The organism is Patescibacteria group bacterium (assembly GCA_018900835.1).
Taxonomy (GTDB): Bacteria; Patescibacteriota; Minisyncoccia; order Minisyncoccales; family PEYH01; genus PEYH01.
In genome coordinates this window covers 1-57671 of record JAHIFQ010000014.1, presented here as the reverse complement: position 1 = coordinate 57671, position 57671 = coordinate 1, and the positions used below count along the sequence as shown (strand labels likewise).

General features: G+C 37.8%; 48 protein-coding genes and 1 tRNA gene (1 of these 49 running past the window's edge). 6 read left to right on the top strand and 43 right to left on the bottom strand.

From position 1 onward, the window contains the following. The 30 genes from KJ562_02595 to KJ562_02450 form a co-directional block, all read right to left on the bottom strand. Positions 1–3190, bottom strand: the 5' portion of a protein-coding gene (locus tag KJ562_02595; GenBank protein ID MBU3964583.1) for a peptidoglycan-binding protein. Its footprint begins 1091 nt before the window's first position; the window shows 3190 of its 4281 coding nt (coding positions 1–3190); it begins with the start codon at positions 3188–3190; its stop codon lies off the left edge, out of view. Between the two features lie 204 nt (positions 3191–3394). Further along, the gene (locus tag KJ562_02590) at positions 3395–4120 is read right to left on the bottom strand and encodes a hypothetical protein (protein ID MBU3964582.1); all 726 of its coding nucleotides are present in this window, start codon (positions 4118–4120) and stop codon (positions 3395–3397) included. Positions 4121–4716: 596 nt separating this feature from the next. Then, on the bottom strand, positions 4717–5214 hold the full coding sequence (locus KJ562_02585; GenBank protein ID MBU3964581.1) for a sigma-70 family RNA polymerase sigma factor: 498 nt from the start codon (positions 5212–5214) through the stop codon (positions 4717–4719). A gap of 107 nt (positions 5215–5321) precedes the next feature. Further along, the gene (locus KJ562_02580; protein MBU3964580.1) at positions 5322–5948 is read right to left on the bottom strand and encodes a DeoR family transcriptional regulator; all 627 of its coding nucleotides are present in this window, start codon (positions 5946–5948) and stop codon (positions 5322–5324) included. 29 nt (positions 5949–5977) lie between these two features. After that, positions 5978–6559 (bottom strand): hypothetical protein, encoded by a 582-nt coding sequence (locus tag KJ562_02575; protein MBU3964579.1) that lies wholly within the window; start codon positions 6557–6559, stop codon positions 5978–5980. A 183-nt stretch (positions 6560–6742) separates the two neighbouring features. Continuing rightward, complete coding sequence (locus KJ562_02570; GenBank protein ID MBU3964578.1) at positions 6743–7048, bottom strand: hypothetical protein; 306 nt, start codon at positions 7046–7048, stop codon at positions 6743–6745. A 424-nt stretch (positions 7049–7472) separates the two neighbouring features. Then, positions 7473–8582, bottom strand: coding sequence for a Glu/Leu/Phe/Val dehydrogenase (locus KJ562_02565; GenBank protein ID MBU3964577.1), 1110 nt, complete (start codon positions 8580–8582; stop codon positions 7473–7475). 282 nt (positions 8583–8864) lie between these two features. Further along, complete coding sequence (locus KJ562_02560; GenBank protein MBU3964576.1) at positions 8865–13586, bottom strand: lamin tail domain-containing protein; 4722 nt, start codon at positions 13584–13586, stop codon at positions 8865–8867. An 18-nt stretch (positions 13587–13604) separates the two neighbouring features. Next, entirely contained in the window at positions 13605–14213 is a 609-nt protein-coding gene (locus KJ562_02555) for a hypothetical protein (protein ID MBU3964575.1), read from the bottom strand. A 317-nt stretch (positions 14214–14530) separates the two neighbouring features. After that, positions 14531–15241 (bottom strand): transposase, encoded by a 711-nt coding sequence (locus KJ562_02550; protein MBU3964574.1) that lies wholly within the window; start codon positions 15239–15241, stop codon positions 14531–14533. Positions 15242–15809: 568 nt separating this feature from the next. Further along, a complete protein-coding gene (locus tag KJ562_02545; GenBank protein ID MBU3964573.1) occupies positions 15810–18497 on the bottom strand; it encodes an AAA family ATPase in 2688 nt (895 codons plus the stop codon). Positions 18498–18601: 104 nt separating this feature from the next. Further along, positions 18602–19978, bottom strand: coding sequence for a trypsin-like peptidase domain-containing protein (locus KJ562_02540; protein MBU3964572.1), 1377 nt, complete (start codon positions 19976–19978; stop codon positions 18602–18604). Positions 19979–20030: 52 nt separating this feature from the next. Continuing rightward, complete coding sequence (locus tag KJ562_02535) at positions 20031–20417, bottom strand: diacylglycerol kinase (protein ID MBU3964571.1); 387 nt, start codon at positions 20415–20417, stop codon at positions 20031–20033. Positions 20418–20818: 401 nt separating this feature from the next. Further along, a complete protein-coding gene (locus tag KJ562_02530) occupies positions 20819–21820 on the bottom strand; it encodes a hypothetical protein (GenBank protein MBU3964570.1) in 1002 nt (333 codons plus the stop codon). A 2-nt stretch (positions 21821–21822) separates the two neighbouring features. Continuing rightward, on the bottom strand, positions 21823–22755 hold the full coding sequence (locus KJ562_02525; protein MBU3964569.1) for a hypothetical protein: 933 nt from the start codon (positions 22753–22755) through the stop codon (positions 21823–21825). A 39-nt stretch (positions 22756–22794) separates the two neighbouring features. Continuing rightward, positions 22795–23970, bottom strand: a complete 1176-nt coding sequence (locus tag KJ562_02520; GenBank protein ID MBU3964568.1) for a glycoside hydrolase family 1 protein — start codon at positions 23968–23970, stop codon at positions 22795–22797. After that, entirely contained in the window at positions 23970–25040 is a 1071-nt protein-coding gene (locus KJ562_02515; protein MBU3964567.1) for a hypothetical protein, read from the bottom strand. Before KJ562_02515 ends, KJ562_02520 begins: the two co-directional genes overlap by 1 nt. Positions 25041–25069: 29 nt before the next feature. Continuing rightward, positions 25070–26575 (bottom strand): ComEC family competence protein, encoded by a 1506-nt coding sequence (locus KJ562_02510; protein MBU3964566.1) that lies wholly within the window; start codon positions 26573–26575, stop codon positions 25070–25072. After that, on the bottom strand, positions 26556–27254 hold the full coding sequence (locus tag KJ562_02505) for an anaerobic ribonucleoside-triphosphate reductase activating protein (protein ID MBU3964565.1): 699 nt from the start codon (positions 27252–27254) through the stop codon (positions 26556–26558). The genes KJ562_02510 and KJ562_02505 overlap by 20 nt, the downstream gene beginning before the upstream one ends. Next, entirely contained in the window at positions 27251–29353 is a 2103-nt protein-coding gene (locus KJ562_02500; protein ID MBU3964564.1) for a ribonucleoside triphosphate reductase, read from the bottom strand. The genes KJ562_02505 and KJ562_02500 overlap by 4 nt, the downstream gene beginning before the upstream one ends. Before the next feature lie 108 nt (positions 29354–29461). Then, positions 29462–29926 carry a transcription elongation factor GreA gene (greA, locus tag KJ562_02495; protein MBU3964563.1) on the bottom strand — a complete coding sequence of 155 codons (465 nt, stop codon included), beginning with the start codon at positions 29924–29926 and terminating at the stop codon, positions 29462–29464. Between the two features lie 365 nt (positions 29927–30291). Continuing rightward, on the bottom strand, positions 30292–31296 hold the full coding sequence (gene rlmN / locus KJ562_02490) for a 23S rRNA (adenine(2503)-C(2))-methyltransferase RlmN (protein MBU3964562.1): 1005 nt from the start codon (positions 31294–31296) through the stop codon (positions 30292–30294). Between the two features lie 31 nt (positions 31297–31327). Next, entirely contained in the window at positions 31328–32257 is a 930-nt protein-coding gene (gene ftsZ / locus KJ562_02485) for a cell division protein FtsZ (protein ID MBU3964561.1), read from the bottom strand. Positions 32258–32267: 10 nt separating this feature from the next. After that, complete coding sequence (gene ftsA / locus KJ562_02480) at positions 32268–33482, bottom strand: cell division protein FtsA (protein ID MBU3964560.1); 1215 nt, start codon at positions 33480–33482, stop codon at positions 32268–32270. A gap of 4 nt (positions 33483–33486) precedes the next feature. Next, positions 33487–33900 (bottom strand): rRNA maturation RNase YbeY, encoded by a 414-nt coding sequence (ybeY, locus tag KJ562_02475; protein ID MBU3964559.1) that lies wholly within the window; start codon positions 33898–33900, stop codon positions 33487–33489. Positions 33901–33909: 9 nt separating this feature from the next. After that, a complete protein-coding gene (locus KJ562_02470) occupies positions 33910–34401 on the bottom strand; it encodes a GatB/YqeY domain-containing protein (GenBank protein MBU3964558.1) in 492 nt (163 codons plus the stop codon). A 5-nt stretch (positions 34402–34406) separates the two neighbouring features. Continuing rightward, entirely contained in the window at positions 34407–34625 is a 219-nt protein-coding gene (locus KJ562_02465) for a hypothetical protein (protein ID MBU3964557.1), read from the bottom strand. A 12-nt stretch (positions 34626–34637) separates the two neighbouring features. Beyond that, a complete protein-coding gene (gene hisS, locus KJ562_02460) occupies positions 34638–35930 on the bottom strand; it encodes a histidine--tRNA ligase (GenBank protein ID MBU3964556.1) in 1293 nt (430 codons plus the stop codon). Positions 35931–35934: 4 nt separating this feature from the next. Further along, on the bottom strand, positions 35935–36468 hold the full coding sequence (gene lepB / locus KJ562_02455) for a signal peptidase I (protein MBU3964555.1): 534 nt from the start codon (positions 36466–36468) through the stop codon (positions 35935–35937). A 125-nt stretch (positions 36469–36593) separates the two neighbouring features. Next, positions 36594–36809, bottom strand: coding sequence for a hypothetical protein (locus KJ562_02450; protein ID MBU3964554.1), 216 nt, complete (start codon positions 36807–36809; stop codon positions 36594–36596). A gap of 189 nt (positions 36810–36998) precedes the next feature. On the opposite strand from KJ562_02450, the gene pth reads away from it, so the two are divergent. The 4 genes from pth to KJ562_02430 all read left to right on the top strand — a co-directional run bounded on the left by pth (position 36999) and on the right by KJ562_02430 (position 40632). After that, positions 36999–37529 carry an aminoacyl-tRNA hydrolase gene (pth, locus tag KJ562_02445; GenBank protein MBU3964553.1) on the top strand — a complete coding sequence of 177 codons (531 nt, stop codon included), beginning with the start codon at positions 36999–37001 and terminating at the stop codon, positions 37527–37529. A 17-nt stretch (positions 37530–37546) separates the two neighbouring features. Then, a complete protein-coding gene (gene dprA / locus KJ562_02440) occupies positions 37547–38425 on the top strand; it encodes a DNA-processing protein DprA (GenBank protein MBU3964552.1) in 879 nt (292 codons plus the stop codon). Continuing rightward, positions 38413–40518: a type I DNA topoisomerase gene (gene topA, locus KJ562_02435; protein ID MBU3964551.1), complete on the top strand. Its 2106-nt coding sequence runs from the start codon at positions 38413–38415 to the stop codon at positions 40516–40518. The genes dprA and topA overlap by 13 nt, the downstream gene beginning before the upstream one ends. A 30-nt stretch (positions 40519–40548) precedes the next feature. Next, positions 40549–40632: transfer RNA gene (locus tag KJ562_02430), tRNA-Leu, on the top strand. A gap of 43 nt (positions 40633–40675) precedes the next feature. Here KJ562_02430 and KJ562_02425 read toward each other — a convergent pair. The 3 genes from KJ562_02425 to KJ562_02415 form a co-directional block, all read right to left on the bottom strand. Then, positions 40676–40933 (bottom strand): hypothetical protein, encoded by a 258-nt coding sequence (locus KJ562_02425; protein MBU3964550.1) that lies wholly within the window; start codon positions 40931–40933, stop codon positions 40676–40678. A gap of 2 nt (positions 40934–40935) precedes the next feature. Further along, positions 40936–41283: a hypothetical protein gene (locus KJ562_02420; protein MBU3964549.1), complete on the bottom strand. Its 348-nt coding sequence runs from the start codon at positions 41281–41283 to the stop codon at positions 40936–40938. Positions 41284–41395: 112 nt separating this feature from the next. Then, the gene (locus tag KJ562_02415) at positions 41396–42145 is read right to left on the bottom strand and encodes a ParA family protein (protein MBU3964548.1); all 750 of its coding nucleotides are present in this window, start codon (positions 42143–42145) and stop codon (positions 41396–41398) included. A 93-nt stretch (positions 42146–42238) separates the two neighbouring features. On the opposite strand from KJ562_02415, the gene KJ562_02410 reads away from it, so the two are divergent. Continuing rightward, positions 42239–42628: a hypothetical protein gene (locus tag KJ562_02410; GenBank protein MBU3964547.1), complete on the top strand. Its 390-nt coding sequence runs from the start codon at positions 42239–42241 to the stop codon at positions 42626–42628. Positions 42629–42684: 56 nt separating this feature from the next. Here the strand turns inward: KJ562_02410 and KJ562_02405 are convergent, their stop codons facing one another. From KJ562_02405 to leuS, 8 genes are all read right to left on the bottom strand, one after another. Further along, on the bottom strand, positions 42685–43785 hold the full coding sequence (locus KJ562_02405; GenBank protein ID MBU3964546.1) for a mechanosensitive ion channel family protein: 1101 nt from the start codon (positions 43783–43785) through the stop codon (positions 42685–42687). A gap of 56 nt (positions 43786–43841) precedes the next feature. Further along, on the bottom strand, positions 43842–44774 hold the full coding sequence (locus tag KJ562_02400; protein ID MBU3964545.1) for a tRNA 4-thiouridine(8) synthase ThiI: 933 nt from the start codon (positions 44772–44774) through the stop codon (positions 43842–43844). An 8-nt stretch (positions 44775–44782) separates the two neighbouring features. After that, entirely contained in the window at positions 44783–45967 is a 1185-nt protein-coding gene (locus tag KJ562_02395) for an NDP-sugar synthase (GenBank protein ID MBU3964544.1), read from the bottom strand. A 7-nt stretch (positions 45968–45974) separates the two neighbouring features. Then, positions 45975–46577, bottom strand: a complete 603-nt coding sequence (locus KJ562_02390; protein ID MBU3964543.1) for an indolepyruvate oxidoreductase subunit beta — start codon at positions 46575–46577, stop codon at positions 45975–45977. Continuing rightward, complete coding sequence (locus KJ562_02385) at positions 46574–48247, bottom strand: indolepyruvate ferredoxin oxidoreductase subunit alpha (GenBank protein MBU3964542.1); 1674 nt, start codon at positions 48245–48247, stop codon at positions 46574–46576. Before KJ562_02385 ends, KJ562_02390 begins: the two co-directional genes overlap by 4 nt. Before the next feature lie 46 nt (positions 48248–48293). Beyond that, a complete protein-coding gene (locus KJ562_02380; protein MBU3964541.1) occupies positions 48294–49766 on the bottom strand; it encodes a hypothetical protein in 1473 nt (490 codons plus the stop codon). Between the two features lie 14 nt (positions 49767–49780). Continuing rightward, positions 49781–53131: a glutamine--fructose-6-phosphate transaminase (isomerizing) gene (gene glmS, locus KJ562_02375; GenBank protein ID MBU3964540.1), complete on the bottom strand. Its 3351-nt coding sequence runs from the start codon at positions 53129–53131 to the stop codon at positions 49781–49783. 72 nt (positions 53132–53203) lie between these two features. After that, on the bottom strand, positions 53204–55606 hold the full coding sequence (gene leuS, locus KJ562_02370) for a leucine--tRNA ligase (protein MBU3964539.1): 2403 nt from the start codon (positions 55604–55606) through the stop codon (positions 53204–53206). A gap of 56 nt (positions 55607–55662) precedes the next feature. Between leuS and KJ562_02365 the strand changes: the two genes are divergently transcribed. Continuing rightward, positions 55663–55989: a hypothetical protein gene (locus KJ562_02365; protein MBU3964538.1), complete on the top strand. Its 327-nt coding sequence runs from the start codon at positions 55663–55665 to the stop codon at positions 55987–55989. A 13-nt stretch (positions 55990–56002) separates the two neighbouring features. Here the strand turns inward: KJ562_02365 and KJ562_02360 are convergent, their stop codons facing one another. Both KJ562_02360 and KJ562_02355 read right to left on the bottom strand, forming a co-directional pair. Further along, a complete protein-coding gene (locus tag KJ562_02360) occupies positions 56003–57001 on the bottom strand; it encodes a calcium/sodium antiporter (protein ID MBU3964537.1) in 999 nt (332 codons plus the stop codon). Between the two features lie 33 nt (positions 57002–57034). Then, the coding region (locus tag KJ562_02355) for a TatD family hydrolase (protein MBU3964536.1) at positions 57035–57671 on the bottom strand (637 nt) is incomplete at its 5' end.

The window sequence follows — 57671 nt, the reverse complement described above, 5'->3', positions numbered from 1 at the left end:
CAACTAAATCACCAATCGCTAAATTGGATAAATCGGTTCCATCAGTGGTAGCTGCTTGGGAGAAGCTGCCGAATTTGCTTACTTCGCCAGTAGCGAAGGCAGCAACTGCGCCGTCCAAAGTCAAACCAGTGGTAAGAACCGTTCCCTCATTAGCTGCGGTGGTTACCATCTTCAAAGCTCCGCCATGAACAACCAGGTCGCCCACTGCGTAGTGGCCAACGCTGGAAGCAGATGTCGGCTCGGTGGTAATCGCTCCGCAATAACCTGTATCGTGACTTGCCATAATGGCAGAATTCGACCAAGCGCCCAATGCTTCAACAGAAGCGAATTTGGCTCTTGTCTTATCACCTGAACCCATTGTAAGGGCATCAGAAGTATCAATCCATAAACTGTAGCTTTCTGAACCATAATAAGGAATGGTTTCAGATAACCCAGAGAATGTGATTACTCCTGAAACAGCTGATTTTCCAGAACCAATAGTAGCGCTTCCGTGCTTTAAGGTGTAATTGGAGAAGTTTCTGTCTTGGGTAGCTCCATTCTCAACAGTGAATCTGAAGGTATCAATGGTAATCGGTTCATATAATGTGCCGAATGTCATATCTAATACCTTTACTCCTGTTTCGCTGGCGTGTAAAACAGCAGCATTTGGATTTGAGCCGTTCTTAGCGGTCAAAATTCCAGCTGTTTGAACAGTCATTGTCTGTCCAGTAGAATCTGCTGCGTTTGTCACTGCTTCCCCAGATACTGCGCCTGTGCCTGAAATGTCAGAAGCGTCAAAATCGGCAATATATGTGCCGGTCGCTGTACTCTGGTCAAAATTAGCGCAGACAATAACTACTTGGGAGTCAGAAGCAGGGATAGTAAAGACCCCGCCTGTTGAGAAACTGTCATTGGCGCCTGCAACTGAAGAATCAACTGAACCGATTAAGGTTGAGCTGGTTTCACTGCAGGTTCCGGCTCCTTTTTGCATCCAGAGTTCGTTAACACCAGTTGTGCTTGAAAGGTCAATATTAAAGGTGGAAATATACACACCTTCGCTTGACCCGGTTTGAAGAACAAATTGTCCAACCTGCTTTGCAGCACCGGCAATTATGCTCTTATTACCCCAGCTGGCATCCTTAACAACTGTTAAGCTTCCTGCCGCGCCTGTCAAAGTGTTGGCATTCAATGCTGTCGCTTGATAGGTCTGGAAATCTCCAGTAGTCAATCGTTTTACATAAACATTCTTAATAGCAAATCTGAAGGAATCAGCGCTTGAAAGGTCGCTCCTCAAATTACCGACAATGCTGATTGTCTCTGTTGTTCCAGAAGGAATGGTGAAATAGCTGGACAGAGTATAAGCAGTAGCAGTGGTAGAAGGAGCATCATTGGCAACAGTCAAAGCATAATGGCTGGCGCCGTCAGAGGTCTTTAAATTAACAGTTCCTGTAAAGATATCATCTGACTCATTGGCAGTTGTAAGGCTGTCTCCATTATCAGGAGCGGTTCTGGCCACTAAATAGAATTCAAGCCGCCTCACTTCAATGTTCTCGCCTTTTGCCTTAAGGTCAAACTTAGCAAATACAACTTCATTTCCACCTGCTGGCACTGTTCCGGTTGGAGAAGTGTTTGACAGGACTACTGTCAAAGAGCCGGCGGTAGCGGTTATATGGTTATAACCACCGCTGCCAGAGGCAATATCTCCAATTGGGAAGGCAGTATCAACAGTGTTCCCTGTTGCAGTTGCCAAAATTCTTGTTCCAGTGTCCTTGCCAAGAACAACTACATCATAGTCGTTCAAAATAACGGCTTGGGTGGTTCTGGATGCTCCGTCAACAAGGTCAACATATAATGAGAGCGTCTTAGAAGAGCCATTAGGAATCAAATATCCCGGACTGCTGGTTAAATCAAAGATGACATATTTGTCATTGCTTTGCGCAACAGTTGCCAAGGTATTGCCACTGGCATCTTTTAATATCCAATTGGCAATGTCCCCATCAGCTGCGCTGCCGTTATTATAAACGGACAACTCTTCAAGATAAGCGTCCTCATTAGATGTGGTCTCTGTGAACTTGAACCTAGTCAGAAGTTGGTCCTTGTTGCCAATATCAACTGAAGCGGTAGTTGTTCTCAAACTTACCACATCAACATCAATAGCGCCCAATACGCTCGCTCCGGTAGCTAAGGAGAAAGTATTGCCAACTAATGACAACCCGCTCGGGTCGCCAGAAATAGCAGTAACCTTTGCTCCGAATGTTCCGGAAGTGGCGGTTGAACCAAGATGGGTCAAAATAGAAATCTTCTGCGTGGTTCCTTTAGTAATAGTAATCGGCTTGCTGGTAAATGAAATAGCAGCCTTCTTACTGGAGAAGGTATAGACATTTCCATGTCTTAAACCATCCTTATCCTGAACCAAGACACCGCTTACCATACTGTCTATAGAAATACCAAATCTTTCAACAGTGATAGAAGTGATATTCCAATCAGTGCTACCTGCTGTCGCGTTAAACACCAACATAGTGTTGTATGCTGAACTTGACATTAAGGTGCTTGCAGCAGGATTGGTGCTTGCTAAAGCAACTGAATGGTCTCCAGCTACTACTGGAGGAGTTACGCCCTCGGCCAAAGTGTTGCAAACATCACTATACCAGAAAAATCCGGCTGCAACGCAGTCAGCTTCAATGGTATAATCGCTGGCAACTGGGACAACTGGAGGAGGGGTCACACTTGTAGATAACAAACTGTTCAGTTTCGCTCTGGTTGTCTCGCCAACATAACCAGTTCCTTTTGTTAATCCCCAAGAAGAAAGAATTGCAGAAGTATATTTCTCTTGGAAAGCAATAACAGAGGCCTTGGTGATTGAGCCGAAATAACCAGTGGCTCCAACAGTTGTTGGATAGGTCGGCGCTCCAATCTCTTCTTTCAATATAATCTGTAAGTACTTTACATCATTGCTCGTCATGCCATATTTTAAGGCATTCTGGAATGTAAAGCCATCGGGAATTCCTGTGTAAGCTGCAGGGGTTGTAGTGGTTGTGCCATCAATGGTAGCCAACTGCGCCTGGTATTGTAAAAGCTGTGCTTGTAAAGCCGCAATTTGGGCTTCAAGCTCGGCCATTGTCAAACCATAAACTGGCGCGATTGAACCGCCAAGCATCATAACAGCGCAAGTCACTGTAGATACTCCTGCAACGATTCTTTTAATACTCATTTTAAATTTTCTTTCCTTTTATTTCTCGCAATAGCCATTTTAGGTTATCAACGATTGTAAAAGGATTCATTTTTAGATTTAATTTTTTTGATTCGACCTTTGCCCTTACGCCCTATCGAGCGTCAGGGGATTACTTACTCCCTCAGACCAGCTTAGAATACAAATGCCGCTGGTGGCCCAAACAACGGCTTCTCGGATGTTAATTTATTTATTATTCGTAAGCATTAAAATCTTTTCCAATGCTGCGCTGAAATTTTCATTATTATAATCGGTTTTCGCTTGGCTGAACAGTTCTGCCTGCTTGTCGGTAAGTGTCAAATCCTCTGTCTTGTCTATAAGATTCTTCACAAGCTCTTTGGTGGTGTTCTGGATATTCTCTTCAAGCGCTTCTGCTGTTTTGCTGGAAAGAACACTTGCCTTGTCTTTTAATTCAGCAATTTCCTCGGCATTTTCTTCGTTCACGCCCAATGCCTCTACCTTCTTATTAATATCTGCGATTGATTTTACAATTTTATCTGTTTCTATAGGGTCTTTTGACGCTGACTGTATCCCGCTCACTGCCTTGTCCAACATATCTGCCACTTCTTTTATGTCCCCTGGCTTTGCCAAGCTATCAAGCTTTGTCTGTGCCAAGACCAAATAAGTGGCTGTGGTATTTTCTGTTGGAATAACTGTTATGTTGTTTCCATTTAATGTCTGCAGATAAAAATGCGCGGTTATGCCTGCTGCCACTATCATTACTATAAATGCAGGAATTGCGAGCGGGATAAGTCGGGCTGGCTGGAAAAAAAACAAAAAGCCACGGCTATGCGCGGTTTCTTCTGAATGAAAGCTGTTTAAAACAAAGGACTTGGTATTCTCAACCCATTCCTTCTCTGGGCTAACTGCTCTTAATGCCTTTAATTGTGCGATAATCTGTTTGTTTTCCATACTTTTCTATTTGTTTTCTATTTTCTTATCAAAGTATAATGATTATCTTTTTCGCTTTTCTTGTTTTGTGTTTTAGCTTTTAGCTTTTGGCTTTTGTGTTTTAGCTTTTGTGTTTTGGCTTTTGTGTTTTGTGTTTTGGATTTCTGAACGATATATATCGGATATCGTTTTTTCAGTATCGGTCTGCAATTTCAGATTTTGACTCTCTATTATAGAGTAGACGAACAAACACCCCAATTGTTACAGTAAAATTAATTAAAATTGTCTTTTCTTTCACATTTTTCGCTTTTCGCTTTACGCTTTACGCTTTCTCCCTTATATTTTTGTTTTTTCTTTTACATTTTTCGCTTTACATTTTACGCTTTTACCCTGTGGATAACTTTCCCCTAAAAATTACCCGCCCAGGGCGGGTTGTGAGAATCCTCAATGCTAGCGTGGCTTCCGGGGTTTTACGAAAATTACGAGGCCCGGCCTCGTAATTTTCTAAAACACTAAACAAACGGTTTGAAAACTTCAAAATTGGAGCTTTGTTGTAAATTGTAAATTGAAAACTTGAAACTTGGAAATTGAAACTTGGAAATTGGAAATTGAAAATTTTACTGAACTCTTTCTTTTAGCTGTTCCATTGCCCTATGAATCAATACTCTTGTCGCTCCATTGGATTTTCCAAGTATTTTAGCGATTTCATTAATAGACAATCCATCCACATACCGCCAAATAACGACATTTTGATAATCCTCTTTAAGCGCGTTGAGCCCTTGTTTTACGATTTCCATGGTAGCATCATGGCTTTCCTGCGCTTCTATTGGAATGGCTATATCCTCTATCTCTCTAACATCTTCAATTGATATTGTCCTATCTTCTTTATTGGTCCTGTAAAAATCAATGACTATATGCCGGGCAGTGGTATAAAGATATGCCCTTGGATTTTTGATTTTATTTTGCTGTTGAAAACTCTTCCATGTTTTTAAAAACACTTCAGAAGTCAAATCCTCGGCAATTTCCTGAGAATTGACTTTAATAGAAATGAAACGATAGATGCTCCCTACATAGCTATCGTATATCTTGCTAAATTTTTTCTGCTTTTTATCCATTATCATTTAAACAATAATGCCCGGATAATTTTCTGGACATGTGGATAACTTGTGGACACATTGTGGACAACTATATTTTATGTCCGACATCTGTCCGCAATCCAATTTCATTTTAAAACATATAAAACATCATCTCTGCCCTCCCTGATTCTGTCTATTGCCCCCTTATCAACCAATGAACTCAAGTCCCGACGCAATGTTCTGGAACTTAAGGAAGAAAACATACTCTTGATTTCTGACAAAGAAAGCTGATTCTTAGTTTTAATCAATTCTAAAACCTGTTTTTGCCTTACAGAAGGATTAGACGAAGCCCTGCTAACATTTCTGTTTTCCTGTTTCTTATCCACCTGTTTATCCACTCTCTTATCCACAGTTACCTGTGGATAACTCGTTTTCTCAATTATTTTTACTTCTTTTCTTGCTATTTTCACAGGATTTTCAGGCAAACTCCTTATAAAATCCAATATTTTGCTATATTCTCGCCTTAAAACCAAAAAATTCTTGCTATCAATCCAGTTCTGCTTTTCAGCTATGGAAAAATAGGCAAAAAGCACCTCAATTCCTTTGCTGATATTTTTTTTGTTGCCCGGATTCATCCGCAGACAGATAAAATCAGCTAAAACATTATTAGCTTTTTGCCTGATTTGAGCTATTAAGGGCTCATTTTCAGGAAAAATCCCAGTCACCTGATACACAGCAACTGTTAATCTTATAGTGTCCTCCTTGTAGAACATAGTTAAAAAATAAAAGGTATTCAATAAGTTCAGAAATCAGCGTCCCAAACCAATTCTGTAAAATTCTTCAGGTTTTCAAGCTCACTTGCGCTCAATCCCAATGATTTATTCACTGCCTCTGCTATTAAATCCTCTGAAATTGCAATACTTTCCCCTATTTTAATCTCTTTCTCGCCAATGCGATTCTGAATATAGTCCTCGCAAAATATCTTTTGCTCTGCGTTAAGATTGACCGAACTTCCATCCAAATATTCTCTTAAAGCCCTTCGTGCAAGATGTGTAATCCCATCTCCGCTTTTGGCAACCTCTTCATATTTCTTTCCTGCGGAAATAATAAGAGGGATATCGTTGCCACTATCTATATTACTGATTTCTTCCGCGCCATTATCAATGATGCCTATGGAAAACGCATCCTCTTTCTCATCTGCTTGCTCGCTCTCATTAAAGACAAGATTATCTGTGCCTATGCTGGAAAACATATTTATCTTATATTCTGCGAGCTTTCCCGAGAATCTAAGAAAAACAAAAGTAGAAGCCACTGCCAACACAAACACTACTACTAAGACCATTGTAAAAACTCCTCTCCTTTGTTGAAACATAGCAAGCTCCATATTTTTATGTTAAATTATCTTTCTTTACTTTACTCAATTTTAAGTTTTTGTAAAGACCTTTTGGATTTTGAGGCAATGGACAATGCGGACAGAGAAATTTTTTAACTAAAAGAAAACGCCTTCCGAGGTCCGAGGACCACAGAAGGCGTTGGCATCAAGATGCCAAGACAGATTTGTAATAGGTCACAATCCGTCAAGATATTCAACGCAGACTCCTTCTTTCTCCGCTTCTCTTGTCAGCGTCTCGTCCAGCTTTCCGTTTTGAGTGCTGACTACTAATGGCTTTCCTTCTTTAGTCACCACTACAGATTTTGTAACGAGCTGTTTAGGGCGCTCGACCCCATCGAGCCAGGAAATAGTTGGGTATGGTTGCCAGACATTATCGCCAACTCTTACCTCGATCGACTTGAGTACTCTCAATTCCTTGGGGCGATGGTAAACCTGTGCAGGATATACGCAATCGCAAGCAAGATCAATAGTATCCTTCATATCGAACCGAAGAGAAACTCTCTCGCTTGGCCTACCCCTCATAGTATCATTCGCTAAAAAAACTCTCTTTCCTAACATCTTTCCTCCTTTTGGTACAATGAAATTTTTGAAAATCTTATTGTAATTGTCATATTACTCACATATCATCCAAAGTCAACAATTTTATAAAAACAATCTTGCCGAGAAATGATCTCGGCAGAACTGGAGCAAATTTTATCTTAATTAAAACGATCGAAAGAATTACGAAAAAATTAGAAAGAATTACGAAAAAATGACGAAAAAATGGCTGTGGATAACTTTTCCCCAAAAATTACCCGCCCAGGGCGGGTTGTGAGAATCCTCAATACTGGTATGGCTTCCGCCATTTCACGAAAATTACGAGGCCCGGCCTCGTTACAGATAAAAATTACCCGCCCCGGGCGGGTTACAGTTCTTTATTACATTGCTTCAATCTTTCTTGCGCAATACTTAAGGCAACTTTTCGAGGATTATGTTTATATTTTAAACAACTTTCACATACGCTTTGAGTAATATTAGTTATCTTTTCTCTTACAGATTCAAACATTTCTTCTATGCTATGGCCAGCATGTTCTGAATAAGAGGAAATAACTCCTCCTGCATTAGCAACAAAATCTGGAACCACCAATATTCCTCTTTGTCCTAACTCTTCTTCTATTTCTTCAGTCATAGGAATATTAGCCCCTTCTATTATCATTTTAGTTCTTATATCATCCTTATTTCCTTTATGAATCACATCTGTCACTGATGCTGGGATCATAATGTCTACTGGAATTTTCCAAAATTTCTCATGCGATAATCTTTCTGCTTTTCCAGCATAATCAATCAGTCCTTGTTTTTTATCTATAATTTCATTTATTAGATTATGCTCAAAACCATCTTGTGAATAAAGCACAGTATCTTTGTCTGCTATGGCTATAATCTTGGCTCCCATTTCTGTCAAAAACTTATATACAAAAGTACCAACATTTCCAAAACCATGGATAGAAACAGTAGCTCCTTTAATATCAATACCCAAGATGCTTGCCGCAACCTTAGTTGCTTGAGCTACGCCAAAGCCAGTACTTCCAACTTCGTGAGGAATGCCGCAACCTACACCCTCGCAACAAGTGATTGGCTTACCAGTTGCTGACTTAAATATTCCAGTGGCTTCAATAAACCATTTCATTTCCTTTTCTCCAGTATTCACATCTGGTCCTGCAATATATAGATTCGGAATAAACATTTTAATCTTTTTCGCAAAACTCTCTATAAATTGTTTTTTTAATTCATCAGGACCGCCATTCCATTTGATACCAGCTTTTGCGCCGCCAAAAGGTATTCCAGCTAAAGCATTTTTCCAAGTCATTACTCTGGCCAATCTAGCAACCTCCTCTAATGTAACTTCTGGCGTCATCCTTATTCCACCCTTCCCAGGTCCTAATAAAGTATTATCAATAACTAAATAACCCTCCATCCCGATATTGGAATCTGTAACTGTGATGACATATTCTGGTTTAAGATTATCTGTATTCATAGTAAATATTATTCTAACAAAGATAATATAAAAAAGCGAATATTGTATGAGGCAAAGATGCTGACCCAAAAAATTACAATGTCAAAAATTCCAAAATTAAAAATTACAAGTCCAAAAATTTTAAAACTCGCCATCTACCCCTGTGGATAACTTTCCCCCAAAAATTACCCGCCCAGGGCGGGTTGTGAGAATCCTCAATACTGGTATGGCTTCCGCCATTTCACGAAAATTACGAGGCCCGGCCTCGTAATTTGTTTTTAGTCGATTGTTTAATTTGGTCGTTTAATTCGGTTCAAAATCGCCAGAACCCAAAAATACTGTTCCATCCTCTCCGTCGTAATACGCATTTGTTGAATTCTTTCCTCCAAGCGCCTCAATAATTCCAGTAAAACCACCTATATTTCCATAAATCGCAATTCTTCCTCCTCCGCCTCCACCACCGATTGAAGACGCTGACCCTCCATTCGCAGACACAGTACCCACACCATTAACAACGCTGGCAGAAAGATAAATAGTTCCTCCGCTTCCAGCTCCGCTCGCTGGATAGCTCGTAATATGCGGAAGACCATTATTACCGTTAGATGAAATCGCACCGTCAATAACAATTTCGCCTACGCTAATTATAATAATTTTCCCGCCGCCACTCTCTCCTTTTCTAACTTCGTTTCCATTTCCTCCGCCCGAACCAAAATCATCTGGCATTTCCTCAATCCCATATGGTTGTCCAAATCCGGATGATTCATAATTTCTGCCTCCCAATCCACCATAACTCCCACCATAAGCATTAATCCCAGCTCCAGGGCCTTCTTCAAAAACATAACCAAGGCCTGTGGATAAAATCGCAGAACCGCTATCTATTGTCAAAGAGTTGGTTTGAACAAAAACATTTGCCAAGATTTCACTCTCTACTAATGTGATTTCATTACCTTCAATAGTCACGATTTTTTGGTTTTCGCCAATAAGTTGAGATTGATTTAAATTAAACGCATTACTAATATTTATTGTTGCATTATCTATTGCTATTAAAACAGCGCTGTTTTGAACATCAAAATTCGCGCAACTCAACTGGTCAGGCAGATAAAAATTTGCGCCTCCACTAACAATTATATCGCCAAAAACATAACTATCATTACTCAAAGCTGTCACTCCCTCTCGTGCATTATTATCAATAACCAAATTTCCTATTTCTCCCTGACTCATAAAAACAGTTCCCGGACCTCCATTAAGAATATTATTAGCATCCTCTCCGCCGAATGCTTGAATATTCCCAGCAAAATTATTCGTATCATAATAGACCGCAATTCTTCCGCCTCCGCCAGCCCCGGAGCTACGCGAAGACCCGCCGCCATTTACCCTAACAATGCCTGTCCCTGATAAGACGCTTGTTGTTATATAAACAGAACCGCCACTTCCAGCGCCAGTGGAAGCATAACTTGTAACATGAGGGAGTCCGTCCTCTCCATTGGCCGAGATAAAACCATTATTCAACAACTCTCCTTGAACATCTAAAACAATAGCTCCTCCGCCTGCTCCTCCTGGCCGATACGGACTTAAGCGCGGAACTTCAGGATTGCCTAAAGCCCCAGACCCTGGTTCAATAGGAAATTCTAAATCTCCATAAATAAATAGTTTCGGATCACCTTCATTCCTTCCTCCAACTCCTCCATGGCTTGCTCCTGTCTGGCTTGCGATACTTACTCCAGGTCCTTGGTCTGAAGCATAGCCATTATTGTCGGCAAAAATGCCAGCGTCTTCATTAATATTAATATTGTCTGCTGTTATCTTAACTCCCTTAAACCCTTCCAATAAAATATCTGAACCAGCGAACAAGCCGAATCCTTGAATAATAACCAAGTCCTTGAATATATACTCTCCTGCAGGAAGAATTATATCACTTGAAATTTCTGTCACAGGGTCATACTCATCTATTATGCCATCGTTATCTAAATCAGAATAAGCAGATTGGTTCTGCTGTTTAGGAGTAGATTCCTGTTCTTCAAAATCATTATAATTATCATCAGTATCTATATATCGTAAATAACCATTTTCGTCTGGAGATAATTTCCGCGCCAAACTTTTATCGCTTGAGCTCGTTGCTGCCTGTGTTTCAAAAACAAGCGGTTCGCCCCAGCCAACAGCGTCAATTTTGCAATCTATTGCCATTTGAGTAGTGGTTGCCTGACTTGGGTCGCAAGAGAATAAAGCAACAGCGCCATTGTCGCTACTTAAATTGGTTTGATTCGGCTTCCAATCCGATTCTTCTTCTAAATAATCGCCCAATCCTATTAGAAAATATTCTTTTGCGCCAATCACAGGTGTGCTTGTCGGAAACTCTTTGTTTAAAAATGGATTATTCCAATCGCGGCCAGCGGAAAAATAACTGAAATAAAACCCAACAAGAGAAATCTCTTGCTCAAGCGGATTATAGATCTCAATAAATTCTTCAATACCAGCAGCTCTAACTTCAGAAATAACCAATCCTATAGCGGAAACTGAATCATCACCGCTTCCATCATCTTCATCATCTTCATCATCTCCATCGTCCTCTTCATCTTCATCATCTCCATCATCTCCATCGTCCTCTTCATCTTCATTATTTTCACCTTGGTTGTTAATAATAATTTCGCTATTTTCCGCCCTCGGCGTTCCCATAATCCCGTCGCTTCCTTGTCCGCTATAATCATGCCACAACAGGTCATCTCCTCTTTCCATTGTCTGTTTTGTGTCGTTATCTCCAGCAGACCAATCCGGGCTTGCCATTACCTCGTCAATTAAATCGCAATTACTGTTAAATAGACGCAAACTCTCGTTGCTATTAGCTAAAGCGCCAGTATAAATGACATCAGCGCTTACGCTCGGCACAACTTCATCGTCGCTTCGCTCCAAAAGATAAAATCCGTGGGCAGGGATGGCGTGATTCGCGCTGAATGTAATACGGATGTTCTCTGCTTTATCCAAAAGTTGCCAATTTTCTAAATTTATTGCAGAATCGGAAATATTTTTCAACTCAATCCATTCATTAATGTATCCTGCCTCACTTCCCATCCACGCAATCTCGTTAATGATAATCGGGGAATTGGCAGGGCTATCCAATCTATCCTGTGAACAAATAGGCCTATTAGAGCTGCCTCCGCCAGAAATATTCTGCTGTTGGTCAGAGTTTTCGGACTGACCATCCTCTTCTTCGCCATCACCATCGCCATCATCGCCATTGCCATTGCCACCTTGTCCTTGAATGGTGTAAATAAATTCCTCTCCCAAAGAATTGGCTGGTGAAGGCGATTCATTGAGCGAAAAATCTGCAGAATTATTATTAGTGTCAATGTAGTTAGAACGCTCTAAGCTATTATTGGTCTCAAGTCCTTTTTGTAATATTTTCCCCCGCTTTTCTACAGCGGACTGTGGCGGTGATTTTTCTGGACTTCCCCAGCTTACTTTATCCAAAATATTCCCCTCTTTGTCTGAAAGAATAATTCCACTCACACTCGTCAATTGACTACTGAACACTGCATCTCCCTGAATTTTCTCATTATTAATTATCAATTCCCCGCCTATCAGGAGAAAATATCCTTTTGCCGGAATAATATTCTTGGTCCAGGTAATCTTTTTCTTTGTCACATTGTCGCTTGAACTTACTAATTGAAGTTGAAAACTATCATCGCTTATATCAATTGGCGTATTATTCGGGTTATAAATTTCAATAAATTCGTTTTGAGAATTGTTGATGCCAGCGCAAACCTCATTTATCAAAATATTTTGTTTGGTTTGCTGGTTTTGCGCGGGATTAAGCTCTGTCGTGTCCGAAGATGTTCCCACTCCGGCCTGTAAAAGATTAATTTTCTCTCCCATTGCAGCCAATTGCGCTTGTAAAGATTCAATTTTTTCCAAAAGCGCTAATAAATCATCCTCTGTCATTGTGTCTTGAACCTGATTTTCTAAAGCATCAAGCTGAGCTTGCCCAAGAAGAGACCTGAAAGCGCGAAATTGTTCCAGTATATTGGCAATAAATTTACCTAATGCGCTGTCCGCGGACAAATCTATTGTCCCATCTTGATTCTTTTCTATATCAGGAACTCCTGTCAACGAAGCCCCAGAGAAAAGGTCGCCTATTCTTCCAAAAAATTCTTTGATTTGGTCTCCGAGCTTTTCAAAAAATCCTTTTTCGCGAAAATCAAAATACGGAACAGTGCGAGGAAACTCAAGTTCAATTTCGGGCTGATATTTCCAAGAATAATTATGAGTAATTTCGCTTTGCCAGTATCCAACGCGCGCTCTCTCCATTTCTCCGCGTATTGTTAAAATAAAAGGGGCAATTTTCTTGCCCTGCGCATATTCATTAGTATAATTCCAAGCGGTTCCCCATCCACCAGCAAAAGATCCAAAAGAGCCAGGCGCACTCATTTGTTCAGAAGAAAAAATCTTTATCACCATTTCCCCAGTATCATCGGTTTCTGGAGAATACAGAATAATATATTGAAATTGATGTTTTTCTTTTTTGTTTTGAAAATTATCATAGGAAAAATCCAGATTTCCTGTTGCTATTTTGATTTCTTTTTCTTTAAGCCATTGGCTCAAATAATTTACTGATTCTTTAATTGTTAGTTTCTCTAATTCGCTGATTAAATCACTAATACTAATATTTTTCGTCAAAAACATTTGCCCGATTTTAAACCCTAATTTTACAATTTCTATTCCAACATCCCTTGGTCCCTCAATTAATAAATAATCCCTCATGTGCCCCCTGACCGCTTGTCTTATAATAAGACTTATGGCCTCTTTCTCTGGTATCGCAACGCGGACAATAGAGTCCATCCATTCTTCAGTAAAGACCTGCGGCAAGGTATTCAATATGTCTCTTCTGTCTGTGTCGCTTAATTTAATATATGAATCTAATTCCTCTTGCGTCAATTCTTTATTATCAATCGCAAATATAGATAATGGTCTAAATAAAAAACTTCCTAATAATAAAATTAAAAAAATTAATGAGAAATATATTTTTTTCATATCCTCCCTCAAAATTTATCAAATAATTGAGATTTCTGCCAAAAATTCATCAATCAAGCTAGAACATCTCTGTCCTTCACTCGGAAGAAACAAGGTATCAAATGAAAATATCTTGTCCTGAAAAGGCAATTGAATCATGACTGCCATTCCCCATTCTGGACGGTCCAATGTTCTTTTAAGTGCTTGGTGTCCATCTATATTAATAACCTCATAATTGCCTGATATCTCTTTAGAGTACCTATCTGGATCGTTGATTCTATCAACAACGCTCCGAAATGTTGCTTCATGATATTCTATTAAGGCACTAATCCCACAACCACCCGTCAAAAGCCCGGACTCACTCACTGTTGCGTCTGGACTAGTAAAATTCACTATCCACTCATCCGACCCTATTTCTTTTTTCTCAACATTCCATCCTTCTGGCGCTTTGAAAGTTATTCCAGCATGTTTGTTTTCCACAATCTTGCCATCTGGCCCGTCTTTTATAACATAATATTTCGGCGCTTCAAATTTAACTCCTGGCGTCACCCTATTTTTGTCCTCACTCAAGCCCCAATACAATAAAACGCCAATTATGGCTAAAGTAAAAATCCCCAAAACAATAAAAAGATAAAATTTCTTTTTCATAATTTTAATTAAAATAAGGATATTAAAGAAGGATATTAAAAAAAGATATTAAAGAAGGATATTAAAGAAGGATATTAAAAAATTGTAAAGCATTTTATGGATTAAACCAAATAAAAACATCAAAACATCTGTGGATAACTTTCCCCCAAAAATTACCCGCCCAGGGCGGGTTGTGAGAATCCTCAATACTGGCGTGACTTCCGCCATTTCACGAAAATTACGAGGCCCGGCCTCGTAATCGTAAAAATTGAATAAATTTTGAGCCAAAATTACTCTAAAAAATATTAAAAATGAATTATTCTGAAAAATGAAATAAATTATTCTAAGAAATCTACTTTGTCCATTCCTCTGGAAAAAACACTTGATTTAGATGATATCCAAGAATTTATTTCCTTCTGAATATTTTGTTCTCCATCAAACAATTTCAAGAAAAAATCTTTTTTAACTAAAGATGAAAAATTATTTTTTCCCAAATAATCCCAGTAGCTTGACCAGCGATAATCTTTTTCTAAAAAATCTGTGGCCTGTTTAGAATCTACAACTTTCCAAGATTTCCATTCTGGTTCCACCATCTCAACCGGATTCGTTTTTATATAAACAAAATTATTTCTTAATTGCACTTCTGTCTGAATAAGCTTAGCCCTGAATCTTCCCTCAAAAAGAGATCCTGTTCTTTTGTGTTTTTTATTAAAATAATACGCATAACCGCCGAGTTTTCTTGTGTAATTTGTTATGCCATTTTCCGTCAACTGGCGGACAAGGATATGAAAATGATTATCCATGAGAGCAAACGCATGAATTTCGACTAATGGATTTTTGGGTTTATAGTCCATTTTTAACAATTCTTTCTGTTTTTTCCAAAAAGCGCGAGATTGCCAAGGCGATGGCGCTGTGTCGTTAAAAACCAATAAACTATTAACAAAACGAAGGCGATCTTCATTATCTAAAAAAATTTTGCGCCTATCATTTCCTCGCTCTATAATATGGTAAAATTCACCATTAATTAATTCGGTTTTTCTTCTCGGCATACATATATAATACCCTATAATAGAGTATTTTTAATAATTAATACCCTGTGGATAACTTTCCCCCAAAAATTACCCGCCCTGGGCGGGTTGTGAGAATCCTCAATACTGGTATGGCTTCCGCCATTTCACGAAAATTACGAGGCCCGGCCTCGTAATTACTCTTTTAAGTTTTGCCGAGAAACGATCTCGGCAGATTTTATATTAAAAAAAGAAAATAGAGGCAGGGGTCTGCCTCTTGGCGGGTTTCTCGGAGATGACTCTACAAGATAGTTCTCGGAGATATGCATATGAGAAAGCGATGAGGTTGTCAAAGAACGATTGAGTTTTCCTTTCGGGGCGCCGTAGGCGCCCCGATAATGGTCGAGTAGAAGATTCTCGTAACACCGAGTCCTGCTATGTAAATCCTGAAACCGAGACAATCATTGTGCATCACCTCTTGTCTATGCTCTCTACCTCTATCAACTCCTCTTCGAAGTCAATCACCTCCCATACAGAGATTCCATCACTCAAGATTCTTGAGTTCAGGCCAAAAAATCCGAGTCCTTCAGATTCTCAAACCTAAACTCAATTATTTTATTCTAACTCCTTCTCTTTTCTTTGACAATGGTCTTAAAGAATTAAAAATGATTTTCCCTGCTTTTGCGGTCAAATTAACTGTCTCCCCTTGTTTTGTTTCCCCAATCACAATTTTCAAGGAAAGCGGGTCAAGAATAAATTTCTGGATTACCCTTTTTAATGGCCGGGCTCCCAAATTCATATCAAATCCCTTTTCCGCCAATAATTCTTTTACTTCCTTGTCTGCTCTCAATTTTATCCCTTTTCTCTCAAGCCGTTTTGAAACCTTGGCAAGCTCAAGCACAACAATTTCCTGAATCTGACTTTTACTAAGATAATTAAAGATAATCGTCTCATCAACCCTGTTCAAAAACTCTGGCCTGAAACTTTCTTTCAATGCCTCATTAACCCTGTCCTTCAAGGTTTGATATTCTTCCTTATCATCATTTATAAAGCCCATTGTGCCCATTTTGGCAATATATTCCGAACCAAGATTAGAAGTCATAATAATAATAGTATTTTTGAACGAGACAGGTCTGCCTTTTGCGTCAGTGAGCCGTCCGTCCTCTAAAATTTGAAGCAAAATATTAAAAACCTCTGGATGAGCTTTTTCTATTTCATCCAAAAGTAAAACACTATAAGGCCTTCTCCTTATTTTCTCTGTGAGCTGTCCAGCTTCTTCATATCCGACATAGCCCGGAGGCGAACCAATCATCTTAGATATGCTGTGGCGTTCCATATATTCTGACATATCCAAACGAATCAAGGCGTTCTCGTCATTAAATAAAAACTCTGCTAATGCCTTGGCTGTCTCGGTTTTTCCGACGCCAGTGGGACCTAAAAATATGAACGAACCAAGTGGCCTATTCTCTTCTGCAATCCCTGCCCGACTGCGCCTAATGGCATTAGAAATAGCTTCTATCGCCTGTTCTTGACCTATTACCCTGCGAGAAATAGAACCTTCCATTCTTACCAACTTTTTAGCCTCTTCTTCTAATAAATTGGTAGCTGGAATCCCTGTCCAACGCGAAACCACTCGGGCAATATCTTCTTCCCCGACATCTTCTTTTAAAACCTGATTCTTTTTTCTAAAATTTGTAAGCTCCTGTTCTTTTTTCTGAATCTCTTTTAGAACATTCGGTATCAATCCGTATTTAATACGCGCTACTTTTTCCAAATCCCCTTCGCGCTCCGCCACCTCGGCCTCAAAATCCAATCTTTCATTATCTGTTTTTAAAACTTTCAAAACCTGAATTAAGTCCTTCTCTATTTTCCATTTCATCTCCAGGGCTTTCTCTTTTTCTTTCAAGTCAGCCAATGCCCGGAGGCAAACAGACAATCTCCTTTTTGAAGCAGAATCCTGCTCATTTTTTAATGCCTCTTTTTCAATGGTCAACCGTTGCATTTCTTTCTTCACTTCCTCCACTTCTGCTGGCTCTGATTCCATTTCCAAGCGCAACCCAGAGGCGGCTTCGTCCATTAAATCCACTGCTTTATCAGGCAAAAATCTATCTGCAATATATCTGGCAGAAAGTTCGGCAGCAGCAATCAACGCAGAATCCCTTATTTTCACGCCGTGATAAAGCTCGTATTTCTTCTTAATGCCTCTTAAGATCGCAATTGTATCTTCTATGCTCGGCTCAACAACAAATACAGGCATAAATCTTCTTTCAAGAGCTGGGTCTCTTTCAATGTATTTCTGATACTCTTTCAAAGTGGTTGCCCCGACTGCTCTCAATTGCCCGCGGCTAAGCGCTGGTTTCAATAAATTAGAAGCGTCAATCGCACCCTCTGCCGCTCCTGCTCCCATAACAGTATGAAGCTCGTCTATAAAAAGAAAATACCGGTCTTTGGCGCGTTCAATTTCCCTTAAAAGCGCTTTCATTCTTTGTTCAAACTCTCCGCGAAATTTTGTTCCTGCAATCAAAAGGCCTAAATCAAGGGCAATAATCTCTTTATTCTTCAAACTCTCCGGAGCATCCCCTTTTATAATCCTTTGCGCCAAGCCCTCAACAATAGCTGTTTTGCCAACGCCTGCCTCGCCTATTAAAACCGGATTATTTTTTGTCCGCCTGGAAAGAATTTGAATTACCCTTTTAATTTCATTCTCTCTGCCAATCACCGGGTCAAGCTTTCCTTCTTCAGCCAATTTAGTGAGATTTTTACAATATTTTTCAATCACTTGATATTTTGACTCTGGGTCTGGGTCAGTGATATTCTCCCCGCCCCTTATCTCTGATAAAAGTTTCAAAATAGCATTATAATCAAGGCCTACTGAACCATAAAAAGACAAGATATTTTTTGCTTCGGAAACAACTTCGAGCAAAGCAAGGAAAAGATGCTCCACTGAAATAAATTGGTCTTTCATCCTGATTGATTCTTTTCTCGCCCTATCAAGAACTGCTGCCAAGTCCTGGGTTAAATAAAACTGGAGTCCCATTGGCTGGTCTTCAAAATCGTCAAGATTTGGCAGATTCTTTCTTAATTTAATCGCCTTAAGTATTTTATTCTTTAAATCAGGAACAGCAATCTTTAGCTTACGCAAAATAGTAAACACTATCGTGTCTTCTTGGCTAACCAAAGAATACAAAAGATGCAGCGCGTCAATCTGCTGCTGATTTTCTTTTCGAGCTAATGACTGTGCCATCAAAATGGCTTGTTGAGCTCTTTGTGTAAAATCTCCACCAGGATTTGCAAACATAAGTTAAAATAATTAATTTAAATTCCTGTTCATTCTCTTAATTTAAGCTCAAAAAACACCAAAAGTCAACCTTAAAAAGGCCAATTATCAGAAATTTTTTGTTTTTACTCCTTTCTTTCGCCAAGTATAACTGTAAGAGTTATGTCCTCTTTGTCTCTCAAGATTTTGAGATTTACAGAATCATTCGGGTTATAATCCAAGATAATCTTTGCCAATGGATTCTCTGAAGTAATTTTAACGCCATTGAATTCCAAAATAATATCGTTTTTCTTAATCCCTAATTTGGCAGCCGGACTGCCGGAAACAACAGCTATTTCTGTGTCTTTACCTAAAGAATCCTTGCCAATCCATGCCCCGTAATCAACAGATAAATTATTTGCCTCGCTGATTTCTTTGGTAATTATAGTGTAAGAGATGCCCAGCCATGGATAAACAATTGTCCCTGTTTTTTTGACTTGGTCAATATCTCTCTTTGCCATATTGATAGGTAAACTAAAACCAATATTCTCTCCACTGGAAGAACGGGCAACATTAATTCCAATTACCTCGCCAGCAAGATTCAAAAGCGGACCGCCGGAATTTCCCGGATTAATTGCAGCGTCTGTTTGGATAATACCTTCCAAATTTTCGCTAAAACCTTGTCCGCCAGTAGCTGTGATGTTTCTGCCTAATCCAGAAACAACTCCAACAGAGACAGTGTTTTGGAATTCTCCTAAAGCATATCCAATTGCTATTACTGTTTGCCCTATTTGTAAACTGGAAGAGTCGCCTAATTTCACAGTAGGAAATGTTTTTCTCTCTGCTTCAGGAGTATCTGATTGGTCAACTTTAAGCACTGCCAAATCATAGAACGGGTCTTTTGCTAAAATTTTAGCAGGATATTTTGAACCATCATTGAAAAAAACTGTGTATTCCGCATCCTCTTCAAGAGTAACATGTTTATTTGTTAGAATTGTGCCGTCTGAAGAAATAATAAATCCAGTGCCACCGCCAACCTGTTGTTTCTCTGTACCGTTTTCGCGATATTGTGGAACAAGAAAATCAGCGCCAAACGGCCAGTTTAATCCGCCAAAAGGGTCAATATAGTATTTTTCAAGAATCGGGACATCTTTGCTGATAACAATACTCACAACTGCTGGAGAATAATCCTTGACTGCTTTTATAATCTTCTGCTCCTGGGTTGTCTGGGGGATATAGTTATTTTGAATTGTCGCGCCTTTACTGATAATAGGAATACCTTGCTGTTCAAAAATATCAATAACCTGATTCTGCCAATAATAATTAGTAAAAACAGCGCCTGCGCCACCAGCGACAATGGCCACAAGAATTATCAAGACAGCCAAAAATCCCGGCGTGGCTTTTATTTTGCCTTTATTTTTTGCAATTCCTTTAAGTTTGCCCAAATTTATTTTTGGAAAACTAAAATTATCTTTTACAGGATTTTTGCTTTTCCAGAAATTATTATTTTCATTTTCCTCCATTTTATTGACCAGCCATTTCAGTTTTTTTTATTGCTTTCAACGGCTGATTTAATTAATGGTTAAATAAAGATGATATTGCTCTGACAATATATGGCAGAAAAATATATGCTCCCACTGTACCAGCGCCAATGATGGCCATTAATACTGCGCCAGCTGCCAGGTCTTTGATTTTCCTGATTTCGTCATTATGATTTTTATCTATCAAATTAGTTACTCTTTCTACTTGAGTATTCATTAACTCAATACTCAGGACCAAGAAAACGCACAAAGTTATTATCGCTCTTTCCTGCAAAGCAAGCGGGAAATAGAGCATAAAAAAGACCACTATTAGTGCAATGATTACTCCGATTCTCACAGTATTCTCCTCTTTAATCCCTATGCGAAGACCGATAAAAGCAACTCGGAAGCTTTTCAATAATTTTTTAGGATTGATTATCATAATTTTTTGGGTATATATTATTTTGATACTTTCTAAAATCGTTGTCAAATAAATCATGGCGGTTTAATAGCTTCTCGATGCCAAAAAGAAGGATTCGACAACGCCCTAAAATGAATTTTATAAAACCCTAAAAAAGCTTTTCAGGGCTGTGGATAACTCTCCCCCAAAAATTACCCGCCCCGGGCGGGTTGTGAGATTCCTCAATACTGGTATGGGTTCCGGCGTTTTACGAAAATTACGAGGCCCGGCCTCGTAATTTCCTGAAATGCTTAATTTTATTAAAAAATCGCGTTATAAAACGCTATGAAATTTTATTAAATAATTGAGATGGAGAAAAAAGACACTAAAAGTTTTATTAAGAAAACGAGATGGAAAACGCTATGAAATCTTGCTTGGAAACATTACTGCAATAACAAATTTTTTATTTCATCCCAGATTTCGGGCTGGTTTTGTTTTTCTTTCATCCAATACCACCACTCTGACCCCCAAAAATAGAAAGTATCTGTTCCAGTATTTTTGGCAAATTGGATTATTCCTTTCAATTTCTGAAAATTTACGGATTTTTCCTGTTCTTCTAAGGGAGAATCGTATAACAAGGTCGGGCCCCACGGCTCTGCCTGAAGCTCAACGCAAATAACTTTTTTATCAAAAAACTTATCTATCAACCAAGATTTTCTATTATAAAAAATAGCTGGAAACGGCGGTCTAAAATAAATTTTGAAACCGCTTGCCCATACAACTCTGTAAAGGGTATGCCCAACAATATCGCCGTGCCTTGCGGCCTTGAACCAAAAAGGGAATTCCCCGCTCTCGCTAATTACTATGGGCCTTTTGTTATAATCAAGCGCCCTAACAAGCCCGACTTCCTTGTCTAAAAATTCTTCTGTTATTAATGGACAATTCTCGCCAAATGGGAAAAAGGGCTCATTTTCAACTTGCCACATTTTAATTGCAGGATAATCTCTGTACTTTAAAATTAACTGCTCCAAATACAATAAAATGCTTTCTTCTAATTCTTCTTCTCCCATGCTCTTGGCCCAATCTGGAATATGGCATTCAGGCCATCTTGGAACTTTTTTGCCAATGACCAAAAGGACTTCTGCGCCCCCTTTCTCTGCCTCCTCAATCTGCCAATCCAAATCAGTAAAATCAAAAACTCCAGGCTCTTTTTCTATTAAATCCCAGTAAGCGATTAATTTTAGGTCTTTAATCTGTAAATCGTCTAAAATCGCAAGATAGTTGGCTTTCCAGTCCAGTCCAAGAAGCTCGGCGTGTTTTTGGGAGAACACAACTCCCCAAGTAATGTTCTCGGCCGGAGTGGCTTTACCCACAAACAAAAACACGAATATGCCGACTATGAGAGTCAAAAAAATAAAAAATATAATTTTAAATACTTTAGGCATTTTTAAATGGTCAATAATATTAATCCTGCGACTATTAGCAAGATAGCGAAGATTTTTTTGATAATAATTTCTTTAGAAACCTTATCAGCCAAAAATTTCGGAAATTTATAGGATAGAATAATAGTAAAAATCAAAAGAAACACATATCTCGTTCCTTCCATTGCGTTGATAAACGCAAGATAGGAAATTGGAGCAATGAAAATCGCAAGATTCTGTAAAACTCCGGCGCCAGCGCCGATAATTTGGTTGGAGATAAACAAGAAAGCGATTTTAGGTTTCTTCAGAAAAGACGATAATTTTGATTTCTTTTTCTTGAAAATCTCCCCTCTTACTTCTTTGGAAAATAAAAACAAAAGAGCGATTAAAAGCCCACCAACTTTTATCCAAATTAAGCTGGAAATAAATGGCTGAGAAATATAAACCAATTTTGCAGTTGAAAAACTCAAAGCAAATAAAAAGGCGGTCAAACAAGACAAGGCAATGCTCTGTTTGGTAACTTTTTTCTTCTTTTCTATTCCTATGAATATGCTTCCCAAGACCAACATAGCAAATGCCAAAATTTTTACTGTGCCAATAGGAACTAATGGTTCATTCGCTTGCCAAGAGAAAAAATAACTTATGCCAAGGGTAAAAATCGGCAGAATTCCGCCGATTGCTGGAATCACTCTTGATGCCTCAAACAATCGAAGCGATTCAAATAATCCCAAAAGCGCAAAAAACCAAAGAGCCCCTGAAAGCAAGGCAATCAATAATGTTAATGAATCAGGAATTGTAAAACCGAATGGAGCCAAAATAAAAACAAGAATACCAAACACGCTTACGAAAAAAGCGTAAAGCTTTGGCTTGGCAAGAGGACCAGTCAATAAAAAGTCATCAATAACTGCTGTTATTGCCAAGAGAAAATAAGCGATGATTGCAAAAATTATCCAAAGCATATTTTATCTGTTGGTTCAAATGAAATATCCGAGCTGTTACTAACCTTCTATAAGTAATTGATTATTTTTACAGATTTCAGAATAAAAATGTGCACTCAAGCGGGGTTTTCTCTCAAGGGTTTTATAATCAATTTCAATCAATCCGAATCTTGGTTCAAAACCATCAGCCCATTCAAAATTGTCCATTAATGACCAATAAAAATATCCTTTAACATCAATTCCTTCTTGTATTGCTCTGTGGATATTTTTAAAGACCTCTCTTATATACCACTCTCTGTTTTTATCTTCTGAATCAGCCAATCCGTTTTCCGTGATATAAACTGGCTTATTATATTTTTTCAAGTCCTTTAACAGATAATAAATTCCTTCTGGATATAATTCCCAACCCATATCAGATGTCTTTTTGTTTTCATTCTTTATTTTAAAAGGAAACCGGATTTTAAAATGCATATAAAAATTCAAGCCAATAAAATCCGTATCATTTTTTATCTTATTCAAAAAATATCTATTTTGCCACCAATTAAGAAGCCCTACGACAAATCTATCCAATAAATTTTTATATGGCTCAAGATAACTGTTATTTTTAACTATGCCTACTGAAATCCCTTCTCTGCCAAATGCTTTTAATAATTTATAAACACTTTTATGGGCCTTGATTAAATTATTGACCACGCGAACATATAAAAATATATTCCTTTTTTGGGGTGGCCATAATTTTTGAAAATAACCTAGGCCGGAAAACACCATCGGCTCATTAATGGTTGCCCAAAAATTAACCAAGTCCTTGTATTCTCCGAACATTTTCGCAGAATATCTCGTAAAATATTCTATTGATTTTTTATTAGCAAAACCGTTGATTTCTGCCAACCATTGTGGAAGGGTAAAGTGATGCAAAGTCACCATTGTTTTAATCCCCCTCTGCTTCAGAGCCAATAATACCTTTCTGTAATGTTCAATTTCGGCTTTATCAAACTCACCTTGCCTTGGCTCTATCCTTGCCCATTCAATTGAAAAACGATGGACATTTTGGTTCAATTTTTTCAATAAATCAAAATCTTGCTCAAAACGGTTGTAGTGGTCGCAAGCAATTCCAGCAGGTCCATGCCCTGGTTTAGGCGGATTTATCTCCCAATCAGAAAACTTATTCCCGCCCTCAACCTGATAAGCAGAAGTAGCGCTTCCCCATAAAAAATTATCTGGAAATTTCAGAACCATTAAATCCCTAATTTTAACTTAATAATTTTTGACGCTGATTGATTTATCCTTTCTTCGCTTATTCTACCATTTTCAACTGCCTTGATAAGCGCTTCTATTCCATCACTTGCTGGCAAACGCCAACCCGAGAAAATCAGAATATCAACACCTGCTTCTACTGGCAAAGAAACAATATCTTCTAATTCATATTTATTCAATAAAGAATTTTGGTCCAAATCATCAGAAATTATTAAAATTTCATTTCCTAGTTCTGATTTCAAAAAATCTATTCCTTTTTTGGAAAACGAAAAAGGCATATATTCATCTATGCTTTTATAAACAACATTAGCAGTCATCACCATTTCTGGCTTGGCAGACATTGCCTCTTTGAATAATCCTGTGTCAGGAACTTCTTCTTTGACTGCCAATTTTTCCTCTGGATTAAAATCAATATTTCCATAACCAGGAAAATGTTTGATTGCTGTAAAAATTTCAGTGTTTTTCTGACCTAAAATCAAGTTCTTTACTAAATCACCGACATCCTGCTGGCTTTCTTTGAACGAACGGCCATAAATAAAATCGCCTTGCTTTGTCTGGTCCAAAAGAGGCGCAAGATTAAGAGAAATACCGGACGCCCGCAATTCCTGTGCCCTGCTAAAGCCAATTTTAAAAGCATTTTCCGGATTCTCAATCGCGCTTTGGCTGGTCTGTTCCTGAATAAAATCAATCCTATTGATTTCACCCCCTTCTTGGTCAACAGCTATGAATAATGGTATGCCAGTATCTTGCAGAGCTATCTGTTGAAGCCCATCCACTAATTTCAATAACTGTAGCCTGTCTTCTATGTTCCAGCCAAGAAGCAAGATTCCTCCGGGGTGAAGTTCCCTTATCATCAACTTTATATCTTGAGTAAGCTCTTTCCCTTCAAAACCAATGATAAAAAGCTGACCAACTTTCTGTTTTAAGCTTAAATTGGTCAATAAAAAATCCTTTGATAATTTTGTGATATCCTCTGACTGGCTGTAAAGATTAACCAAAAATATAGCCATCACCAGAACTGCTATTAGAATAATAACTGAAGCAAGTTTCATTCTTTCATTATCTCATTTTTTCCAACTTTCTAAAACCCTGCGATTTGGAATCTGTGGTCTTTTTTCCAGCGGATAACTAAATAGCTCAAAAATAGATAATAAAAGATAATCCAGGTCCAGGAGATTTTCAGATTGATTGACGAAAAAGACAGGGAAGCGAAAAAATTAGAAACAATCTGGAGATAGGAAAGAATAATGTGGCAAGGGAAAACAAAAATCAAGGCAAAAATTCCTGCAAAAAGTCCGCAAAGCGCGGAAAGAAAACCAAAAACCAAAATAAAGGGCAAAAGCGGGAGAATTAAAACATTGGTTATCGGCGCCACTAATGAAATGTATCCGAAATTAGAGATTAAAATGGGCAGAGTAAAAATCTGGGCAGCCAAACTCATTGCCAGAACATTTCTTAATTCCAAAACATTTGGAATCCTCCTGAGCCATCGAGAAAATACTGGAAATAAATAATTTATTCCCATCACAGCTAAAAAAGAAAGCTGAAATCCAATGTCTTTTAAAAGAAACGGGTTAAAAGCAAGCATCACTGCTCCGCCAAACATAATCGCTCTTGCAGAATCATTTTGCCTTCCGAGAATTTGTCCCAATAAATACAAAAACCCCATAATTCCAGCTCTGATGGTTGAGGCCTGAAAACCAGTGAGGATTATGAATAAAAGAATTAGAATAACAGTGACTGCAAACGCTTGTTTTCTCCACAATCCGACTGCTAAAAGAGCTGACATTAATATATTGGTCAATATCATCACATGCATCCCAGAAATTGCAGTAAGATGGCGAATTCCCGCCTTATTTAGTGTTTCCTCTAACTCTGGACTTAAGCGCGATTTATCCCCTAATATGATTGCTCCTAATAACAAGCTCTTGTCTGCGGAAAAATTCCTATAAATACTTTGCCTTAGATTGTTCTTCGCTGTTAAAATTGTTTTAAAAAATTTCTGAAAAATAGAAAGCTGGTTTTCATTTTCAACGACTTTGACTTCCGGCGAAAAGCTAACAGCAAAAATTCTTTGCCGAGATAAATATTCTTTATAATCAAATTCCTCAAAATCTGGTGGCTCTTCGATTTTTCCTAAAATTTCAACGCGCTGGCCATATTCGTATTGAGGATAAAATGGAACAAAAGCCAAAATCCTCTCTTTAACTTCAATTTTTTCGTTGTTTATTTCTTCCAATTTTACAACTATTTTTTGGCTTGTCTGGCTTATATCCGGTTCTTTAATAATGGTCCCGAGTATTTCTTTTTCCGCGCCAAAAAATTTTTCAACTTGTTTCTCAAAATCATTCTTCTGAAAATATTCTATCCTGACAAAACCAATAAAAAGAAAAATTAAAGAAATAATAAAAACCCATTTCGATTTCTTGACAAAGAAAAGAGAAATCAAAGATAAGAAAAGAAAAACGCCTCCAACAAGCCAGAAAGCGTTCTGTAAAACAAGTCCAATTAAAATTCCGATTATAAAAAAAACACAGGAGCAAAAAATGATTTTAGAAACAAATGCATTACCTGATTTGGCAGACATCAAAATGAGGCGTTATTTCTTCCTTCAATTTTTCCAAATATCCGTCCTGAAATGGCCTAACCTTGGAAAGCTTGGAATCTATAATCTTGCCTTGCGACTGAAAATTTTGCAAAAAATATTTTGGCGCAGGAGAAATCCATTTTACTATTTCCAAGACATCTTTTCTCTCCACCAAACCAGGGACAAGAGTAGTCCTGAACTCAAAATCAATCACTCCTTTTTTTAATAATTTTATGCTTTTTTCTATCTGCCCAACATCAATATCCGCGCCAACTACTGCCTTATATCTCTTTTTTGGCGCCTTAACATCCATTGCCACATAATCGAGCAAATTCAATTCAATCATTTGTTGCAATATTTCCGGCCGACTCCCGTTGGTATCCAGTTTTATCAAAAAACCCATGTCCTGAATTTTTTCTATAAAATCCGGGAGGTCATCATAAATAGTCGGCTCGCCTCCGCAAATCACCACTCCGTCCAAAAATCCCTTTCTTTCTTCAAGAAATTCCCAAATCTTTTCTTCGGAAATACACTGATGTTTTTTAATCTCTTCTACTAAAACCAATTCTGGGTTATGGCAAAATCCACACTTAAAATTACAACCGCTGACAAATATGGTAGCGGAAACCTTTCCAGGATAATCAATAAGCGTGGATTTTTGAATGCCGCCTATCTTCATATTTTGAGATTAAATGCTTTCCTATCTTTAAACTCCTGTCTTTTCCCTACATTGAACTGATTTACTGGGCGGAGATATCCAACAACTCTTGAATAAACTTCGCACGACTGTTCTACAATGCACTTTGGACATTTGAAATGTTCGCCAGCTATATATCCGTGAACTGGACAGATGGAAAAAGTTGGCGTCAATGTAATGTACGGAAGCTTAAATTTAGTAAAAACATTTTTTACTAATGACTTAACCGCTTCAGCGCCTGATAATCGTTCTCCGGCAAAAATATGTAAAACCGTGCCTCCAGTGTATCTGCATTGTAATTCATCTTGGAGTTTTAACGCCTCAAAAACATCATCAGTATAATTAACGGGCAATTGGCTGGAGTTGGTATAATATGGGACTTCTGTAGTGCCAGCAGTAATGATATCCGCATATTTTTCTTTGTCTTTTTGCGCCAAGCGATATGCAGTGCTTTCAGCTGGCGTTGCTTCCAAATTATACATATGCTCTGTTTCTTTCTGATATTGCAAAAGTCGTTCCCTCATAAAATCCATTATCTCTAAACCAAATTTTCTTCCGTTGCCAGAAGCGATATCTTCTCCCAAAAAATTGACGAGCGCCTCATTCATCCCGATTAATCCTATGGTAGAAAAATGATTGGCATAGTACGCGCCCCTGGCTTGCTTAACCCCGTTTAAATAGTATTTTGAGTAGGGATAAAGCCCCTTTTCAATATAGTTTTCTATTGTTTTTCTTTTGATTTCTAAACTTTCTTTAGCTAAATCCATTGACTTGCCAAGCTGTTCAAAAAAATCTTTTTTTGTTTTGGAAAGATAGCCAATTTTCGGAAGATTAATAGTGACTACTCCAATGCTTCCAGTGAGCGCCCCTGCGCCAAACAATCCTCCGCCACCACGGTTGTGAAGCTCTTTCATATCCAGCCGAAGGCGACAGCACATTGATTTGACATCCTCTGGGCTCATATCAGAGTTTATATAATTTGCGAAATAATTGATTCCGTATTTTGCCGAGGCCTCAAATATTGAATCAAAGGTCGGGTCATCCCATGGAAAGTCCTTGGTTATATTTATTGTCGGGATTGGAAAATGAAAAGGCCGACCATATCTGTCTCCTTCAAGCATAGTCTCGTATAGCGCCTTATCAAAAATTCTCATCTCTTCCTCAAATTCGCCGTATGTTTCCTTTTGCGGTTTCCCTCCCCAAATCACAGGTTGCTTTGCAAACACTGAAGATGGTTTCAAATCCAATGTTATATTTGAAAAAGGGTTTTGGAACCCCACTCTCGTAGGCACAGCCATATTGAACAAAAATTCTTGCAACGCCTGCTTTACCTGCTCATAATTTAAATTGTCATAACGGATAAATGGCGCCAAAAGCGTGTCAAAATTCGAAAACGCCACCGCTCCTGCTATCTCTCCCTGGACTGTATATAGAAAATTTACCACCTGTCCTAAAACAGCTCGGAAATGCTTGGGTGGTTTTGATTCCACCTTGCCCTGCGCTCCGCCGAATCCACGCAGTAAAAAATCATACAAATCCCATCCCGCGCAATAAAGTCCCAGAGTGTCTAAATTATGGATATGAAAATCATTATTCTCAACCGCTTGCCTAATTTCCTTTGGATAAATTTTATTCAGCCAATATTTTTTAACAATATATGAAACGCCATAATGATTAAGGCCCTGCAAAGAAAAAGTCATATTGGCATTTTCTTTAACCTCCCAATCAAGGCGCTCGAGATATTGGTCAACCCTGTCAACCGCTTCTTCGCTCGTAGCAACAGCCTCTCTTGTTATCCTTCTTTGTTCTCGGTAAAGAATATATGCCCTTGCTGTTTCAGTAAGATTCTCGGCAATCAAAACCTCTTCCACTATGTCCTGAATCTGCTCAACACTTGGAATTTCGGCTTCTTTAAAGCGTCTATCCAAAATATCCGCTACTTTTTTGGAAAGTTTTTTAGATAAAACGCCATCTGCCTGCCCAGTTGCAGTAATGGCTTTATAAATGGCCTTTGCTATTTTTTCTTTCTCAAAATCAACAATTGACCCGTCTCGTTTTTTAACTTTTGTGATTTTTGCCATTAACTTGATAGGACAAACTTGCCCCTTGATAGAGCAAGCATTATATTTAATGTCTTTATCTTACCTTAACTCCTAATTTTGGTCAAAAAGCGATTGGTTGTGGAAAAGTCAATTAACTTTTACAATTTCATACCTAATTTTGCCTTCGAAATTTTTTAAAATTACTTCATCGCCTTTTGTCTTTCCCAATAAAATTTCTCCAAGAGGTGATTTATAGGAAATTTTTCCACTTAAAATATCTGATTCATCTGGTCCAACAACTTGAAACTTCTCCTTGCCATTTTTTGATTTAAGCCAAACCATTGAACCAATCTGAACTTCTCCTTTTGGAGCATATTCTTTGTCACACAGTTCCGCTGTAGCGACAACTTGCTTCAATTCTGAAATCCTACACTCTAAAAACCCTTGAGCGTCCTTTGCCTCGTGGTAAGCGGCATTTTCCTTGAGGTCGCCAAATGAAATAGCGTGCTTCAATGTTTTGGCAAGCTCTTTTCTTTTAGTGTTTTCAAGATAATCTAATTCTTTTTTTAATTTTTCCAAACCCTCTTGTGTCAAATATCTTGGCATAGGCATTATAAATATTCTGTTGTTTTATTTTAGCAAAAAATCACTTGTAAAGCGATTTTTGTTGGCTCGTTTTTAGCAAAAAACCGCTAACAAAGCGATTATAGTATTACAAAAATTACCCGCCCCGGGCGGGTTGGGAGAATCCTCAATACTGGCGTGGGTTCCGGCGTTTTACGAAGTTTACAAGACCAAGTCTCGTAATCTTACGATTTTCGTTAACGCACTATTTCTTTTTTGGTTTTCTTGGCATTATGCCTCTTTTCTTCAATTTTCTCCCAAGCCGTTTTTGATTTGCCCATCCAATTCCCATTTTTTATTTTATTTTATTTTTATTACTCTATGACCTTTGTTTAATTCTATCAAAAAAACACTTATTTTAATAGTGCGCGCCCCATTAATTGGCCGCACGCGCCCTTTATATCTTGCCCGAACTTAAATCGTTGAATAACATTGATGCCACTTTCTCTTAAAATCTTTTTGAATTTATTAATTTTTTCCTTTGAAGACGGCTTGTATTTATCGGTTTGATTATAGGAAATCAAATTGACCATATAAAGGGGCTTGTCCAATAATGCGACTAATTCGTGAGCATTTTTCTCCGAATCTGTGACATTATCTATCATTAAATATTCAAACATAACCTTACGGTTGGTTTTTTTTATATAATAATCAACTGCTGATAAAATCTCCTTAATTTGATATTTTTTATTAATCGGCATTAATTTCGTCCTCAAATCATCGTTCGTGGCGTGCAATGAAATCGCTAAATTAATCTGAAGGCCTTCTTCTGAAAATTTTTTAATCTGTTCAGGCAGTCCAACAGTAGAAACGGAAATTTTTCTCGCAGCCACACCAAACCCATGCTTCTCGTTTATTATTCTTATCGCAGCCATCACTTCATCATAGTTTAAAAACGGTTCTCCCATACCCATAAAAACAATGTTGGTTACTTTTTCGTTTTGCGATTGTAAATAACGATTCCAAAACAAAACCTGCTCTATAATTTCAGAAGCGGTCAAATTCCTAGTAAAGCCACGCTGACCTGTTGCGCAGAATACACAACCCAAAGGACATCCGACTTGCGAGGAAACACATACTGTTTTTCTGCCATCCTCATGTCTTATTAAAACTGTTTCAATTATCTCTTTATCTATTAAGACAATGAGCGCCTTGCTGGTACATTTGTCCTTACTATGATAAATTTTGCCGATAATTTCTAATGGACATAATCGTTTTAATTTTTCGCGCAAAATCGATGGGATAACGGTTGCTTGGTCCCAATTCTCAATTAAATTAGAAAATATCGCCTTTTTTGTCTGTTTAAGGCGATATTCTGGTTCATTTTTTAATATTTCTTCCAATACATTCAAATCCATAGGGCTGTAAATAAAATTTTGATATCAATCACTATCCAATTCCTGCTGCTATCAAAGTGATTTTAACTTCATTGGGTTTGAGTTTCCTATCTTCTATCGCCCCAAAAATAACACGAGTGGCAGAAGAATTCTTGGTTATAATCTTGGCTGCCTGTTGAACCTCTGCCAAAGACAAATTCTTTCCACCAGTAATATTGAACAAAACCCGGTTCGCGCCTTGAATACCGAAGTCCAAAAAAGAAGAATGAATCGCCATCTCGGCTGCCTTCACAATCTTATCATCTCCCTCTCCTGTTCCTACACCAAAAAGGGCATTGCCCGAATTACTCATTACTGCTTTAACGTCCGCAAAATCAACATTAATAATTCCTGGCCTGACTATGAGGTCAGATATGCCCTGCACTGCCTGTCTCAAAACCTCGTCGCAAATCCAGAAAGCTGAAAGAAATGTGGTTTTCTCGTCTATCCGGGCGAGGAGCTTATCATTGGGGATAACAAAAAGAGTATCCACCATATTCTTTATTTTTCTCTGTCCAATTTTAGCAATTGTCCTCCTCTGTGCTCCTTCAAAAGAAAATGGCAATGTAATTGCCCCGATTGTAAGAGCTCCTGTTTTTTGAGCAATTTCAGCTACTATCGGAGCTGCTCCTGTTCCAGTGCCACCACCCATACCGCAGACAATAAAAATAATATCGCCTCCTTCCAGCGCTGTCTCTATTATTTGCCGACTTTCCTCGGCTGCCTCTTTGCCTATCCTTGGATTCATGCCAGCCCCAAGTCCTCGGGTCAAATTTTTTCCTATTTGAATCTTTTTATGCGCATTTGTTTTCTTAATATCCTGCGCATCACAATTAAGTGCGATTAGTTCTACGCCCTGAACTTTACATTTTGCCATCCTGGAAATGGCATTACATCCAGAGCCGCCTACTCCCACTACTTTTATTCTTGCTCCTGTTTTCATTGTTCGAAAATTAAGGAATAAAAATCTTAAAAAACTTTTTAGCTTTAAATAATAATTCGTTAGGTGTGCGCCCGCCCTCTTCTTTTAACCCATTCAGTACCAACCCGCATAAAACGCTATAACCCAAATCGTCCTCCAATCCAAGAAAATTCTTGATAGCGCCTTTTCGGATAGGCAATTTTAATTCGCCTTTTACGAAATTAATTATTCCGGGCAACTTAGAACCACCCCCAGCCAAAATCACACCAGCTGGGAGCGCTTCTTGTTTTCCTATCTTCTTCAACTCCTTATCTACCAAATTAAAAATTTCTGTTAATCTGGCCCGGCCTGCCTTAACCATTTTCTTGGTATCAAAAACAAAATCCTCATCTTTATTTATACTAATTTTTTCCTTTTTCGTCTTATTCTGGAAAATATATGACCCAAATTTACTTTTAATCTCTTCTGCGATATTAATGTCTGCCTGTAAGGCAATAGCTATATCTCTTGTGATGTGAGCAGACCCAACTGGCAAAATGGCTAAATGAATCAAGTTTCTATCCTCAAAAACCGCAATTCCGGTTGTTTCAGCTCCGATGTCTACAAGCACTGCTCCCAATTCTTTTTGCTGGGGAGTCAAAAGCGCCTTGGCAGATGCCAAAGGAGATGGGATGACTTCAGCTATTTTCTCAACTCCTGCTGCCATTACTGTTTCAACAACCTTATTTAAGTAAGGAGAAAATGCGCAAATTGCTAAAGCATTTACCTCTAGCTTTATTCCTTTCATGCCGACAACATCTTCAGACCCGACCTCGCTGTCAACGATGAATTCCTTGGGGAAGATGTCCAAAATTTCCTGATTAGAGGTGAGCCGAGAAAGAATATCTGTTTTTGCTTCTTCTTTCACCCTATCTACATCATCCGGAGAAACCCTTTGGTCTGCTCTGGAAATCGCCACTGCGCCGTGCCCTTGTTCGGATATAATATGGGCACCTCCGATATTAATAAAAACCTCCCTTATGCGATGGGGACTAATCTCGTTATTGAGTTTTGTTAAAACATGATTGATTTTATCAGAGACAACATCCGCGTCTATTACCACCCCTCTCTTCATTCCATCAGACAGCACGCTCGCAACCGAAAGAACTGCAATATCTTCTCCATCTCTTTTTCTCTGGGCAACCATTCCTTTTACATACCCAGAACCTATATCAAGTGCGCTTACTATATTGTGGGTCCGAGCCATATTTCTATTTCTTAAAAAAGTTTAAATATTCTTGCTCTTTGGCCTGCATCTTTTTTGCCTCTTTTAGATTCTCGTGGTGATTACCCAAAAGATGCAAAAGACCATGAATAAAAATATGCGATAAAGCATCTTTTTTATCAAAATCAATTTCCGACGGACAAATCATTATTTCTCCCAAGCCCTTTGGCAAACCAGCCAACTCCTCTGAATAGCCATCGCTCGCAAAAGACAATACATCAGTGGGCTCATTTTTGCCTCGATAAATGAAGTTCAATTCTGTAATTTTTGCCTTATTTGCGAAAACCACGGACAGATCCAATTCTTCGCCTGGTCTCTCTGTTTTTAAAATCTTTTCTCCTATTTCCATTAATAACCTTTTGTTTATGGAAAATTTGGTAAGGTTATTGATTTCAATCATATAATAGGACTATTTAGCCAATAACTCTTTTACAATTGCGCTCACAATTCCCCCGTCTGCCTTGCCTTGAATTTTTAGCATCAAAATGCTCATTATTTTGCCCATATCCTTTATTGACTCTGCTTTAGTTTCTTTTATCGCTTCTTCTACCAATTTTCTAATTTCCTCTTCTGGCATCTGCTCTGGCAAATATTGATTCAAGATTTCTATCTCTTCTTTTTCTTTATCAGCCAAATCTTGTCTCTTGCCTGTTTCAAATTGCCCTACTGCTTCTTTGGATTTTTTAATAAAAAAGGAAATTATCTGAAGAATCTCTTGGTCTGTGAGCCGACTTTTTTCAATGATTTCTGCTTCGTCCTTGGCATCTTTTATTATTACCCTTTTTTCTTTCTCTTTTTTGATTATACCATCTAAAAGAAGGCGTAAAACAGAAAGCTTTCTCTCTTGATTGTTCTTGAGAGATTCCTGTAGGTCTTTTTGAACTTTTTCTCTTAAATCCATAAAATTTAAAGCTTGCCCATTTTTTCCATTTTTTGGTATCGCTCTTTTGTCGCTATTTTCCTTAGAGCAACCTTTTTCTTCAGCCCTTGGCTCATTGGGCGGATGATGTATCTAGATGCTTTCGCCCTATAAACCAAACCGCTCCTGCGGAGACCCCTTATAAACCGACTCACCAATTGCCGGCTGTTTTCTCTTTCTTCTTTTTCAACAAAAAGCCCTGACATATAATTAATTTATTACTGTTTTAATTTTTTCTTCAATTCCCCGACGACCTTATCTATTTTAACCGATGTCTGTCTGCCATCAGCCATATCCCTAATGATAATCATATCTCTGCTCGCTTCTTCTTCGCCGATAATCAAAGAATATAATGCTTTTGATTTATCAGCGCCCCTAAGCTGGGCAGACAAAGATTCTCTGTCAAATAACTCTGCTACTGATATGCCTGCTTTCCGAAGGTCCTCCATAAGTTTCAACGACCTAATTTTGGCAATATCTCCAAGCTGGGCTAAAAATACTTGCGGTCCCGGAATTTCAGCTGGACCTAAATTACGCTCCTTCATTATAGTAATAATCCTCTCAACCCCAGCAGCAGCTCCGCAAGCAGGAATATTTTTTCTTGAAAAAAGCTTGACAAGATTATCGTATCTGCCACCGCCGACTAAACTTCCAAGTTGTCTGCCAAGTTCATCCTCCGCGATAATTTCAAACACGGTTCTCGTGTAATAATCCAATCCCCTCACTAAACAAGGGTTTAAGCTGTATGGCAAACCCAACTCATCTAAAAATTCCAAAACCTTTTTGAAATGATTATGGCATTCTTTACAAAGATGGTCAATAATTTGAGGAGCGCCGAGAACTATATGTTTACACCTTTCCTGTTTGCAATCCATTATCCTTAAAGGGTTCATCTTGAGCCGCCTTTTGCAATCTGCGCATAAAGAATGTTCGTTTTTCTTTAAATATCTTACTAAAAGTTTCTTGTATTCGCCTATACATTCCTTGTCTCCAATGCTGTTCAGCTCAATAATTAATTTTTTAATCCCAAGGGCTTGAAGGATGTTATAAAAGACATAGATAATCTCCACATCCATTATCGGGCGTTTGGAACCGAAGGCCTCTATGTTGAATTGGTGAAACTGGCGATACCTGCCTGCTTGCGGTTTTTCGTGTCTAAAGACCGGACCAAAAGAAAACATTTTGACTGGCTGTGGCAAGCTTATCATCCCATGTTCAACATATGCTCTTGCCATAGATGGAGTAAACTCTGGCCTTAGAGTTAAAGAATCTCCGCCCTTGGTCTTGAGCGAATACATCTGTTTCTCCACTATTTCTGTGGCTTCTCCTGTCCCTCTTTCAAACAGCTCGGTTGATTCTAAAATCGGTGGAGTAATTTCTTTAAACCCATAAAATGAAGAAATTTTTTCTCCAACTCCGTAGACCTTCTTGTAAAACGGCTGATTCTCTGGGGTGATATCAAACATCCCTTGAGGCGCCTGAATTTTATTACTCACTTGTTTGCCTGTCATGTTATTATTTGTCCATAAAAACACTTAATGGCCATAACCGAAAAGCGCTTCTTCCGATAATTAAGTCCCTGTTAACTGGACCAAATGACCTTGAGTCCAAAGAAACATTGCGATTATCTCCTAAAACAAAATACTGATTATCTCCAAGCATTGTCTCAATATGGCCCGCGGTTTTGCTATCAGTAGACAAATATTCTGATTCGTCCAAGATATAAAACTCTTCATCATCATTTTTTATAAAAATCTGGTTGTCAACAATTTTTATCGTCTCTCCTGATAAACCAATTACTCTTTTTATTAGTCGCTTGCTCGTGTCATTCGGATTATAGAAAACTATCACATCGCCCCGACCAGGACTGCCCAAACGATAAGAAATTTCATCAACTATAAGATAATCATAATCATGAAAATTTGGCTCCATGCTGGCGCCGCTTACAAAAAACGGTTGAAAAACAAATGCCCTGATAGGCACAACTATTATCAAGGCCACAATGCTTATCTTGACTATCTCCCAAATAAAAAAGATGATTTTTTTCATAATCCGAATTACAATTTAGTGATGATTTAATAATTGTAGACCAAAAGCAATGTTTTGACAACAAAAGAAGAGCGGGGGCTGGCTGGATGGCAGTCCCCGCATCAAGAAGCATAAGGTTGCGATGGTTAGAAAAACTCCTTAACCCTATGCTTGATTACCGAGGTTTGACTACTTGATATGCGAAGGTGGGGCCCCTCACAAATATGCATCTCGCCACGCAACACGCATGCGCGAAGAGTATCCATTCTTTGTGATTCATGTATCCATGCCAATTCCTCTGGCGCAATATCGCTGTTATCGCCACTTGTTGAAACTAATTCTTCCGAATCCTTCTGTGCCATGCAATACCCCCTTCACCTTTAAGCGGATTTCTCGTTGTGCTTGAATGAGCTGTGTACTCCTGCCTCCTACAGGAGATTTCTGAATAGTATTTTTACTATACGCCTAAACTAGCCAAAGGTCAACAATGTTGGGGGCGGACCCTAACAATTAAATTGCTTGTTTTTTTGAAATGAGTATATAATGAAAGAATGATTTTAATAATCGGGCTTGGAAACCCGGGCCTAAAATTTAAAAACACCCGTCATAATATTGGATTTGAAATCCTGGACCAAATAAGAAAAAATGGTGATTTTTCTGTTTGGGAAAATAAAAAGCGGTTAAAAGCAAAAATTTGTGTCGGGGAACATGGAGACAAAAAATTGATTTTGGCAAAACCCCAGACATTTATGAATAATTCCGGCGAGTCATTAAAACTGCTAACCGCTTTTTACAAAATACCAATCAGCGAACTTTGGGTTGTGCATGATGACATTGATTTGGAATTCGGGAAAATAAGAATCAAAAATGACTCTGGCTCTGGCGGACACAAAGGAATTGAGTCAATAATTTCTTGTTTGGGAACCAAAGATTTCAAACAATTTAAAATAGGAATTTTGAATAAAAAAAAGGGCAAAATAGATACAAAAAAATTTGTTTTGCAAAAATTCACAAAGCAAGAATTGGGACAATTGAAAGACATAAAACAAGAATCAATTTTGTCTTTATTCTCCGCCCTGTAAAATTACACCCTCTTTCAATGGAAGACATCAATACAATAGACATAAACAATCCTCTTTATCCACAATCACTGAAAGAAATAATTGACCCGCCAAGGGTCTTGTATTATAAAGGAAATCTGGATTTTAACAGCGCCCATATAATCGCAGTAGTTGGAACAAGGCGATGTTCTGATTATGGCAAACAAGCAACAATAGAAATTGTTTCTAAATTAGCCCAAGCTGGATTCGCAATTATAAGCGGGATGGCAAAAGGCATTGACACTATTGCCCACCAGACAGCATTGGACTATAATTCCAAAACAATCGCAGTATTGGGGACTGGAATTGACGACAAAAGCATTTACCCTCAAGAAAATCTCGGTTTATCTAAAAAAATTATTGAAAACAACGGAGCAATTATTTCCGAATATCCGCCGAACACGCCGGGACATAAAAGCAATTTCCCTGAGAGAAACAGGATAATTTCAGGAATCAGCCAAGCTGTATTGGTTATTGAAGCAAAAGAAAAATCAGGGGCATTGATTACTGTCCGACACGCATTCCAACAGAAAAAAATAGTTTTTGCTTTGCCCGGCTCTATTTATGCACCAAACTCTAAAGGATGTAATCGCATTATCAAAAATGGGGCGAAATTAATTGAAAAAGCAGAAGATATTTTCAAAGAGTTCGGAATAAGTCCAAAAATAATAAGGCAGAGGATTACAAATATCTCGCCAGAAGAAAAATTGATATTAGATATCTTAAAAAATCAGGCCCTGCATATCAATAAGATAATTGAATTGACTAAATTGTCTTCAACAAAAATAAATTCGCTTCTAATCAATCTAGAAATGACAGGAATAATAAGAAATCTTGGAAACAATACATTTATTATAAAAAACAAATGGCAAAATTAATTATTGTGGAAAGCCCCACTAAGGGAAAAACTCTCGGCAACTTTTTAGGCAAAGAGTACGAGCTCGCTGCCAGTTTTGGTCATATCAGGGATTTGCCTAAATCAAAATTAGGCATAGATATTGAAAATAATTTTGCTCCCCAATATGTTATTCCCACAAAATCAAGAAAAACAGTTAATTCTTTGAAAAAATTGGTTAGCAATTCTTCTCAAGTCATCTTGGCCACTGATGAGGACCGAGAAGGAGAAGCAATCGCTTACCATCTTAAAGAAATTTTGAAATTAAAAGATTATCAGAGAATTGTTTTCCATGAAATAACTGAAAAAGCAATTAAAGAGGCGTTAAAAAATCCGCGCCAACTTTACACAAGCTTAGTAGATTCCCAGACAGCGCGAAGAGTGTTGGACAGAATCGTGGGATACAAGCTATCTCCCTTTTTATGGAAAAAGGTCGCTCGCGGTCTTTCAGCTGGCAGGGTCCAATCAGCAGCAGTACGGCTCATTGCGGAACGAGAAAGGGAAATTGAAAAATTCAAAGCAGAAGAATATTGGAGCATTGAAGCCCTGCTTGGCAAAATCCAAATTTCAAAATCCAAAACTCAAAACAAATCCAAAACTCAAAATCCAAACGCAGAAAAAAATCAGATTTTAGCCTCTTTGATAGAAAAAGGTGGTAAAAAAATTCCAAAATTGGGCATTAAGGCGCAAAAAGAAGCGGAAGAAATAGTTGATGATTTAAAAAATGCGGTTTTTGAAATAAAAAGCATTGACAAAAAATCAATAAAGAGAAATCCCTTTCCACCTTTCACAACTAGCACATTACAACAAACTGCTGGACAGCGATTGCGGTTAAGTTCATATAAAACAATGTCTTTGGCGCAAAACCTTTACGAAAGAGGCCTTATCACATATCATAGAACAGATTCTTTGAATCTTTCCACTGAATCCACTTTCGCAGCAAAAAAATATATTATTGAAAATTTCGGAGAAAAATATTGGCCTGGTTTTTCGCGGAGATATAAAACAAAAAGTAAGGGAGCGCAAGAAGCGCACGAAGCAATTAGACCCTCCAATCCTCAAAATGACCCCAAAAAACTTAATTTAGAAGGAGCTCAAGCAAAACTTTACGAATTAATCTGGTCAAGATTTGTGGCAAGCCAAATGAGCGAAGCGATTCTTGATTCTACAGATGTAAAGATTGAAGCAAAAAATCCAGAATCCCGCAAATATATTTTTCAGGCAAGAGGACAAATATTAAAATTTGAAGGATTTTTAAAAGTTTATCCATTGCAATTTGGAGAAAACGAGATTCCAGAAATTAAAGAAAAAGAAATTTTAGATTTAATAAAATTAACGCCTTCACAACATTTTACCCAACCTCCTGCCCGCTATAATGAGCCGTCTTTGATTAAAGCATTAGAGCAATACGGAATCGGCAGGCCATCCACTTATGCTCCGATTATTTCAACGATTCAAAGGCGAAATTATGTCTTCAAGAACGACCAGAAAAGATTCCAGCCATCAGAAATCGGCTTAGTGGTAAATGATTTATTGGTAGAGCATTTTCCAAAAATCGTTGACATTGATTTTACTGCCAAAATGGAGGCAAACTTAGATGAAATCGCTGAAGGAAAGGAAATTTGGCAAAATGTAGTGGGTGATTTTTATAAGCCATTTGCAGAAACCCTTGCTCAAAAGGAAAAAGAACTTTCCAAGCAGGAAATTGCAGAAGAAAAAACTGATAAAATCTGCCCAGAATGCGGAGCAGAATTGATTATAAAGTTAGGGAGGTTCGGCAAGTTTTACGCGTGCACTAATTTCCCGAAATGCCGATACACAGAATCATTAAAAGATAATAAATTAGGAATCCAATGTCCTAAATGTAAGATAGGAGAAGTTACTGAAAAACGAACCAAGAAAGGAAAAATATTTTACGGATGCAATAAATTCCCGAAATGCGATTTTGCTTTATGGGACAAACCTACTGGAAAAAAATGCGAAAAATGCGGGGCGTTGATGATAATAACAAAAAGAAAGCAAACAAAATGCTCAAATAAAGAGTGCGAAAAAACCTCTAAAAAGATTGAAAAATGAGCAAAAATACTGTAAAATAACGGAAAACGAGCCGGAGTGGCGGAATTGGCTTACGCGCAGAATTCAAAATTCTGTGGGATTACTCCCATGTGGGTTCGACCCCCACCTCCGGCACAAACAAAAAAATACCCCTCTCGGGTTATTTTTTTGTTATCAATCAACAATTCAGGTATTTATAAATTTCTTTTTCTGTAAATCCTAATTGACCCACCAAATATTTTTTAACAAAGGTGTTCATCAACCCCCTACTGATTACTCCGCTCCGTGGAATTGAGAACTTTTTGCCCGTTTTTTTATGCTTGATTATAAGATGACTCGCGCCTTGCCAAAAAGAAAAATCCCCGATTTTATTCAAGGCAGCTAAAACTTGTTTGGGGCGACAGTTTGTGAATTTTGGCTTAGTTCCTTTCGCCATGTTTAAGCCAAAGTAAAGGCAACTTCTCTTTTTACTTTTGTCTGGTCATTAATGTATTTTAAAATTAGCTGGCCCCTTCTCTTTATGGCCTTTTCTTTTAGGGCATTAATAATCGAGCACGGAAGATAAAAACCTAAGTCCTTTCTGACCTTGAGAGGGATTTCCAGATAATCAAAAATGGCATCATTAACCATTTTTATCAACTCGTTAAAATTCTCTGCTTGTGTATGGCAGTTTTCTAATCCTCTACCCTTGATTTCGGCCCAAAAACCATTTCCCTCTTTGTGAACTAAAACAGCTATTTTCTGAGGAAGCAGTTTCTTATAAAGTTGGAGTGTTTTTGTTTTCATAATGTTTTCATAATGTTTTCATTATATCTTTGATATTATAGAGTAATAATTTTAAAAAAACAAGGTTTTTAGTTAGCGACATCATTACTGATTATTGATTATTGATTGCTTGTTATTTGTTGCGGGAGATTACTTCTTCGGCTAATTGTTTGAAGGCGCGGGAGGCGCGGGAATTGGGAGCGGTTTTTAAAATCGGCTCTTTAGATTCTGTTACTTGGGATAAAATAGCAGCCCGAGGAATAATAGTATTGTGAATATATCCTGAAAACTCATTTTTAATCGCCTTGGAAATGCTTCTTGAAATTTTGCTTCTCCAGCCATACATTGTCAAAACCGCGCTAATCTCTTTTTCTTTTAATGGTCTGAAAGAACGAATCATAGAAACCAATTGATTAGCGCTCCTTAAAGCAAGATATTCTGATTGAATGGGAATCATAATTTCATCAGCTGCATAAAGAGCGTTTAGAGTAAGAATATTAAAATCAGGACAAGTATCTATAATAACAAAGTCATAGTCCTCTTCCATTTTTTCAATTGCCTCTTTAATCCGTGCCTCTGGCTTGTGCGATTCCCTGATTCTCCCAATTACAGAGATTAATTCCGGGAAAGAAGGCATAATGTCAAATGCGAAATAAGGGGTACTTTTGACTGCTAATTTTGGCCTAATTTTTTGCAACAAAACATCGCCCACATAATTTGGGCTGCTTTTGATTCCTAAAGAAAAAGTGGCGTCTCCTTGCGGAGTTAAATCAACGAGCAAAACTCTCTTCCCAAGAGCGGAAAGAAACATAGAAAGATTCACAGCTACATTTGTCTTGCCTGTTCCGCCTTTAAGATTGGATAAAGCAATAATTTTAACCATTATTATAGATTAGTATATTTGTCTTAAAAACACAATTCAAAATTTGACTTTATATTCATAATATGGTAATGTTTAAACAGCTTTCACTTTCATATGCGCAGCATATCATCTTCAAAAATCAAAGAGGGGGAACAAATGAAGACGATTCTGCTAATAGGCGTACCTATAGATGTGCGCCAACAAGTAGAAGCAAAAGTAGTCGGCGAATACGAAATCGCCGTGAGCGAGACATGTAAGGATGGGGCAAGACAGATACGCAGTAGACATCCGGACATCATATTGATAGATGCTCGATTGTCTGATGGGCTATTTGGCTCAAATGCGCACTGCCTTATCGAAGAAACTAAAAAGAAAAGTCAAACTACAGTCATCGCCATCTCTCCGTTCATATATGAGCGCTCCTGCTTTGAATCATTGGGCTGCTTATTCTGCCACCCAACACGAACGGGCGAAACGCTCCAAGAGGCGCTTTCTCTACGATGAACGAAGACAAGAGGCCGAGTCGCAAGACCCGGCCTCATTTCTTTTTTATAATAAATTTATTTCTTCGGAATGATTCTTGGCGCTTGATTAACCATAGAAATCTTTTCTTTATCAAGCGCTTTTTTAATCCCAAAATTAATCGCCTCTCTTGCCTCTACAAAATCATCAAAATCAGCTGAATTGAAAAAGTAAGCAACCTCAAATCCTAAATTATACGGACCAAGCTCTTTAAAATAAACTCTGTCTATTTCAACTCCTTTAATTTTTTTCAAAATATTCTTAATCATTGCTGGAATCTTTTCTATTTTTTTAAACGGAGTGTCGTGGGCAATACTTAATATAAAAACAGCTCTTCTTTTTTCCATTTGACCAAAATTATGAATGCGGGAATTTGTGAGCTCCTTATTAGATATAACCAACTCCTCTCCCTGCAAGCTTTGCAAACGAGTGGATTTTATTCCGATACTCTTTACTTTGCCCATTTCTTCGCCGATAGAAATGAAATCCCCCAATTTAAACGGCCGGTCAATATCAATGGAAAATGAGGCGAATATGTCTGCCAGAACATTTTGCAGAGCGAAAGCAATTGCAATTCCTCCAATTCCCAAGCTGGCTGCCAAAGCAGTGATATTATATCCAAAAGACCGCAAAATAATAATAAGTCCGAACGCCCATACTATAATCTTTATTATTTTACCAACGAACCGCATACCTGGGCGGTCTATTTTTCCGTCCTTTGCGTCTTGAACCATCGCCCTTTCAGTGCTGAAGTCAATCAAAATCTGAATGGCCTTTATAATATAAAAGACCATAAAAACGAAAATGACTGTTGGGAAATATTTTTCCACAACCGCTGGAATGTGTAAAAATAGGAAGGATAAATAAAAAGAAAGAAGGACATAAAGGGGCCAACCAACAGAATCAATCATCCTGATTATCACATCATCAAATTTTGTTTTCGTACGCTTTGCCAATCTCCTCAATTCCACGATTATAACCTCTTTAAAAATCCTTAAAATCAGAACAACCACTATAAAAACGAATAGCGCTATTAAATAGTCAAAAAGCGTGTTGCCCCAGAAGGCCATACTCAATGATTCTGGTCGGTTGCTTAACGCCTGATTTAAATAATCTTTTATAAAAACTATATTTAGCATTTCTTCTTCTAAACGAATATTTTTACATTATAGCAGATAGAAAAATTAAACCAAAATCAGGAGCCGGGCAAAAATACATCAAAAAATATTTTTTTCTTGTTTTTTGCTTTTGGCGCGTATAAAATTATCAATTCTTTCGCTTTTTCAATTAATTTTTCGCCAACCATCTCTTTTGACCCCCTTATCAAAGCAGTCGGGCCTGCTGGTTCTTTCATTTCCAACAAAATATCATTTTTTTTGCCTGCTTCTTTCAATTCTAAGTTCTCCTGATGGTTTCTGCCTATAATTATTTTAACTTTGTCATCCCAAAAATGTCTGCCGATTTTAAGCAAATTAATATCACTCACATCTGGATTATTATTATTTTTTATCAAGTCCTTTAATTTTTCTGAAAAACAAGAGTCAGTCAAAAGACATCCTCCGCTTGGCGCAGGAAACCAATCAATTTTCCATTTTTTTGCCAAAGCCAATTGCTCTTTCCGTGAACGCCCCTTAATTGCCAAAAAATTATCCCTATCAATAATACCTTTTTGCTCTGCTATTGTCGGTTCAAGCAATTTGGCTGATAATGGCCTTAAAAGATATCCCTTAAGCCCGCTCTGTTTTTCTATCAACTGCAGGGCTTGCTTGTTTTGCGACATTGGCCTTTCCCCCAAAACCTCGCCGGTTGCAACAAAATCAAACGCTTCTTTTGTCATTATTTCTTTGGCGTATTTAAGCATCAGGGCGTGGCAATCAATGCAGGGATTCATATTTTTGCCATAGCCATATTTCGGATTTTTAACCATTTCAAAATGTTTTTTTGAAAAATCTATAATCCTTAATTTGATGCCGAGTTTTTTAGCTGTTATCTCTGCTTGTTTGGAATCAAAAAAACAGCTCTTGAAAACCAGGGCCTCTACTTCTATCTTTTGTTCCAATAATAATTTGGCTGTCAGAATAGAATCCAATCCACCTGACAATAAGACCAATGCTTTGGCTTTCTTCATAAACGATTTTATTGAATATCTTCAACAACTCTCTGATTATCAACCAATGACTTGTTGGGCCAGATTTTTTTGCCCGGGGAAATAATGACTCCAGCTCCTGTAATTACCCTATCTCCTATAACTGCTCCTAATTTCGCTCTTTTGGTATCAATAATTTTTCCCTTGGCTGATGTTTTTATTGTTTGGCCGTCCTCATTAAAATTCAATGTGGTTGTAGTTGCCCCTAATTTAGAACCATCTCCGATTATAGAATCAGCGATAAAACACTTCGGGCCTATTTCTGTTTTGTCGCCTATTATAGAATTGTCTATGGTCGCCCCATCCCTTATTCTAACCCTGTCTCCGATGCTACTAAATTTTTTGATAAAGCAATTCTGCTCAATCAAACAATTCCTGCCGATATAAACAGGACCTTCTATACGCGTTCCTTTTTTAACAACCGTTCCTTTGCCTATCAATAAATTCCCGGAAACCACGCAATTCTTATCTATTTTCCCTTGATTGGTCCCTTCTATTTTTTTTAACAACGCCTCGCAGGCCTCAATAAGATGCCAACAAAATGAAATTGGAATCCATTGCTCTGCCTCCTGAATATTGAGTTTTTCTTTGATAATAAATTTCTTAATGTAATCGGTAAATTCATATTCTCCTCTTTTTGATTTTTCAATTGAAAATTTAAATATGTCTTTTGGCAGATAATACAGGCCTGTGTTAGCCAAATTAGAGGCCGAGTTTTCCGGCTTTTCTATAAATGATTTTACTATCCCATTAGAAATACCCACAATTCCGAAAAATTTTGGCTGGCTAACTTCTTTAACTAAAATGCACGGAAATTTCTCCAAGACCTTTTTAATATCATTATGACTATATAAATCATCTCCGTTTAAAAGCAAAAACCTTTCCCCGATAAAAGGCAAGGCGGTTTTCGCAGCATCAGCTGTGCCCAATGGCTCTTGCTCCAACGCGTATTTTATTTTGAGGCCTTTATGTTTTCTCCCGATTATTTTTTTAATTTCTTTACATCTCTCATCCGGCCTGATAACCAAAATAACGGTGTCTACTAATCCGTTTAATTGTTCTAAATTATGCTCTAAAATGCTCTTACCTAAAACTTTCAATAAGTGTTTTTGTTTCGCAGAAGAAAGTGGTTGCGTCCTTTCCCCTCTACCTGCTGCCATAATTACTGCTTCCATATCTTTTTTAAATCTTAAAATTATTCTTGGCGAGATAAAATGCCTTCTCGTTCAATTCCATCCTTGTCGGCACATTTTCTTTAATTGCTTTCAAGATGTTGGCAGGGCTTAGGGGAATTAATCCTTTGTGTGCTGCTCCGGATAATATAAAGACCCCTGCCAAGATACTTAATCCCAGATGTTCTTGCACAATGTCCGAGGCCTTAATACTGTAAATTTCTTTAGCAAATGGCTTGATTTCAGAAATAATCTTTTCTAACGCAGGAAGTTTTTGATTTCCAAAAGAAGGAGAATAAATTTCAAAATCATTAATCAAAAATATTGTCCTTTTTCTGGAGGAAAAACAGCAACTTTTTAAGGCCTCGCTTCTTTCCATTGCCAAAACCAAATCCGCCTCTCCTCGGGTAATTAAGGGAGAAAAAATACTTTTTCCAATTCTAACCTGCACTGCCACAGAACCGCCTCTTTGGGAAAGCCCATGAAGCTCGGACATTTTAACTTCATTGCCTTCTAAAAATCCGGCTTCAGCGATTATATTGCCCAAGGTTATCAGTCCCTGCCCACCAACGCCTGAAAGCACTATATTAAATTGTTGATTATTTTTCTTCATCTCTTTATCCTAATACAAGGACGACGAACAATAATAACAGCCACTGTTTCCTTTTTAATAAACTCCTTTACTGTTTTCACAAAATTTTTATAATCCTCTGCTGGCTCAATAATTTTTAAATATTTCACTCCGCACGCTCTCACAATTTCTTCTAATTTAACTTTCTGTCCTTTTTCTTTTCTTCCTGATTCAGCAATACCTGGATACGGCTGTTGACCAGTCATTGCTGTAATTTGATTGTCCATCAAAATAATCAAGGGGTTGGATTGGTTGTGAACAACATTGATTAGGGCGGGGATTCCAGCGTGAAAAAAACTTGAATCACCGACAAAAGAAATTAATTTTTGTTTTTTATCTGCTTTCTTAATGCCATGAGCTATGCCTATGGAAGAACCCATGCAAAGCAAATAATCTTGAATATTGTGCGGAGCAAAAGAAGCAAGCATATAACAACCGATTCCTCCTCCGAATACAATGTCCTCATTTTTCAAGCCCGATTCTTTAATCGCCTGCTTAACGCCGTTAAAAACAGACCAATAGGGACAGCCAGGGCAAAGATTGGGGAACCTTTTTATGCTAACAGGTAGCTTAATTTTGGGTGCCTGATATTTCTTTTCAGCCACTTTGGCGATTGCTTCCATAACCTGCTCTGGCTTTAGCTCTCCAACTTCAGGCAATAATCCCTTGCCCATGATTTCTAATTTGGGATTAACATCTTTTGCTAAAATCTTTATTTCTTTTTCCAAATACGGGTCTAATTCTTCTATTATCAAAACCCTTTCCAAGGGTCTTATAAATTTCGATATTTTATTTTCCGGCAAAGGATGGAAAAATCCTAATTTCAAAATAGGAATTTTTAAATTGAGCGATTGGAGAGCTTCTTTTGTGTGCAAATAGCTCACACCTGAAGTGATTATTCCAATTTTGGCAGAAACTGACGAATCATCAATTAAATTTATTGCTGACTGTTCTGACTCTTTTCTAATTTTACTAATCTTATCCAAAAGCTCCTGATGCATTTCCAGGACTCTTGGCGGCATAGTAACGAATTTCTTATAATCCTTTTTAAATCCTACTTTTCTATCCGCTTTTTCTATTTTTCCTAATTTCACAATACTGCTTTGATGGGCAACTCTCGTGGTCAAACGCAAGATAACCGGAATTTCAAATTTTTCAGAAAGATTAAAGGCAATTTTTGTAAAATCCTTGCATTCCTGCGAATCAGACGGCTCAAGAATAGGTATGTGCGCTAAAGATGCAAATCCCCTGGTGTTTTCTTCTTCTTGTCCAGAACTGTGACAAGAAGGGTCATCTGCCACGACTATCACTGTCGGACCTCTTGTTCCAGTATATACAAAGGGCAGTAAAGCATCGCTCGCCACATTCAAACCGAAATTTTTCATCGCTACCAATGTTTTTAAATTTGAAAAACTTGCTCCAATTCCTGCTTCTAAAGCAACCTTTTCATTTATAGAATATTCAAAATAAAAACTTCCCTTGTCTGCTTTTTTAAGCAAGGAAAATCCATCACCGATTTCCGAAGTAGGCGTGCCAGGATAAGTAGAGACAAACTGAACCCCTGCTTCCAGGGCTGCTCTAATAATAGCGTTATTCCCTAAAAGAATTTCTTTTCCGGATTGTTTTTTTAAAAAAATATTTTCCCAATTCATATAATGTCTTTATACTAACATGAAAAAGAGGGTCTGTTAATCGGATCTATAAGCTCGTCGCATTTTTTAGGTTCTTCCCAAGCTCTTCGCCCTTCTCCGTAGTATCATATTCTGCGTTTAAAAATCCATTTTCTTTTAGCCAAGCCTTTACCCAACCCGTTGGCTCATGTCCTTCTATAAAAAATCTGACTCCTCCAACGGTTTTTAATCGTTCAAAAAAAGCCTTGTGCCTTTCGGGATATAGAATAAAAATTTTATCTTTCAAAAAATGAAAATTTCTTAATATCTCCAGGGCTCCAATTCTTAGAAAATAACTATTTTGATGCTCCTTGTAAATTTTAAATTTTATTTGAACTGCATCAAGAATATTTTCCAAAATTGTAGCTTCATTCTTATTAGTAGAAATCGTAATGTGTCCTCGTTTAGTGGCAGGGGCGTAGCCGTCGCCCTCCAGCACGCCACATATAAAATCTATGGCTAATCTCTTGTCCTTATTAAACAGAATCTCCTTTAATAACGAACCCAATAGAGAATTATAAAAATCTAATAGCGCTATTCTGTGTTCTCTAATAATCAAAGTTCCATATTTATTCCATTTGCCCGGCGATTTACCTATGGGTTCTCTTATTCTAGTTTTATTAACCCTGATCCCAATTTTATCTTCCCATATTTTAACCAATTCTTTTTTGACTTCCTCTGGATTAATTTTATAAATGTTTGTATAAGAAATTATGAATTCTGGGCTCGAATCTTTAATCAAAAAATTATGCATCTTTAGATAAGCTCTTGCTTGATCAAAAGTGGAAGCACAAATTGCCCAACTATTTCCTTTCTTTGTTCCGTCTGCAAAATATGCTCCTAAATAAAATGCAATATCGCAATATTTTATATTAGAATTAATAATTATCGGCATTTTATTTCCACTAAAAGCAATCACAGAATCCCCGCCGATAAAAGCATAGTGAGTATTTTTTAGGGCCGAAATTATTATTGGGTTTAATTTTTCTATATTTACTTCTGCGGTCTGTTTCTCGATAGTAAATATATACTCTTTGCCATGAAAATATTTATCAAAGACGCAGGTGTATTCGCTTCGTCCCTCTCGGCCTCTAAAAGTAATATGTATCTTGGAATATTTTTCCCTAATAATCTTATCGTCTTTTATGGCTTTCACTAAAACAACATCGTTTCGCTTTAACTTTTGGACTTCTGCAACTGCTTGAGGAATATATAGTCTCCCGTCTAAAGATACGCTAGCGTAAAAGCCATTAATTCTCTGTAGCCGAATCTCAATTTTGTTATTCAGTAAGTTATTATTTTGAACGATTTTCTTGGGCACATATATCCCTATCTGATTAGAATAGAATATTGTCTTGGCGAAAAAATAAATATCGTTCGACGCCTGAACCCGAACCCAATCTCCTGGCCCCAATGAACCCGCCTTATCCTTGGGTATATAGAAAAAACCTGTACCGTTCTGATTACTTGCTCTAATATGAGAAATAAATCGAATTTCCATAAAATAATGTTTAATTACTCTACCACGACTGATTTCGCCAAGTTTCTTGGCTTGTCCACATCTAAGCCCTTTTTTACCGAAATATAATAAGCAAAAAGTTGAAGAGGAATAACTGATAAAATTGGGCTAAGCATTTCTAAGGTTTTAGGCACGAATACAACATCATCAGTTGATAAATCATCTCCTTCTGTTGCTAAAGCGATAACCTTTCCGTCTCTGGCTTTTATTTCCTCAATATTAGAAACATTCTTTTCATAAACACTATCTTTTAAAGCAACGACAAAACTAGGGAAGTCCTTATCAATCATAGCAATGGGCCCATGTTTTATTTCTCCTGCTGGCATGCCTTCAGCATGGATATATGAAATTTCTTTTAGTTTTAAAGCGCCTTCACAAGCAACTGGATAGTTGTATTTTCTACCAAGATAAAGAAAATTTTTATAAGCAAAATATTTCTCTGCTAAGCTCTTAATGTCTTCTTTTTTCTCTAAAATCTTTTTACAAAGTTCTGGTAATTTCTCTAATTCTTCTAAAATTCTCTTGCCTGTTACTAAAGACATATTCCTTTGCCTACCTAAAAACACAGTTAAAAGAGCTAAGATAGTTAGTTGGGAAATAAAGGCCTTAGTAGAGGCGACTGCTATTTCCGGACCAGCGTGATTGTAAACACCTGCCTCAACTTCTCTGGCAATGCTTGAGCCAACCACATTAACAATGCCTAAAGTAAGGGCGCCCTTTCTTTTGGCTTCTTTTACTGCGAAAAGAGTATCAGCGGTTTCTCCTGACTGGGAAATTGCTAAGACCGCATCATTCTTATTAATAATTGATTTTTTATATCTAAATTCTGAAGCGTTTTCTACTTCTACGGGAATGCCAGCATATTCTTCAAGCATATATTCGCCCACTTTTCCAGCTAAAAAAGCGGTTCCCATGGCAACAATAACAATTCTGTCTATTTTTTTTAGCTTGTCTATAACTGGTTCTAATCCCCCAAGCTTAGCCATTCCATCTTTTAATATCATTCTTCCTCTTATAGCATTTTCAATTGTTTCTGGACCTTCAAAAATCTCTTTTAACATAAAATGAGGATAACCGGATTTTTCTGCCTGCTCTATGTCCCATTCTATCTTATGAAAACTTTTCTTGACTTCTTTATTCTCTAAAGTAAAAACTTGAAAATCATCAGGAGTGATTACTCCCATTTCTCCATCGTCTAAATAGATAACTTGTTTAGCATAACCCAATATTGCCGTAGCATCAGAGGCAATAAAATTCTCTCCTTCGCCTAAAGCAACTAACAACGGGCTGGATTGCCTGGCAAAGACAATTTTATTTGGTTCTTTTTCACAAACCACAGCAATAGCATAAGCGCCAACAATTTTCTGGAGAGACAAGCGGACGGCCTCTTCTAAAGCTTGCCCTGAGCTTGCCGAAGGGTTGCCCTTATAATTTTCTTCAATCAAATGAGGCAAAACTTCTGTATCTGTTTCTGAAATAAATTTATGCCCTCGCGCTATTAATTCTTCTTTAAGTTGCTTATAATTTTCAATTATTCCATTGTGAACAACAAAGATTTCTTTTTTGCAATCCCAAAGAGGATGAGCGTTAAGGTCAGAGGGCTTTCCATGCGTTGCCCATCTTGAATTATGAGATACAACTCCATTAGCAATAAAATTAGAATGAGGAGAAACCTCTAAGTCATAGAGAAATTCAAAAGTTGATCGTACTTTTTTAATCTGTTTTATTGGCTGGAACACAACATCACAATTCAAGAATCTACTAATATCTTTAATTAAATCGTTGCCCTTCTCTTTAGATTGGTAATCAACAATCTCTTCTAAGATTCTGCGAGTAAGAAAACTCTCATCTCTTGGGCTTAATTTCTTCTTAATTTCTACACTACTATCCTTAAGAAATGCATTGTATCTTTTATAAATTTCTTTTTTAGTAAAAGGGAAAAACTTAAAACTGAAATTCAAGCGATTCTTGGATAAGGTTTTTAAAAGTTTACTAAGTTTGGCTGATTTTAGGGCTGAAGAAAACCCAACAGACTCCTGAAATTTCTTAACGCTTTGCCAATCGCTGAACACTACCCCAGAAACAGGCAGCCAGCCCTTAATTCTCCTCCCTGCTTTAGAAAAAGAACTCAAGATTCCAAATCTAAGCAATAAAAATTGGATTGTTCTTGCTATTCTCTCATCTGCCAATTTAAGAGCTATCTGCTTGCTTTGTGTGGCCACACAACCTTCTGCGTCGAATAATCCTCTTAAAAAAGCTGCTATCTCGCGCAAAGAAGCTCTGCCCATCTCTTCTAATAGCTTCTGCTTGCCGAGAACCACATTCTCTTTAAACCATCTAGAAAGATAAGTGCTGTTGACCTCTAGTAAATAAGCTCTGGTATCATTTTGAGAGACTATGCGACCCTCAACATTGAAAACCTGATGAATTAATTTTTTATATTCCTCCAATAAATCCTTATCCATATCCTTGAATCTGATACTCTTGGGCTGAGCCGTGCCGTCCCCAAGGAAATAACCAATAATCTGCATTAACTCAGGCGTACTCCTTCTGGGTAGGGTGATAAATTTACCCCAAGATGTATCTATTGGCATCGCTTCTTTTTCTAATCCATAGCCTTGAAAAAATTTAGATAACTTTTTAAGCTGATCCTCTCTACATTTACGATCGTTCTTCAATATGTGGCCTAAATAGGAGGCGCTTATGCCAATGGCTCTCGCTGCCTCTATTTTTGATAACTTCCTCTGTTTCAAGACAAGCTTCATTTTTTCAACTGAGCTATCAGGGAGCTCATAATATCTCCTCGTATCAGCTTCAGGAAAAGTTAGCTTTCCTCCCTTAATATCTATCCTCTTGGGAACGATTAGAATGTCACCCATAGAAAGCTCTTTCGCTCTCTTATATGTTATATGGCCATCCTTGAAAACTAGCATCTTGTGTTCCTTGGTGGCCTTAAATAAAGTTGAGTTTGTTTTTACTGCAAGCAGAGAAGTGGGTGATTTGTGTTTAAAAACCTTTGCTCTGCCGTTAACAAATTTTAAACTCTTAGTATTTAAACATAAAACCTTTTCTCCTGATTTAATTTTGCCGATTTCTTTAATACTGCCATCAGCCAATTGAATTAGAGTATCTGGAGGAAGGCAATGTCCTATGGCTGTAGTGCCTTGAATGTCCCCTAACTTCTCTCTTAAATCTTCTATTCTTCCTTTTGTCTTTACGACTTCGGCCCCCTTATTCAAAACCACAACGCCGCTTGAATCATAGCCCCTATATTCAAGACGCTTAAGTCCTTCCATAACTATAGGAAGGGCCTGCTTTTTACCAACATAACCTATTATTCCGCACATGTTAGAATTTGTTCGCGAGCTAAGCGAGCGTTAGAAATTCTTACACCCTGAGCGTAGCGAAGGGTAAATTTTCTATACCACAAAATTAATTAATTTGTCTTTGATAAAGATTGTTTTTTTGATTTTCTTATTCTCAAGCCATTTTTTAGCAATATCGGACTCAATGGCTAAATTGACTGCTTCTTTTTCAGATAATCCTGTAGAGACAACAATTGTGCCACGAACCTTACCATTAATCTGAATAATCATGCTCACTTCTTTTTCAACAATCATTTTCGAGTCATATTTCGGCCAATTTTCTTGAAATATTGACTTATCTGATTGATATAATTCTTCGCTTAAATGGGGCGCGAATGGAGCAAGGATCTTCAAAAAATCTCTGAAGTCACCCGAGAATATTTCCTCTACGGAATTAATAAATTCCATCATGCAGGCAATGGCAGTATTAAATTTCTGGCTCTCAATATCCTCGCCAACCTTTTTAATTGTTTTATTTAATAATTTCTTCGTTCCCAAATCCGTCTCTTTAAAAAGGTTCTGAGAAAGATTGAATACTTTCTCTAAAAACCTTCTGGCGCCTATGATGCTTTTGGTATCCCAAGCAATCGGTTGGTCAAAAGGACCCATAAACATTTCATAGAGGCGGAAAGCGTCAGCTCCGTATTTCTCAATAATTTCATCTGGATTGATAACATTGCCTCTAGATTTAGACATTTTCTGTCCATCAGATGCTAAAATCAAACCAATTGTTCTTAATTTTTTAAATGGCTCGTCAAATGGCAGAATTTTTTCATCTTTTAAAACCTTAATCCAAAATCTTGAATACAAAAGATGCAAAACCGCATGTTCTGCTCCGCCGATATAGAAGTCAACTGGCAGCCAATGTTTAATCAATTTTGAATTTTGAATTTTGAATTTTGAATTTAGATTTTTGGTTTTGGCTTTTTTATTTTGTGCTCCGAGCATTACATATGCGAGGAAGTACCAACAAGAGCCAGCCCATTGAGGCATTGTATTAGTTTCGCGCAAAGCCCTGCCTCCACATTTTGGGCAAGTTGTTTCAACCCAATCTGACTTGCTTGCCAAAGGGGATTCGCCTGTGCCAGTTGGTTCATATTTTTCAAGTTCTGGCAGGACTAAAGGCAAATCCTCTTCCAATAAAGCAACCCACCCTGGATTCAATAATTCTCCTTTACTAAATTCTTTACTTTTGGCTTTTGGATTTTGGCTTTTGGCTTTAGCCGCACAGTTTTCGCAAAAAATAAGCGGTATTGGCTCTCCCCAATATCTTTGTCTTGAAAATATCCAATCCCTTAGTTTGTAATTTATCGCTGGATTAGCGCATCCTTTCTTTTCTAACCATTTTGTCGCTTGCTCAACTGTTTTATCCAGCTTTATCTCTTCAATAGGCAGATTGTATTTTTTGGCAAACGCAAAGTCCCTTTCATCGTGCGCCGGCACTGCCATAATCGCCCCGTATCCATAGCTTGGCAAAACATAATCAGCACTATAGATAGGAATTTTTTCTTTTGTAGCAGGATTGAGGGCATAAGCACCTGTAAAAACACCTGTTTTTTCCCTGTCTTCTGTCTGTCTCTCAATATCTAATTTCTTTTTGCTTTCTTCTACATATTTTTCAACTTCTTTTTTCTTGTCTGGAGTTGTAATTTTCTCCACTAAATTATGCTCTGGGGCTAAAACCATAAATGTTGCTCCAAAAATCGTATCTGGCCTTGTCGTAAAAACTTGAATTTTAAATTTTGAATTTTGAATTTTGAATTCTATGTCTGCGCCAACAGATTTCCCTATCCAATTTCTTTGCATTTCTTTTATCTTTTCCGGCCAATCAAGCTTGTCCAAATCTTTAAGCAATTCTTCCGCATAATCAGTAATTTTCAAAACCCATTGTTCAATATCTTTTTTACTTACCTCTGCTCCGCAACGCTCACATTTCCCTGCCACCACCTCCTCGTTAGCAAGTCCTGTTTTACAGGAAGGACACCAATTAATAGGCAGTTTTTTTCTATAAGCCAGTCCTGTTTCAAAAAGCTTCAAAAATATCCATTGAGTCCATTTATAATAATCCGGGTCAGTTGTGTTTATTTCCCGCGACCAATCATAAGAAAGTCCGATTGACTTCATTTGCTCTTTAAATCTTTTGATATTTTTCTCTGTTGAAATCGCTGGATGAATACCTGTTTTTATCGCATAGTTCTCTGCTGGCAAACCAAAAGCATCCCAGCCCATTGGATGCAAGACATTGTGCCCCTTCATTCTCATATAGTGGGCGATTACATCAGTTCCGACATATCCCCGCGGATGACCCACATGAAGGCCATCTCCTGAAGGATAAGGGAACATATCCAAAACAAAAAATTTGGGTTTTTTTGAAGAATCCTTGGCTTCAAATATCTTTTCCTCTTCCCATTTTGTCTGCCATTTTTTCTCAAATTCTTTTGGACTATATTCTGCCATAGTTCTTTATCTTACCTAAAAATCCTGTATTTTTCAATAAAGAAGCGGCCGGTTCTGTGAACCGACCGCACACCATCTTGCCCCCGATATTCGGCATTGCCGTTATCCGAGTGGATATTTCCACGATTCTCTCGCATTGTGCAAGAGCGGGAGAACAACAATCTGCCCGAAAATGGGGATATACAGCAGGAAACAAAGGACAATCTTGGAAGACCAACACCATATGGCGCGCAAATCCTTGCCAAGATAGCGAGGCTCTTGCCTCATCCACCTCATATTCTGTCACCTCCTACGATATTTATCTATTTTACATATTGCCACTATTGCGATTAAAAATCAAGGAAAACAAAATCTTGCCATTTAAATGGCAAGATTTTGTTTGAATGTTTAAATTTTTCAGAATAATCCAAAAAGTTTTCCTATAAAAAATACATAGACCACCAGATACATCGCCCCCTCCCAAATATGAATCCTGCGAGAAATTCCAGAAATAATAAAAAGAAAGGTTGCGACAATCAAAACCGGCAAGCCCAAAGAAAATGTTTGGGCATCTAAATGAATGGTTCTAAATAATCCGGGAAGCCCGACTACCACTAAGATATTGAAAACATTGGAGCCGAATATATTGCCCAACGCAACTTCTGATTTTTTCTGCCAGGCAGCTTTTGCTGAAACCAAAAGCTCTGGTAGAGAAGTGCCAAGCGCCACAGCTGCCAAAGAAATTACCCCTGCTCCAATGTTCAGTAATTCAGATAATTTTATTACTGAATCAATGAGGTATTTTGCTCCAAATGCCAGACCGATTATTCCGATAATCAGAATTATGAAATCTTTAGACCCAATCTTTGGCCTTTTAAGCAGGGATTTCTTTTTTGATTCTTTCAAATGCAACCCTCTCCTGTCCGCTCTTCCTGGAAGCACCTCATAAATTTCATCTGTTGCTTCCTCTTTATGTAAAAATGTATATAAAAGATAAATGCCATAAGAAAACACCAAAAACAACGATTCTATTAAAGTTATCTTTTGGTCCCATGCAGCTCCTAAAAATATTACTGTGGAAATCGCTAAAAGCGGAAGGTCTAAGTCAATTAAGCTCTTGGTAATTACGAGCCGTTTACCTATAACTGCGGATATCCCCACTATTAAAAGAATATTGGCGATATTGGAACCAATGGCATTGGCTGGCACTATCTCTGTCACTCCCTTAAATACAGCCACTATTGAAGATATCAGCTCCGGGAAAGAGGTGCCTATTCCGACAATGGTTACGCCTATTATAAACGGAGAGATGCCTAATGATAAGCCGATTTTTTCCGCGCTTTTTAAAAGCCAATCAGCGCCCTTGACCATCACGCAAAGAGAAACAATGAAAATTATTATCCAAAAAAACAACATATTATTTTAGGATTATTAATTATACAAAATTTTTCATTTTATTCCGAACAACTCTTTGGCGTTTTTTGTGGTTTGTTCAGCCACTTGTTTTAGAGAAATGCCCTTGGTTTTAGCAATTTCCTCAGCCACATACTCCACGCCCATGGGGTCGTTAATCTTTTTCTTATACTTCGGAGGCAACAAATATGGGCAGTCGGTTTCAATCAACATTTTTTCTAAAGGAATTTTCTTGATGATATCGTCTTGATTAAATTTAAAAATAATGCCGTTGAAACCGATATGGAACCCCATTTCCATATATGCCCTTGTCTGTTCCCAATTTCCAGTAAAACAATGAATCACTCCCTTAAATTTGGACCCGTAAATTGTGCAAAGATAGCTCAATATCGCCAATAAATCATTATGCGCCATCCGGCAGTGGATAATAATGGGCAAGTCCAATTCTTTCGCCAATTTCACTTGCTGGCGGAACAAAATATTTTGAGCTTGTTTGAATTTTTCCAATTTTATCTTTGTCTTGGGTTTCCAATAATAATCAAGCCCTATTTCCCCTACTGCCACTACTTTTTTATCTAATGAGATTTTCCGATACTCTTCGTAATCAAATTCCGACTCAAACAGACTCTCTTCTTTGTCTGCTTCGCTCTCGTCAATCTTCATCCGAGTAAGG

Coding starts and splice junctions, on each gene's coding strand:
- KJ562_02590 (MBU3964582.1), bottom strand. CDS start 4,120: ATGGAAAACAAACAGATTATCGCACAATTAAAGGCATTAAGAGCAGTT.
- KJ562_02585 (MBU3964581.1), bottom strand. CDS start 5,214: ATGGATAAAAAGCAGAAAAAATTTAGCAAGATATACGATAGCTATGTA.
- KJ562_02580 (MBU3964580.1), bottom strand. CDS start 5,948: ATGTTCTACAAGGAGGACACTATAAGATTAACAGTTGCTGTGTATCAG.
- KJ562_02575 (MBU3964579.1), bottom strand. CDS start 6,559: ATGGAGCTTGCTATGTTTCAACAAAGGAGAGGAGTTTTTACAATGGTC.
- KJ562_02570 (MBU3964578.1), bottom strand. CDS start 7,048: ATGAAGGATACTATTGATCTTGCTTGCGATTGCGTATATCCTGCACAG.
- KJ562_02565 (MBU3964577.1), bottom strand. CDS start 8,582: ATGAATACAGATAATCTTAAACCAGAATATGTCATCACAGTTACAGAT.
- KJ562_02560 (MBU3964576.1), bottom strand. CDS start 13,586: ATGAAAAAAATATATTTCTCATTAATTTTTTTAATTTTATTATTAGGA.
- KJ562_02555 (MBU3964575.1), bottom strand. CDS start 14,213: ATGAAAAAGAAATTTTATCTTTTTATTGTTTTGGGGATTTTTACTTTA.
- KJ562_02550 (MBU3964574.1), bottom strand. CDS start 15,241: ATGCCGAGAAGAAAAACCGAATTAATTAATGGTGAATTTTACCATATT.
- KJ562_02545 (MBU3964573.1), bottom strand. CDS start 18,497: ATGTTTGCAAATCCTGGTGGAGATTTTACACAAAGAGCTCAACAAGCC.
- KJ562_02540 (MBU3964572.1), bottom strand. CDS start 19,978: ATGGAGGAAAATGAAAATAATAATTTCTGGAAAAGCAAAAATCCTGTA.
- KJ562_02535 (MBU3964571.1), bottom strand. CDS start 20,417: ATGATAATCAATCCTAAAAAATTATTGAAAAGCTTCCGAGTTGCTTTT.
- KJ562_02530 (MBU3964570.1), bottom strand. CDS start 21,820: ATGCCTAAAGTATTTAAAATTATATTTTTTATTTTTTTGACTCTCATA.
- KJ562_02525 (MBU3964569.1), bottom strand. CDS start 22,755: ATGCTTTGGATAATTTTTGCAATCATCGCTTATTTTCTCTTGGCAATA.
- KJ562_02520 (MBU3964568.1), bottom strand. CDS start 23,970: ATGGTTCTGAAATTTCCAGATAATTTTTTATGGGGAAGCGCTACTTCT.
- KJ562_02515 (MBU3964567.1), bottom strand. CDS start 25,040: ATGAAACTTGCTTCAGTTATTATTCTAATAGCAGTTCTGGTGATGGCT.
- KJ562_02510 (MBU3964566.1), bottom strand. CDS start 26,575: ATGTCTGCCAAATCAGGTAATGCATTTGTTTCTAAAATCATTTTTTGC.
- KJ562_02505 (MBU3964565.1), bottom strand. CDS start 27,254: ATGAAGATAGGCGGCATTCAAAAATCCACGCTTATTGATTATCCTGGA.
- KJ562_02500 (MBU3964564.1), bottom strand. CDS start 29,353: ATGGCAAAAATCACAAAAGTTAAAAAACGAGACGGGTCAATTGTTGAT.
- greA (MBU3964563.1), bottom strand. CDS start 29,926: ATGCCTATGCCAAGATATTTGACACAAGAGGGTTTGGAAAAATTAAAA.
- rlmN (MBU3964562.1), bottom strand. CDS start 31,296: ATGGATTTGAATGTATTGGAAGAAATATTAAAAAATGAACCAGAATAT.
- ftsZ (MBU3964561.1), bottom strand. CDS start 32,257: ATGAAAACAGGAGCAAGAATAAAAGTAGTGGGAGTAGGCGGCTCTGGA.
- ftsA (MBU3964560.1), bottom strand. CDS start 33,482: ATGGCTCGGACCCACAATATAGTAAGCGCACTTGATATAGGTTCTGGG.
- ybeY (MBU3964559.1), bottom strand. CDS start 33,900: ATGATTGAAATCAATAACCTTACCAAATTTTCCATAAACAAAAGGTTA.
- KJ562_02470 (MBU3964558.1), bottom strand. CDS start 34,401: ATGGATTTAAGAGAAAAAGTTCAAAAAGACCTACAGGAATCTCTCAAG.
- KJ562_02465 (MBU3964557.1), bottom strand. CDS start 34,625: ATGTCAGGGCTTTTTGTTGAAAAAGAAGAAAGAGAAAACAGCCGGCAA.
- hisS (MBU3964556.1), bottom strand. CDS start 35,930: ATGACAGGCAAACAAGTGAGTAATAAAATTCAGGCGCCTCAAGGGATG.
- lepB (MBU3964555.1), bottom strand. CDS start 36,468: ATGAAAAAAATCATCTTTTTTATTTGGGAGATAGTCAAGATAAGCATT.
- KJ562_02450 (MBU3964554.1), bottom strand. CDS start 36,809: ATGGCACAGAAGGATTCGGAAGAATTAGTTTCAACAAGTGGCGATAAC.
- pth (MBU3964553.1), top strand. CDS start 36,999: ATGATTTTAATAATCGGGCTTGGAAACCCGGGCCTAAAATTTAAAAAC.
- dprA (MBU3964552.1), top strand. CDS start 37,547: ATGGAAGACATCAATACAATAGACATAAACAATCCTCTTTATCCACAA.
- topA (MBU3964551.1), top strand. CDS start 38,413: ATGGCAAAATTAATTATTGTGGAAAGCCCCACTAAGGGAAAAACTCTC.
- KJ562_02425 (MBU3964550.1), bottom strand. CDS start 40,933: ATGGCGAAAGGAACTAAGCCAAAATTCACAAACTGTCGCCCCAAACAA.
- KJ562_02420 (MBU3964549.1), bottom strand. CDS start 41,283: ATGAAAACAAAAACACTCCAACTTTATAAGAAACTGCTTCCTCAGAAA.
- KJ562_02415 (MBU3964548.1), bottom strand. CDS start 42,145: ATGGTTAAAATTATTGCTTTATCCAATCTTAAAGGCGGAACAGGCAAG.
- KJ562_02410 (MBU3964547.1), top strand. CDS start 42,239: ATGCGCAGCATATCATCTTCAAAAATCAAAGAGGGGGAACAAATGAAG.
- KJ562_02405 (MBU3964546.1), bottom strand. CDS start 43,785: ATGCTAAATATAGTTTTTATAAAAGATTATTTAAATCAGGCGTTAAGC.
- KJ562_02400 (MBU3964545.1), bottom strand. CDS start 44,774: ATGAAGAAAGCCAAAGCATTGGTCTTATTGTCAGGTGGATTGGATTCT.
- KJ562_02395 (MBU3964544.1), bottom strand. CDS start 45,967: ATGGAAGCAGTAATTATGGCAGCAGGTAGAGGGGAAAGGACGCAACCA.
- KJ562_02390 (MBU3964543.1), bottom strand. CDS start 46,577: ATGAAGAAAAATAATCAACAATTTAATATAGTGCTTTCAGGCGTTGGT.
- KJ562_02385 (MBU3964542.1), bottom strand. CDS start 48,247: ATGAATTGGGAAAATATTTTTTTAAAAAAACAATCCGGAAAAGAAATT.
- KJ562_02380 (MBU3964541.1), bottom strand. CDS start 49,766: ATGGAAATTCGATTTATTTCTCATATTAGAGCAAGTAATCAGAACGGT.
- glmS (MBU3964540.1), bottom strand. CDS start 53,131: ATGTGCGGAATAATAGGTTATGTTGGTAAAAAGCAGGCCCTTCCTATA.
- leuS (MBU3964539.1), bottom strand. CDS start 55,606: ATGGCAGAATATAGTCCAAAAGAATTTGAGAAAAAATGGCAGACAAAA.
- KJ562_02360 (MBU3964537.1), bottom strand. CDS start 57,001: ATGTTGTTTTTTTGGATAATAATTTTCATTGTTTCTCTTTGCGTGATG.